This is a genomic window from Caulobacter sp. GW456-12-1-14-TSB4 (genome assembly GCF_059424195.1).
Genome location: NZ_JBWKZF010000011.1, coordinates 57,220 through 114,890, shown reverse-complemented (window position 1 = coordinate 114,890; position 57,671 = coordinate 57,220). Strand labels below are relative to the sequence as shown.

Below are 57,671 nucleotides of genomic sequence, written 5' to 3'. Positions count from 1 at the left end.
TCGCGCCCGGCGTCGTCGGTCAGGGTGATCGTGCACAGGTCGATGTCGCCGAACGCCGGCTCTTCCTCGTCCTCGTCGCCGTCATCGTGGCCGCTTCCGTGATCGGCTTCGTGCACGGTCACCAGGATCGGGATCTCGTTCACCCCGATGGGGATTTTCGAGCCGTCGATCACGATCGACTCCGAATTGTTCTGCACGCGCATGTCGCCGCTGTGGATCAGGCCGCCGCTGGGCGTCTGGAACGAGCCATCGGCGCTGGTCTGCAATACGCCGCCACGCGGGTTCATCCGGGTGGTGTTGTAGGTGGACAGCACAGCGGTGAGTTCGCTCACCTTGGCCCCGAAGCCGTCGTTCACCGCCTCCAGCGCGTGCACGTCGACATCGTCGGCATGATCGGCGTCGCACTCCCACCGGACCAGGACGGTGAAGCGCGCGCCCTTGTTCAGGGAAAGCTGGAGTTTCCGCGGCGCGGCGCCGGGTTTTTCGAGCGGCAGGGTAAGCATGCGCGGGAAGGGACTCGGCTTTGCGGATATGCGGCGACATTAGACAGGTGGAGGTTGAATGCCAACCGCCACAAGGCTTTCGCCCGCCTCGCGCTGCGTCCCTAAAATCCCACGGCGACGCTCTTGCGGTTTAATAGGTAGGATGCTATCTAATTTGGATAGGAAGCTACCTATTAGATAGATCGCCGTTCCATGACCTCTGCTCGCACCCTCGACGAACGCGCCTTTGCCGGCGCCTTGCTGCGCCTGGCGCGGGTCTATCGCAAGGAGGTCAATCGCGCCCTGGCCGCTCACGGCATCTCGGACGCCAAGGCCATGCCGGTGCTGCACATCGCCCGCGCGGGCGGCGGCATGCGCCAGGGCATGCTGGCCGAAGAGATCGGGGTCGAGGGGCCGTCGCTGGTCCGCATCCTGGACCAGCTGGCCCAGGCCGGCCTCGTCGAGCGCCGCGACGATCCTTCCGACAAGCGCGCCAAGACCCTGCATCTTACCGCCGAGGGCCAGGCCCTGGCGGCCGTCGTCGAGGACGCCGTGCAGGTCGTGCGAGCCCAGATGCTGACCGGCGTCAGCGACGATGACCTACAGGCCGCCGTGCGGACCTTCGCGACCTTCGAGGCCGCCCTGGACCTGGCGGCCGGGCAGGGGGTCTAGGAGCATGACAGCCGAAAGTGGCCGCCGGTTTCGGCGCCCGTCATGCGACCAAGTCTAAGGGCTCCCTCCATGCTCCCGAAATTCGATCGGCATACGCTGCTGTTCTCGGCGAACAGTTTCGCGGCGGCGATGCTGGCCCTCTATATCGGCTTCGCGCTGGGCCTGCCGCGTCCGTACTGGGCGATGACCACGGCCTATATCGTCAGCCAGCCGCTGGCCGGGGCCGTGCGCTCCAAGGCCGTCTATCGCGTGCTCGGCACCCTGCTGGGCGCGGCCGCCGCCGTCGCATTGGTGCCCAACCTGGTCAATGCGCCGGTGCTGCTGAGCCTGGCGCTAGCCCTGTGGGTCGGCGGCTGCCTGACCATTTCGCTGCTGGACCGCACGCCGCGCAGCTACCTCTTGATGCTGGCCGGCTACACCGCCGCGATCATCGGCTTTCCCGCCGTCAACCAGCCCGGCGCGATCTTCGACCTGGCCGTCTGGCGGGTGGTCGAAATCGGCTTAGGGATCGTCTGCGCGACCCTGATCCACAGCCTGATCTTCCCGCGTCCGGTCGGCGCCGTGCTGAAGGATCGCCTGTCCATTTGGCTGGGCGAGGCCGACCGCTGGGCGCTGGACGTGTTGAAGGGCCAGGACGTCGCCGACGATCGCCGCCGCCTGGCCGCCGCCGCCAGCGAGATCCAGATGCTGGCCGTGCACCTGCCCTTCGACACCTCGCGCCTGCGCGAGACCACCGGCGTCGTCCGCGCCCTGCACGAGCGCATGCTGCTGCTGATCCCGCTGCTGTCGGGCTTGGCCGATCGCATGGAGGCCCTGCGGGAGGTGAAGGACGCACGCGTTCGCGCCGCCCTGAACACGGTGGCCGCCTGGATCGAGGCCGGCTCGCCGCGCGAACAGGGGCTGGACCTGATCGAGCGCCTGAACGACCTCGCCGCCCATCGCCGCGGCGCGGCCTGGTCGAACCTGCTGATCGAGAGCCTGCTGGTGCGGCTGTCCGAAGCCGTCCGCGCCCTGGCCGAGGGCCACGCGCTGATGGCCCGCCTCGACAATCCCGACGCGCCGCTGTCGCCGGCCCTGGACGCCCAGGCGCGCGCCAGGGGCATGCGCCCCATGCACGCCGACCTGCCGCTGGCTCTGCTGTCGGGCGGGGCGGCGGTGATCGCCATCCTGCTGTCCAGCGCGACCTGGATCCTGTCCGGCTGGGGCGACGGCGCCTCGGCCCCGGTCATGGCCGCGGTGTTCTGCTGCTTCTTCGCGGCGATGGACGATCCCGTTCCGGCCATCAAGAGCTTCGGCCTGTTCACCCTGGCCTCGCTGCCGCTGTCGGCGCTCTACATGTTCGCCATCCTGCCGGCGATCGACGGCTTCCCGATGCTGCTGATGGTGATGGCCCCGCCGCTGCTGTTCATCGGCCTCTACATCCCCGACCCCAAGCGGATGGGCGCGGCCCTGGCCATGCTGATCGGCTTCTGCAACGCCCTGACCCTGCAGGAGACGTTCAGCGCCGACTTCGCCAGTTTCCTCAATGGCAACCTGGCCCAGTTCGTCGGCCTGCTGTTCGCGATCATCGTCACCGCCGGCCTGCGCTCGATGGGCGTGGACGCCAGCGCGCGGCGGCTGCTGGTCCGCACCTGGCGCGGTCTTTCGCGCCTGGCCCGCGCCCGCCAAGCGCCGGACAGGGCCGCCTTCGCCGCCATCCTGGTCGATCGCCTGGGCATGTTGACGCCGAAGCTGGCCGAGGCCGGTGAGCGCCACGACTTCGTCGGTGTCGACGCCCTGCGCGACCTGCGGGTCGGCATGAACCTGGTCGCGGTCCAGACCGCGCGTCCGGACCTGCCGGCCGAGGGCAAGCGCCAGCTGGACGCCGCCCTCGACGGCGTCGGCGACCACTTCGCCGCCCTGGCCTCGGGCCAATCCGACAAGCCCGGCGAGGACCTGCTGACCTGTATCGACGCGGCCCTGCGCGGCCTGTCGATCGCTCCGGCCGCCTCGGCGGTGCAAGGCGTGTCGGGCCTCGTGGGCCTGCGCCGCAACCTGTTCCCGGAGGCTCCCGCCTTCGTTCCGGAGATCGCCCGATGAACGGCGAATTCGCCCTCGACGGGGTCTTCCTGTCGTCCGTGCTGGTCTCGGCGGTGATCGCCCTGGCCGCCACATTCGTGCTGCGCCGCGTGCTGTCCTGGGCCGGAGCCTACCGCTTCGTCTGGCATCCGGCGCTGTTCGACACCGCCCTGTTCGTCATCCTCTGGGCCGCGGTCGTCGCGGTCCCTTCACCCCTGAAGTTCTGACCATGCCCCCGCTGAAGACCGTTCTGCTGACCACTGCCCGCGTCGCCGTCACCGGCGTCGTCGTGATCGCCGCCCTGGTCGGCGGCAAGGCGTTGTGGACCCACTACCAGGTCGATCCCTGGACCCGCGACGGCCGCGTCCGCGCCGACGTCGTCCAGGTGGCCCCTGACGTCTCGGGCCTGGTCACCCGCGTCGACGCCGCCAACGACCAGACGGTCAAGGCCGGCCAGCCGCTGTTCTATGTCGATCGCGAACGCTACGCCCTGGCGCTACGGCAGGCCGACGCCGCCGTCGAGGCCCAGCGCGTGATGCTGGCCCAGGCCCGCCGCGAGCTGGCCCGCAACCGCGCGCTGGGCGAACTGGTCGCCGGCGAAGTCACCGAGCAGAGCCTCTCCAAGGTCGAGCAGGGCCAGGCGGCCCTGTCCCAAGCCCTGGCGGCGCGCGACGTGGCGGCCCTGAACCTGAAGCGCACCGTCGTGCTGGCCCCGACCGACGGCTTCATGTCGGACCTGACCTTGCGCACCGGCGACTACGTCACCGCCGGCAAGCCGGTGCTGGCCCTGATCGACAGCCGCTCGTTCCGCGTCGAGGGCTATTTCGAGGAGACCAAGCTGTCGGGTCTGCGGATCGGCCAGCCGGTCTCGGTCAAGGTGATGGGCGAGGATCGGCCCCTGAAGGGCCACATCCAGTCGATCGCCGCCGGCATCGAGGACCGCGACCGCGCCGCCAGCGGCAACCTGCTGCCCAACGTCAACCCGACCTTCAGCTGGGTGCGCCTGGCTCAGCGGGTGCCGGTGCGCGTGGCGTTGGACCAGACGCCGCGTGACCTGCGCCTGATCGCCGGACGCACGGCCACGGTGGCGGTGGTGGGAGCGGGTCGATGAGCCCCTTACGCACCCTCGCGGTCGCGGGTTCGCTGCTGGCGCTCACCGCCTGTACGACCGTCGGCCCGAACTACAAGCTGCCGGCGGACGCCAAGATCAACGCCCCGACCGCGCAGGGTCCGTTCCTCGGCTCGGCATCGAAGGCCGTCAGCCAGGACCCGGTCCCCGCCGGCTGGTGGAAGCTCTATGACGATCCGGTCCTGAACGGTCTGGTCGAGGAGGCGCTGAAGGCCAACACCGACCTGCGCGTTGCCGCCGCCAACCTGGCCCGCGCCCGGGCCATCGCCGGCGAGGCCGACGACGCGGGCGGCTTCAAGGTCGGGGCCTCGGCCGCCGCCATGCATTCGCGAGAGTCCGGCGAGCAGTTCCTGCTGGCCGAGCCGCTGCCGGTCGAGAACTTGGCCGATGTGGGCCTGAAAGTCTCCTACCAGGTCGATCTGGTCGGCCGCCTCAAGCGCGCCGCCGAGGCCGCCCATGCCGACGCCGAGGCCTCGCAGGCCGCCCTCGACCTCGCCCGCGTCAGCGTCGCCGCCGACGTCGCCCGCGCCTATGTGGAGGCCTGCGCCAACGGCCACGAACTGGCGGTGGCGCAGAAGACCCTGGACCTTCAGAGCCGCAGCCTGACGGTCACCCAGAAGCTGGTGAAGGCCGGTCGCGGCACGGCCGTCGACGTCACCCGCGCCCAGGCCCAACTGGACCTGTCCCGCGCCAGCCTGCCGACCTTTCAGAGCCGTCGCCGCGCGGCGCTCTACAAGCTGGCCACGCTTACTGGGAAGCCTCCCGCGGAGTTCCCCAAGGCGGTCGAGGCTTGCGTCGCGCCGCCAGTGCTGGCCAGGCCGATCCCGGTCGGCGACGGCGCGGCCCTGCTCAAGCGCCGCCCCGACGTGCGTCAGGCCGAGCGGACCCTGGCCGGCGCCACGGCCCGGATCGGCGTCGCCACCGCCGCGCTCTATCCCAGCATCACCCTGGGCGCCGGCGCGGGCTCGACGGGCCTGCTGGCCGATATCGGCCAGGCGCCGGCCAACCGCTGGGGCCTGACCTCGCTGATCACCTGGACCCTGCCGGGCGAAGGCGAGCGAGCCCGCATCCGCCAGGCCGAGGCCGGCGCCGACGGCGCGCTGGCGAAGTTCGATGGCGTGGTGCTGACCGCCCTGCGCGAGACCGAGACCAGCCTCGACGCCTACGCCCACGATCTGCAGCGCCAGGGGGCGCTGAAGGCCGCCCGTGATCAGGCCGCCCTGGCCGAGACCCAGGCCCAGACCCTCTACCGCGCCGGCAAGAGCCCCTACCTGACCGGCCTGGATGCTCAGCGCACCCTGGCGCTCGCCGAAGCCTCGCTGGCGCAATCCGACAGTCAGGTTGCGGCCGACCAGGTCAATCTGTTCCTGGCGCTCGGAGGCGGCTGGGAACGATAGCGTGGTCATGCCACTTTGGGCTAAGCATCGCCTTTCCCCAAAGTAGAGTTCGCCCGTGCCGCTTGACGCCCCGCCGCCGCCCCCGGTCTCCACCGTCGTCGTCGAGGCGCCCAGGCTGTTGCCTTTGGCTGGGCAGGAGGCTTTCTCCACCGCCTATTACGACGCCGCCGAACTGGGCGCTCAGGCGCGGCTCGACGACGTGCTGAAGACCACGCCCGGTGTTTCGCTGTTCCGCCGCACGGGCAGTGACGCGGCCAATCCCACGATCCAGGGCCTTTCCCTGCGAGGTATCGCCCCCTCCGGCGCGGGCCGGGCGCTGGTGACTCTCGACGGCGCGCCGCAGAACGACCCGTTCGGCGGCTGGGTGATCTGGACCTCGCTGCCGGGCGAAGGCCTGTCCGGCGCCACTGTCGTGCGCGGCGCGGGGGCGGGACCTTATGGCGCCGGCGCCCTGACCGGCGTGGTGGCGTTGCGCGAGCGCGACGCCGGCGGTGGCCTGACCAGTTTCACCGCCGAGGCCCGCGAGCGCGACGGCTGGCGAGCGGCGGGGACCTTCGGGACCGACCACCTGCTGCTGACGGCCAGCAGCTCGCGCACCGACGGTTACTATCCCGTCCGCAACGGCGCGGCGGGCGCGGCCGACACGCGGACGACGCTGGAGGACGGCTCGATCGCCGCCCGCATCCAGGGCGATTTCGACGGCGTGCGCTGGGCGATCCGCGCGGGCGCTTTCCAGGAGAAGCGCGACGCCGGCCTGGTCGGCGCGCGGTCGAACGCCACCGGCGGTTCGCTGGCGATGACCCTGGCGACCGACACTTGGCGCGTGCAAGCCTGGGCGCGGAGCAGCGACCTGGAGAACACCTCGGCCGCCGTCGCCACCGGGCGCGTGGGGACCACCCCGGCCAACGACCAGTACTCGACCCCCGCCAGCGGCTATGGCCTCAACGCCGCCTGGCAGGGCGCACTGGCCGATTGGACGTGGGAACTGGGCGGCGACGCCCGCATGACCGAGGGGCGCACCCACGAGCTCTTCCGCTACATGGCCGGGACCTTCACCCGCCAGCGTACAGCCGGCGGCCGGACCCTGGTGGGCGGCGTCTATGCCGAGGCCGCCTGGAACCGGCCGGACTTCTCCCTGGTCGCCGGGGCGCGGCTGGATGGCTGGAAATCCTATGACGGCGTCCGCCGCGAGCGCGATACGGCCACCGGCGCCCTGACCCTGGACGCCCCGCCGACCAACGCCTCGGGCACGACGCCCACGGGTCGCATCGGCGTGCGCCAGCGGCTGGCTGGCGAGACCTGGGTGCGGGCCGCCGCCTATGCCGGCTTCCGGCCGCCGACGCTGAACGAGCTGCACCGCCCGTTCCGGGTCGGCAACGACGTCACCGAGTCCAACGCCGCTCTCAAGCCAGAGACCCTGTATGGCGTCGAGACCGGCCTCTCGGGCGAGGGTGTTGCGACTTGGAACCTCGGCGTCTTCTACAATCAGGTCCAGGACCCGATCACCAACGTCACCATCGGCATCGGCCCGGGGACCTTCCCGATCGCAGGCTTCATCCCGGCCGGCGGCGTGCTGCGCCAGCGCCAGAACGCCGGCCAGATCAACGCCTATGGTCTGGAGGGCGATGTCGCCGCCGATCTCTCCGCCGCCTGGACGGTGCGCGCGGCCTTCTCGGCCACCCACGCCCGCGTCGAGGGCAGCGGCGCGGTCGCCCAGCTGGACGGCAAGCGCCCGGCCCAGGCGCCGGCCCTGACCGTCACCGCCGGCGCGCGCTGGAAGCCCATCGACCGCCTCAGCCTCGACGCCGACCTGCGCTACGAGAGCAAGCGGTTCGAGGACGACCTGAACCAGCGCGTGCTGAAGGCGGGAACAAGCCTCGACCTGCGCGCCGGCTGGAAGCTGTCGCCGGCGACCGAGGTCTATCTGGCCGCCGACAACGCCCTCGACACCGACTTGGCGGTCGGTCAGACGGCGGACGGCGTCACCAGCTATTCGGCCCCGCGCACGGTCTATATCGGCTTCGCCCTGCGCCGCTGAGGCCTTGATAGCGGTACCAATGCCGTGCCACCGTCCTCCCAACAAAGAAGAGGGAGGACGTCTATGCCGCTGTCACGTCGGGCCATGCTGGCCGCGCTGGCGAGCCTGCCTTCCGTCGCGCACGCCGCGCCGGGCGGGGCGCGCGTGGTGACTATCGACATGGCGCGCACGGGCGGGCCGGTCGACCGGTTCTTCGACCTCTCGGTGGGCTCGGACTTCCCCGGCACCCTGATCCGGTCCGACAGCCAGGCCCAGCTGAAGACCGCCGTCGATGAGCTGGGCTTCCGCTACATCCGCTTTCACGGCGTCTTCCACGACGTGCTGGGCACGGTGAAGATTCAGGACGGCCAGGCCGTCTACGACTGGACCAGGCTGGATCAGCTCTACGACGCCCTGCTGGCCAAGGGCATCAAGCCGTTCGTCGAGCTCAGCTTCACGCCCGAGGCGATGAAGACCTCGGACGCCTCGATCTTCTACTGGAAAGGCAATATCTCGCATCCGAAGCTGGGGCCCTGGCGCGACCTCGTCGACGCCTTCGTCCGCCATGTCCGCCAGCGCTATGGCGAGGCCGAGGTGCGGACCTGGTTCTTCGAGGTCTGGAACGAGCCCAACCTCGACATCTTCTGGGAGAAGGCCGACCAAGCCGCCTATTTCGAGCTCTATGACGTCACCGCCCGGACCATCAAGGCGATCGATCCGGCCTTGCGGGTCGGCGGCCCTTCGACGGCCGGCGCGGCCTGGGTGCCGGAGTTCCTGGCCCATGTGAAGGCCAGCGGCGCGCCGGTCGATTTCGTCACGACGCACACCTATGGCGTCGATGGCGGCTTCATCGACGAACTGGGCAAGTCGGACACCAAGCTCTCGGCCTCGCCCGACGCCATCGTCGCCGACGTGCGCAAGGTGCGCGAGCAGATCCAGGCCTCGGCCTTCCCTGGCCTGCCGCTGTATTTCACCGAATGGAGCACCAGCTATTCGCCGCGCGACAGCGTCCACGACGCTTATGTCAGCGCGCCCTACATCCTGGACAAGCTGCGGCGGACGCAAGGCCTGGTCCAGGGCATGAGCTACTGGACCTATACCGATCTCTTCGAGGAACCCGGCCCGCCGACCGCGCCGTTCCAGGGCGGTTTTGGCCTGATGAACCCGCAGGGAATCCGCAAGCCGGCCTGGTTCGCCTACAAGTACCTGGCCGCAGTGAAGGGCCGGGCGATCGCCTGTGACGACGGCCAGGTGTTCGCCGCCCGTGACGGCGACCGGGTGGCGGTGCTGGCCTATGACTGGCGTCAGCCTGCGCAGGCGGTGAGCAACCGGCCGTTCTACACCAAGCTTCATCCGTCCACGGACGTCGCGCCATTGAAGCTGCGCCTGTCGGGCCTGAAGCTGGGCTCATACCGGCTGCGCGTCCGTCGCACCGGCTACCGCCGAAACGACGCCTACAGCGCCTATATCGACATGGGCCTGCCGACCAGTCTGACCGCCGACCAGTTGCGCCAGCTGGAGGGACTGACCGTCGATGCGCCCGAGATCGACCGGGTGGTGAAGACCACCGGGGACACCGTCATCGACCTGCCGATGCGTTCCAACGACATCGTGCTGATCGAGCTCGCGCCCGCCTAGACTTCGCCGCCGATCCGCTCGATCTCGGTGGCCAGCGCCGGCAGGTCCAGGACGTGCAGGGTGCGGCCGGTCTGGCGGACGATCTCCAGGCTGGCCAGGCGATTCAGCTCCCGGGTCACCGGCTCGCGCTGGCTGCCCAGCAGGGCGGCCAGTTCGGCGTGGGTCGGGCAGGGGTGGATGACGCCCGTCTGCCCATCCTCGCTGGAGGCGGCGGCCAGGCGCAGGATCTCGATATCGACCCGGCAGGCGACCGAGACGGCGGTCAGTTCGAACAACCGGTCCGTCAGCGACCGCGTCAGCCCGGCCATGTCTTCCAGCAGCGCCTTCATGAAGCGCGGCGAGTCCTCGAACAGGCGGCGCACCAGGCTCTGGGGCAGGCGGGCCAGCCGCGCGTCCTCCAGGGCGACGATGTTGGCCGAGCGCGGCAGGCCGTCGATGGCCGAGATTTCCCCGAAATAGCCGCCAGGCGCAATCCGCCGATAGCCGACCTCGCGTCCCGACTTGGCGTACTGGTTGGCCAGCAGTGCGCCCTCCAGCAGCAGATAGATGCCGCCGTCCTGGTCGCGCCGCTGCAGGATCATCTCGCCCTTGCCGTAGGCGCGCTGCTCGACGAAGGGCGCTAGCGCTTCGATCTCCGCTGGCGTCATGTGCCGGAAGATCTTGTTGGCGCGATAGTCTTTGGACGGTTGCTCGAACATCGTATGGCTGGCGTCACGCGGGGGCGATGATGGAATCACGGTCATCGGGTACGCTCCTGCCGTCGACGGGGCGACGCATGAATAGCCGACAGCGGTACAAGGCCTTTATCAGCTATAGTCATCGCGACCGCAAAGTCGCCGAGTGGCTGCATCGCGCCTTGGAGACCTACCGCGCGCCGCGCGCCCTGGCGAGCGCCGGGGCGGGCTTGCGTCCCATCTTTAGGGATCGTGACGAACTCTCGGCCTCCGCCGACCTCAACAAGGTCATTCGCGATGCGTTGGACCTGTCCGACGCCTTGATCGTGCTGTGCTCGCCGGCCTCGGTCGCCTCGCGTTGGGTGGACCAGGAGGTCGAGTATTTCCTGAACAACGGTGGGCTCGCCCGCATCGTCTGCGTGATCACGCCCGAGACGCCGGCCGCGACGCCGCTGTCGGAGGTCCTGCCGCCCTCGCTGCGCGCCGCCCTGCCGGAAGGCGTCGAGCCCCTGGCCGTGGACCTGCGCCCGGACGCCGACGGCAAGCGCCTGGCGCGGCTGAAGATCGCCGCGCGGCTGCTGGGCGTCAGCCTGGATCGCCTGGTCCAGCGCGATGCCCGCCGCCGGCTGCAGGTGATGGCCGCTTTCACTTCGGTGGCCGTGGTCATCGCCCTGGGCATGGGGGCCATGACCGTGGTGACTCTCAAGTCGCGCCAGATCGCCCGCGAGCAACGCGACGAGACCGAGGCCCTGGTCGCCTACATGCTGGGCGACCTGCGCCAGCAGCTGGAGCCCGTCGGGCGCCTCGACCTGCTGGACGGGGTCAGCGCCAAGGTGCTGGCCTACTACGGCAAGGCGCGCACCGACCGGTTGGACGACAAGGCCCTGGCCCAGCGCGCCAAGGCCCAGACCCTGCTGGGCACGATCCGAGAGCAGCGCGGCGACCTGGCTGGCGCGCAGGACGCCTTCGGCCAGGCGGCGGAGACCACTCACGCCCTGGCGGCGCGCGATCCCAAGAACGGCGACCGCATCTTCGACGAGGCCCAGAACGTCTTCTGGCTGGCCTACATGCAGTGGAAGCGCGGCGACTTCCCGGCCGCCGAGCGCGGCTTCAAGCACTATGATGAACTCGCCCAGAAGCTGGTCAGCCTGGATTCCGAGCGCGCGGACTGGCGGATCGAGGTGGCCTACGCCCGCACCAACCTGGGCACGCTGTTGCTGGAGCAAGGGCGGCCCGAGGAAGCCCTGGCCGCATTCCGGGGCGCGACGGACGTGTACGAGGGCGAGCTGAGCCGGGCGCCCAAGGACAACGCCCGCATCATCGACGCCGCCAACTCGCGGGCCTGGATCGCCGACGCCCTGGTCCGGCTGGTGCGGCCGCGTGAGGCTTTCGTCGAGCGTGAGAAGGCCGCCGAGCTGCTGGCTCGGGCTTCGGCCGCCGATCCCGCCGACAAGCGCCTGGCGGCCAAGAATGTCGCGACCCAGCTGGGCCTGGCGCGACTGGAGATCGACCTGGGCCGCCTGGCCCAGGCGCGGGCGCGGTCCGAGGCCAATCTCAGCCGCCTGCGCACGCTCGCGGCCCTGGACCCCACCAACGCCCGCTGGCGGGAGTATCTGGTGACCGGACAGCTGGACGCGGTCGAGATCGCCTGCTGGTCGGGGCGGTTGGCCGAGGCGCAGGCCGCCTACGCCGTCGCCGCGGCGGGGCTGGCCAAGCTGGACGCCGGCGACAAGGAGAAGACCTGGCGCGTGGACCTGCACGGCCGCCTGGCCCGGCAGGCGGTGATCCTGGCCCAGGAGAGCGGCGACCTGGTTCGGGCGAAAGCCTTGGCGTCGAGCCTGCTGGAGGCGCTGAAGGCGGGCAAGCCGGACGAGACCGTCGAGCTGGCGGGTTTCGCGTCGCTGGCGGCCGGACAGCCCAAGGCGACGATCTCCGCGCTCACGCCGAAACAGGGGTCGATGTCGATCTCGGCCCGGGACGTGCTGGCCCGCGCCTATCTCGCGAATGGTGATCGCAACCAGGCCGGGAACATTGTGCGTCTACTCAAAAAACAAGGCTACGAGCACCCCGCTTTCCTTGCTTTCTGGCGAGATTCCCCTGTAGGTGGAATCTGAAGTCGGGAGAAAGTTGAAATGAGCTACATCGAACCTGAAAACATCGTTGAAGTGGTCATCGGCCTCGACCAAAACTACAATTTTATGAATTACGCCGATCCGGCCGAGCCCACTCGGCTGCGGATGAACTTGAAAGAACGTTCGCTGCTCGTGTTCACGCTGAGCGATCAGTTGATCAACGCCGGTTGGTCCTTCCAGGGCCGCCCGATCGAGGTCGATCGTGACTACGGTGCGAATTTCTCGAGCTTCGTCTGGCTCGAAAACACCGTCGGCGGCGCCGCCGCTCCGCGCTCGAGCTTCAAGGTCATCTACGAATGCGCGCGCATGGGTGAGTACAGCTACAGCCTGTACATGGTCGATGCGCACGAGCAGTACCTCACCCTGGATCCCGTTATCGACAACGGCACCGGCCACATCGACGGCGCCAAGGCCTGACCGCCGGGGCGGTGTTCGACCAGGAGCAGGTCGCCACGCTGATCCGGCGTGGCGAGATCCTGGCCGCCTACGACATCGCCCACGCCGCCCTCGAGGCGGGAGAAGGCTCGCGTGAGGTCGCCTACACGGCCGTGCTCTGTCTGGCGCGCGCCGGGGCCGTCGATTTCGCGCGTGATGAATATGTGCGCCTCGGTCTGGCCGAGGCGCACGACCATGCGGACGCCGTCGCCCTGGGTGGCCGGCTTCTGAAGGACGTCGCCCTGGCGGCGCGCGGGCCGCGCCGCATCGCCTTCGCGAAAGCCTCACTGCGCCGCTACGACGCCCTGTCCGAGCGCTTCGGCGGTCTGTATGGCGCGATCAACGCCGCGACCCTGACCCTGGTGGCCGGCGATCGCGCCGGGGCCGCCGCCCGCGCCGCCGCCGTGCTGGCGACGCCGCCGACGTCGGGCCTCTCTGGCGAGGCCGCCTACTACGAGACCGCCAGCCGCGCCGAGGCCTGGTTCCTGGCCGGCGATCCTGACGCCGCGCGCGAGACCCTGGCCGCCGCCGTGGCCTTAGCGCCCCGCGCCTATGCCGCCCACGCCTCGACCCTGCGCCAGCTGGAGATGTTGTGCCGCGAAACGGGCGCCGACGCGGCCTGGCTGGCGCCGTTCCGGCCGCCGGTCTGCGCGCACTTCACCGGTCACATCATCAACCTGCCGGAGGACGCGCTGCGCGAGCGGATCGACCAGGTCCTGCGCGAGCAGCGCGTCGGCGCCGGCTATGGCGGTCTGGCGGCGGGAGCGGACATCCTGTTCGCCGAGGCGCTGCTGGACGCCGGGGCCGAGCTTCACGTCGTGCTGCCGGTCAGCCAGGCCTCGTTCGTCGAGGTCTCGGTCGCGCCGTTCGGCGAGGGCTGGGTCCCGCGCTTCGAGCGTTGCCTGGCCCGCGCCACCTCGGTCCGCTACGCCGCGCAGGACCCCTATCGCGGCGACGAGCAGGTGTTCGCCTATTCCAGCCAGTTCGCCATGGGCTGCGCGGTGCTGCGCGCCGAGACCCTGTCGACCGAGGCGATCCAGCTGGCCGTCTGGGACGGCTACGCCGCGCCGGGACCGGCCGGGGTCTCGGCCGACATGGCCTACTGGACACGCAGCCAGCGACGGCTTGAGGTCATCCGCGTGCAACGGCCGCCGCCCAGTCGGTCGCGCTGGGGTTCGGCTCAGGCCGGGCCGGAACGACGCGCCATGAAGGCGATGTTGTTCGCCGACGTCCAGGGCTTCGGCGCCCTGCGCGACGACCAGATCCCGGCCTTCATCGAAGGCGTGATGGGACGCATGGCGCAGACGGTCGAAGGGCTGGCCGCGCCGCCCCGCCACGTCGAGACCTGGGGCGACGGCCTGTTCCTGGTCTTCGAGCAGCCGATCGACGCGGCCCTGGCCGCCTTGGCGCTGCTGGAGGGGCATCGCGGGCTGGACCTCAAGGCCCTGGGTCTGCCGCGTGGCCTGGGCCTGCGCGTCGGCGGCCACTACGGCCCCGTGCATCTGCGGACCAATCCGTTGACCAAGGCCCCGGCGGTGATCGGGGCCCACGTGGTGGTCGCCGCGCGCATTGAGCCGGATGTCGCCCCCGGCTCGGCCTATGTCAGCGAAGCCCTGGCCGGGGCGCTGGCGACCTTCCACGGCGACCGCGTCCGCTGCGGCTATGTCGGCCGGACCCAGGGGCGCAAGGGCTTCGCGGCGACCCCCATTTTCAGCCTGTCACGCGCGCTCTAGGCGTACTGCCGGCAATCGTAAACTTTCCCGGGAAAAACCGTAATTTTTCCCGATGTGCATATCCGCACATCCAGATCACCCCCTCACCGAACATGGTTCAGACGTCGACCGCGGCGGGCAGCAACCCATTCCCTGGATCAAGCCCGTCGCCGGCCGCGTGAACCGACTGAGGACCTGGCCACCCGCCGGCCGGGTCCTCCTTTTCGAAAGCCTTAGCCAGGTCGGAGGATCCGACCTCAGAACAGGAGCCGCGCCGTGCAACTCGACCAGATCATCTCCGAAGCCTCGTCCGCCCCGGAAACCGGCAAGACCTTCCTGCGCCACGCCCTGCGCGTCTGGGCCCGCGAGAATGGCGTGACCGACGACCAACTGCCGAGCGTGGTCCACAACATCCTGGATTTCGCCGTCGGTTCGCTGCGCGGCGGTCACCAGCAGAGCTTCAACGCCTGATCGCCCTGTCGTCTCGGTGGGGGCATCGGAGACGGCGGATAGACGGAGCCTGGCGTGTGCGGAACGCGCGGGACGCCGTCGCGGAGGACCTGGGCGGGGGGCTGCCTGGGTCCTTCGCAGTAGATGGATCCTTCGCGGCGTCGCGTAACATCGGAGACAAGACATGCTGGCCCTGCTGAGCCTCTTTGACAGTCCGATCGTCCGCCTGCTGGCGGAAATCCTCGCGGTGGCGCTGCTGCCGACGGTGGTGTTCCTGGTCCTGCGGCTGCTGGGCGCCGAGACGCGCCTGGCCCAGGCGCGGGAACAGGCCGGCGACCTGTCCGTCGATCGCGACCGCATCCTGGCCGAACTGGCCCTGACCCGCGAGCGCCTGGCCGAAACCCGTCAGGCGGCCGGCCGGGCCCAGGCAGAGGCCGCCGACCGCGAGGTCCGCCTCAAGGCCCTGGCCAATGTTCATCGCGAGCTGGGCGAGCGCCGCTCGATCATCGACGACATCCGCGACTCGCGACTCTGATCCGTCGCCAACCCGGCGTTAACGGCCCTGGGCGCTATCTATCGGCGAGCGTGGGTTGGACCACGCGGGGGCGGCGCGTTGAATTGTCTCTGGAGCCTGGATCGGGACGGCTGCATTCAGCACATGAATGACGCTGCGGAAACGTGCGGCGGCGCCACCTTGGCGCAAGCGCGCGGCACGCTCTGGCGAGACCGCTGGCCCGAACAGAACCGCTTTTCCGTCGATCGCGCGGTGGCCTCGGCCGTCGAGGGGCGAGTGGCCCATTTCCGCACTTTCGACGCCCGCATCGGCGGAACCCGCAAGTATCACGACACCACGGTCGCGCCGGTCTGCGACGCCGACGGCGCGGTGATCTCGCTGGTCGCCGTCTCGCGCGATGTCACCGCCGAGGTCGAGGCCGAGGCGCTGATGCGCTCGGTCGTCCAGTCATTGCCCTCGCCCCTGACCGTGAAGTCGGCCCAGAGCCGCCGCTACGTGCTGTGGAACCGCGCGGCCGAGACCCTGTTCCAGGTCGATGCTGACGACGCCCTGGGCCGCACGCCCGAAGAGGTGCTCGATCCGGACCTGGCCACGCAGGTGGCCGTCGCCGATCCCGAGACCTTGCGGACGGGCGAAACGCGCGTCGCCGCCGGCGTGGTGCTGCCGCCGTCGCTGGGCGGCGGCGTGTTCGACATCAAGTCGCTGGCCACCTTCGACGACCAGGGGCCACGCCACGTCATCTGCCTGGGCGAGGACATCACCGAGCGGCGCGAGCAGGCGCGCGCGCTGCGCGTCGCCCTCGACGCCGCCGAACGCGCCAGCCAGGCCAAGAGCGCCTTCCTGGCCAATATGAGCCACGAGGTCCGCACGCCGATGCACGGCATCGTCGCCGGGGCCGACATGCTGGCCGCCGCCGCGCTGGACCCGAAGGCGCGCGAACTGGTCGATATCATTCGCGGCGCGGGACGCACGCTGGAGCGCCTGCTCGACGACCTGCTGGACGTGGTGCAGATCGAGGATGACCGCGTTCGCATCGTCAACGGACCGTTCCACCTCGGTGAACTCCTGAGATCGACCGGGGCGATGGCGCAGCTGAGCCTGCAGGACACCGACGTGACCTTCTCGATCATTCTGCCGCCGGACCTGACTGGCGAGCTGATCGGCGACGGTGTGCGTCTGGGGCAGGTGATCGGCAATCTGGTGCGCAACGCGGTCAAGTTCACGGAGCATGGCGCGATCACACTGACGGTGGCGCGCGGGGCGGGTGACCGCATTCGCTTCGAGGTCGCCGACTCCGGCATCGGCTTCGACGCCGCCGAGAAGGCGCGATTGTTCGAACGCTTCCAGCAGGCCGACGCCTCGATCACCCGCCGGTTCGGTGGCATGGGGCTGGGGCTGTCGATCTCGCGCGATCTGGTCACTCTGATGGGTGGAACGCTGGATTGCGAGGGCGCGCCAGGGCAGGGGGCCAGGTTCTGGTTCGAGCTGCCGCTGCCGCCCGCGCCCGCCAATGACGTGCACGGATCGACGCCGGTCGCGCCGGAACGAGCGCTGCGGGTGCTGGTCGCCGACGACCACCCGGCCAATCGCCGCATCGTCGAGCTTATGCTGGCCGAGGCGGCCGAGGTGACCTGCGTCGAGAATGGCCTGGAAGCGGTGCGCGCCTATGTCGACGAGCGTCCCGACGTGGTGCTGATGGACATGCAGATGCCGGTCATGGACGGCCTCTCGGCGGTCAGCGAAATCCGCCGCCTGGAAGCCGCTGGCGGCCAGGAACGGCGGCCGATCGTCATGCTGACGGCCAATGCCGGCGACGAGCACGTCCGCGCCAGCCTCGCGGCGGGCGCCGATCGCCACCTGCAGAAGCCGATCACCGCCGCCAGCCTGTTCGGGGCGCTGCAAGCTGTCCTCTGAACGACGTTCCCTCTCGCTCGCGTGAGAAACTGCGCGTTGTGGACAGAATGTCGCAGCCCTAGAGGTTGCCGAGTTTACCTTAATTTAAGCCCGCGACCCGCACCCTAGGTGGTAGGTATAGTACCGTTCTGCCAACGGACTATATTGCTGTGGGGGCGAATGTGTCAGGCGAAGTTGATAGTTCAGTTGTCCAATTTTCGGGTAACGTGACTATTTCAAATATTTCGGATGCGCATAATATTCTGCTCGCTGCTCTCGAGCGGAACAACTCCATCACAATTGATATCGACGCCCTCGAAGAGGCGGATCTGACTTTCGTACAACTGATCGAGTCTGCTCGCCGTTCCGCTGCGGAAGGCGAATGCTCCATCACGTTGCGACAACCGGCCCAAGGGGCGGTTCTGCAGGTCCTGCAACGCGGCGGCTTCCTGGATCCCGAAGACGCGGACCGGGCGAATTTCTGGCTTCAAGGGGCGAACTGACCATGACCGCGATCCTCACCGTCGATGATTCGGCATCCATCCGCGCGGCCATCAAGATCGCCCTGACCGGCGAAGGTTACAGCGTCACCGAGGCCGCGCACGGCGCCGAGGGCCTGGACAAGGCCTCGGCCGGCGGCTTCGACCTGATCGTCACGGACCTGAACATGCCGATCATGGACGGCTTGACCATGATCCGCGAGCTGCGTCAGCGCCCGGCCGGCGCCGGCGTGCCGATCCTGTTCCTGACCACCGAGAGCGACGCCGACGTGAAGGCTCAAGCGAAAGCGGCCGGCGCCACCGGCTGGCTGACCAAGCCCTTCGATCCCGAGCAACTGGTCCGCGTCGTCAAGAAAGTCCTCGCCAAATGAGCGGCCTCGATCCTATCGAGACGTTCCGCCAGGAGGCCCAGGAGCTGCTCGAGCAGGTCGAACAGGGTCTGCTCGATCTGGCGCGCCGTCCCGGGGATCGGGCGCTGATCGACACCATCTTCCGGGGGCTGCACACCCTGAAGGGCTCGGGCGCCATGTTCGGCTTCGACGCCCTGGCCGCCTTCACCCACCACTGCGAAACCGCCTTCGATCGCGTCCGCAAGGGCGAGGTCCCGGCTTCGCCCAGCCTGGTCTCGGCCGTGCTGGCCGCCCAGGACCACATGCGCGCCCTGGCCGAGGGAACCCCTGTGGTCGACGGCGCGGGCGACGCCCTGCTGGCCGACCTGCAAGCCGCCATCGATGGCGGCGACGCCGTACCGGCCGCGGCGACGCCGGCTGCGCCGGGCCTCAACACCTTCAAGATCCGCTTCAGCCTGCCGGCCGACGCCCTGATCAACGGCGCGCGTCCGCTGCCGCTGCTGGACGAACTGCGCGACCTGGGCGAGGCCCGCGTGCGGGTCATCACCGACGACGTCCCGGCGCTGAACCAGCTGGTCCCCGCCGAGTGTCGCCTGGCCTGGGAAGTCCTGCTGACCACCAAGCATGACCGCGACGCCATCGACGACGTCTTCATCTTCGTGATCGACGAGATGACGCTGGAGGTCGAGGACCTGACGGCCGCCGCCGCCGTGGTCGAAGAAGCCGAAGTCGTCGAAGCCGTCGCCGTCCAGGAAGACGCCGCGCCGGTCGCCGCCAACGCCCCCGCCGAAAACGGCCGCGCCAAGTCCGGCGACACCGTCCGCGTCCCGGCCGAGCGTCTCGACGAGATGATGGACCGCGTCGGCGAGCTGGTCATCGCCCAGTCGCGCCTGAAGCAGCTGGCCGCCTCCAGCACCGACGTCGCCCTGCGCGCCGTGGCCGAGGAGATCGAGCGTCTGGCCTCGGAGATGCGCGACACCATGATGGTCGTGCGCATGGTGCCGATCGCCCAACTGTTCGGCCGCTTCCGCCGCCTGATCCACGATCTGGAGCGCGACACCGGCAAGCAGATCGAGCTGTCGACCGAAGGCGAGACCACCGAGCTGGACAAGACGGTGATCGAGCGCCTGGCCGACCCGCTGATCCACCTGATCCGCAACTCCGCCGACCATGGCCTGGAAGGCGCCGAGCAACGCCTCGCCGCCGGCAAGCCGGCCGTCGGCAAGATCATGCTGGCCGCCCGCCAGTCGGGCGCCGAGGTGGTGATCACCATCACCGACGACGGCCGGGGCGTCGATCGCGCCCGCGTCCGCGCCAAGGCGGAAGAGAACGGCCTGATCCAGCCGGGTCAGGTGCTGAGCGACAACGAGCTGCTGCAGCTGATCTTCGCCCCCGGTTTCTCGACCGCGGCGGCGATCACCAACCTGTCGGGCCGTGGCGTCGGCATGGACGTGGTCAAGAAGACCATCGAGGGCCTGCGCGGTTCGATCGAGATCACCTCGACGCCGGGCGAAGGCTCGGTGGTGTCGCTGCGCATCCCGCTGACCCTGGCGATCATCGATGGCCTGCTGGTCCGCGTCGGCACGGGCCGCTACGTCATCCCGCTGGCCACGGTCGAGGAATGCGTCGAGCTGACGCCGGCCCAGGACCTGCGCTCCACCGGTCGCAACCTGATCACCCTGCGCGACGAGCTGGTGCCGTTCATCCGCCTGCGCGAGCAGTTCGCGACGGGCACGGCGCCCGACCAGCACCAGAAGATCGTCGTCGTCGCCACCGGCCAGGACCGGGTGGGCCTGGTCGTCGACCAGATCCTCGGCGACCACCAGACGGTCATCAAGCCGCTGTCCAGCTTCCACGCCGATGTCGGCGCCTTCTCGGGCGCGACGATCATGGGAGACGGCGGCGTGGCCCTGATCATGGACATTCCCGCCCTGGTCAGCCTCGGCCAACGCCACGACGCGCAACTGCGCGCGGCCGGGTGAGGGGAGAGATGATGACCCAGCAAGACACCATCGAAGCCCTGACCTTCGACCTGCAGGGCGAGACCTTCGCCCTCGAGGCCAGCTATGTGCGCGAGGTCCTGGACCTGCTGCCCGAGACCCCGGTCCCGGGCGCGCCGGCCTTCGTCGGCGCCGTGATCAACTTCCGTGGCCGCGTGATCCCGCTGGTGGACCTGCGCATGGCCTTCGACATGACCGTCGGCGAGACCACGATCGACAACCGCATCGTCGTCATCGAGCACCCGCTGGACGGCGAACCCACGCTCATCGGCCTGCGCGCCGACAAGGTGCACGAGGTGACCTCGATCACCGCTGACACCACCGAGGAAGCCCCCCGCGTCGGCATGCGCTGGCGGGCGGACTTCATCCGCCGCCTGGTCCGCCGCAACGGCGACGTGATCGTGCTGCCGGACCTCGACCAGATCTTCGCCGCCCGGGGGCAGTCGGCTCCCATCAACGCCCTCCACACTGCTCAACGCTGATCGCCCGGAGTTTCCCATGCGACTGACCATCAAGCTTCAGCTCGGCCTGGCCTTCGGGTTCGTGATCGCCCTGCTGCTCATCGGCAACGTCTTCGGCATCACCAGCCTGGCCAAGACGAACAAGGCCCTCAACGACATGGTGGATGGCCCGGCCACGCGCCTGGAAGCCGCCCAGCAGCTGAACATCCACCTGCTGAACGTCGTGCGCGCCGAGAAGAACATGATCCTCGTCGGCACGCCCGAGGAAGTGAACAAGCTGGAAGCCTCGATCGACAAGGAGCGCGAGGCGTTCCAGGGCCTGCTGGCCAAGGCCGAAGGCATGGCCACCGCCGAGGGCAAGCCCAAGTGGCAGTCGCTGGGCGGCGCCTTCGACCAGATGATGGAAGTCCACGGTCGCGTGCTGGCGCTGGCGCTGGCCGATCGTGACGCCGACGCCACCGCCCTGTCGATGGGCGACGGCCGCAAGGCCGTGGTCGAGGCCGGCGCCAAGGTCCAGGAACTGGTCGAGCTGTCGAAGGCCCAGCTGGAAGGCGCGACCGACAAGGCCGACGCCGACTTCGCCAACACCCGCAACCTGCTGATCGGTCTGTCGATCATCTCGCTGCTCGGCGCGGCCGCCGCGGCGCTCTACATCTCGATGGCGGTCAGCAAGGGCCTGAACCGCGCTTCGGACGCCGTGAAGATGGTGGCCGACGGCGACCTGACCAAGTCGATCGACATCACCACCCGCGACGAGATCGGCGATCTGCTGGGCCACGTGAACGTCATGATCGAGCGCCTGCGCGGCGTGGTCGCCGACGCGATCTCGGCCTCGGAGAACGTCTCTGCCGGCAGCCAGGAACTGTCGGCCACCTCGGAGCAGATGAGCCAGGGCGCCACCGAGCAAGCCTCGGCGGCCGAACAGGCCTCGGCCTCGATGGAAGAGATGGCCTCCAACATCAAGCAGAACGCCGACAACGCCTCGCAGACCGAAAAGATCGCCCGCCAGTCGGCCATCGACGCCGAGACCTCGGGCCAGGCCGTCAGCAAGGCGGTCGACGCCATGCAGACGATCGCCGAGAAGATCACCATCGTCCAGGAGATCGCCCGTCAGACCGACCTGCTGGCCCTGAACGCGGCGGTGGAAGCCGCCCGCGCCGGCGAGCACGGCCGTGGCTTCGCGGTCGTCGCCTCGGAAGTGCGCAAGCTGGCCGAGCGCTCGCAGACCGCCGCCGCCGAGATCAGCGCGGTGTCTTCCGACACCGTGAAGGCCGCCCAGTCGGCCGGCGAGATGCTGACCAGCCTGGTGCCGAACATCCGCAAGACCGCCGAACTGGTCGCCGAGATCAGCGCCGCCTGCCGCGAGCAGGACATCGGTTCGTCGCAGATCAATGAAGCGATCCAGCAACTGGACAAGGTCACCCAGCAGAACGCCAGCGCCTCGGAAGAGATGTCGGCGACCTCGGAAGAATTGGCCGCCCAGGCCGAGGAGCTTCAAGCCTCGATCGCCTACTTCCGCACGGACTCGCACGGCGGCCAGCGCGCGCCGGTGCGCAAGGCCGCGCCGGCCAAGCGTCCGGCCTCGACGACCTCGGTCCGCAAGGCCCCGGCCAAATCGGCCACGCGTCCCGTCGCCGCCCAGCAGGCCCGCGTGGCCGGCTTCGCCCTGGACCTGACCAGCGGCGGCCCGGACGCCGACGACGCCGACTTCAAGCAATACGCCTAGTACCGACGAGGCCGGGGCCGAAGAGCGGTCCCGGCCAAGTCTTGAGGGACATTCCATGCGTCTGACGATCAAGCTCAAACTGATCTCCGCCTTCTCGCTCCTGATCGCCATGCTGATGGCGGCGACCGTCTTCAGCGTCACCAGCCTGAGCGGCTTGAACACGCGTCTCCAGACGGTGCTGAGCGGGCCGGTGGTGCAGCTGTCGCAAGCCCAGCAGCTGAAGACGGCCTTCGTCGAGATGATCCGGTCGCAGAAGAACCTGATCCTGGCCACGGACCCTGAGAAGGCCAAGGGCTACGAAGGCGACATCCTGAAGTTCCGCAAGCAGTTCGAAGGTCTGCTGGCGAAGTCGGAGGCCGCCGCGCCGGCCGCCGACAAGGCGCAGTGGGCCCAATTGCATGATGCGTGGGACCAGTACGCGCCGATCGAGAGCGAGGTCCGCAGCCTGGCCCTGGCGAACAAAGCCACCGAGGCCACGCGCCTGTCGCAAGCCAGCTCGTCCAGCCAGATCACCGCCGCCGTGCGCAAGACGACGGCCGATCTCGTCGATCTCCAGCAGACGCACCTGACGGAGGCCGAGGCGGCCGCCGGCAAGGTCTACGAGCACACCCGCATGGTGCTGATCATCGCGGCCGTCCTGGCCCTGGTGATCGCCGTGGCCGCCGCCTGGTGGATCGCCCGCACCATCCTGGAGGGCCTTCGCCTCGTGGCGCGCGCCATCGACGCCGTCGCGATCGGTGACCTGAACCACGAGGTCAAGGTCACCGGTGACGACGAGATCAAGGACCTGGTGGTCACGGTCGAGAAGATGACCGCCAACCTGCGCGAGACCGCGGCCCTGGCCGACAAGGTGGCCGACGGCGACCTGACCGTCCGCCCCAAGCCGCTTTCGGATGTGGATACGCTGGGCCTGGCTCTCGAGCGGATGGTCGAGCGCCTGCGTGGGGTCGTGGCCGATGCGGTGACGGCTTCGGAGAACGTCTCGGCCGGCAGCCAGGAACTGTCGGCGACCTCGGAGCAGATGAGCCAGGGCGCCACCGAGCAGGCCTCGGCCGCCGAACAGGCCTCGGCCTCGATGGAAGAGATGTCGGCCAACATCAAGCAGAACGCCGACAACGCCTCGCAGACCGAGAAGATCGCCCGCCAGTCGGCCATCGACGCCGAGACCTCGGGCGCGGCGGTCAACAAGGCCGTCGATGCGATGCAGACCATCGCCCAGAAGATCACCATCGTTCAGGAGATCGCCCGTCAGACCGACCTGTTGGCGCTGAACGCGGCGGTGGAAGCCGCCCGCGCCGGCGAGCATGGCCGTGGCTTCGCGGTCGTCGCCTCGGAAGTGCGCAAGCTGGCCGAGCGCAGCCAGACCGCCGCCGCCGAGATCAGCGCCGTGTCGTCGGACACCGTCAAGGCCGCGCAGTCGGCCGGTGAGATGCTGACCACCCTGGTGCCGAACATCCGCAAGACCGCCGAGCTGGTCGCCGAGATCAGCGCCGCCTGCCGCGAGCAGGACATCGGCGCCGGCCAGATCAACGAAGCGATCCAGCAGCTGGACAAGGTCACCCAGCAGAACGCCAGCGCCTCGGAAGAGATGTCGGCGACCTCGGAAGAGCTCGCCGCCCAGGCCGAGGAACTGCAGGTGTCGATCGCCTACTTCCGCACGGACTCGCACGGCGCCCAGCGCGTTCCGGCGCGCAAGGCCGCCCCGCGCGCCGTCGCGGCCAAGCGCTCGCCCGCGCCGACCGTGCGCAAGCCCGGCCGCAACGCCGTGGCCGGCCAGCAGGCCCGCGTGGCGGGCTTCGCGCTGGACCTGACCAGCGGCGGTCCCGACGACGCCGACGCCGATTTCAAGGAATACGCCTCGTGACCGGAACGACCGAACAGTTCGTCACGCTAGGCCTCGGCGCCGAGGTCTTCGCGGTGCCCGTGGTCCTGGTCCGCGAGATCCTCGACTACGCCAAGCCGTTCGGCATCCCGGATGGCCCGGCGTACCTCCTGGGTCTGACCGACGTGCGCGGTCGCGGCGCTCCGACTCTGGACCTGCGGCTCAAGTTGGGTCTGCCCGCCGTGCCGCCCGACGGCGCGACGCGCATCCTGGTCGTCGATGTGCCGGTCGAGGACCGCACCCTGTCGCTGGGCCTGGTCGCCGACCGGGTGATCGAGGTGGTGTCGTTCGACGCCAGCCAGATCGAAGCCTCGCCGGACATCGGCGTGCCGTGGCGCTCGGAATACATCCGCGGCGTCGTGCGCCGCGACTCTTCTTCTGGGGTTGGGGGCTTCGTCGTGATCTTCGACCTGGCCCGCCTGCTGACCAGCCAGGACGCCGCCTACCTCGCCCAAGCCGCCTGAGATCGGACCGTCATTGTCGCAAGCCGCTCTCGCCCTGCAGCCGGTCTCGGTCGGCGAACCGCTCAGCAGCCGTAACTTCGCGCGGCTGGCCGAATTCATCCACGGCTACAGCGGCATCAAGATGCCGTCCAACAAGCGGACCATGCTGGAAGGGCGCCTGCGCCGCCGGATGCGGGCCAACCGCATGGACAGCGTCAACGACTATTGCCGCTACCTGTTCGAGGAGGGTGGTCTCGAGGCCGAGACGATCCACCTGATCGACGCGGTGACGACCAACAAGACCGAGTTCTTCCGCGAGCCGGTGCACTTCACCTTCATGGAGAAGACGGTGCTGCCGCACCTGGCCAAGAGCCGTCGGCACATCAACGTCTGGAGCGCGGCGGCCTCGACCGGGGCCGAGCCCTACACCCTGGCCATGGTGCTGGACGAGTTCTGCCAGGAGCGTCGCGGCCTGGACTATTCGATCCTGGGCACGGACATCTGCACCGAGGTTCTGGACCAGGCGATCGCCGGCCGCTTCATCGAGTCGATGATCCAGCCCGTGTCCATGCCCCGTCGCCAGCGCTATGTGATGAAGGCCAAGGACCCCTCGCGCGGCGAAGTGCGGATCGTGCCCGAACTGCGCAGCAAGGTCGCCTATGGCCGTCTGAACCTGATGGACGAGAGCTATCCCGTCGAGCAGCAGATGGACATCATCTTCTGCCGCAACATCCTGATCTATTTCGACAAGCCGACCCAGGCCAAGGTGTTGGAGCGCCTGTGCCGCCACCTGGCGCCCGACGGCTACCTGTTCCTGGGCCACTCGGAATCCATCGTGGGCATCGATCTGCCGCTGAAGCAGATCGCCAACACCGTCTTCCAGAAGGGCTAGCCCCTTGGCCGGCAAGATCCGTGTCCTGATCATCGACGACTCCGCCACGGTCCGTCAGACCTTGGCGAGCATCCTGGAGTCCGATCCGCAGATCGAGGTGATCGGCGTCGCCTCCGACCCGTTCGTGGCCGCCAAGCGCATCCGCGACGAGATCCCCGACGTCATCACCCTGGACGTCGAGATGCCGCGCATGGACGGCATCACCTTCCTGCGCAAGCTGATGGCCCAGCACCCGATCCCGGTGGTGATGTGCTCGTCGCTGATCGAGGCGGGGTCCGAGACCCTGCTGCAGGCCCTGGAGGCCGGCGCGGTCGACATCGTGCTGAAGCCGAAGATTGGCGTGGCCGACGCTCTGATGGAGTCGCGCATCCGCATCTGCGACGCCGTGAAGGCCGCCGCCAGCGCCCGCGTGGCCGGCGCGCGTCGCCCGCCCGTGGCCGTCCAGCGTCCGATCCATGAGCCGGAGAAGAAGCTGACCGCCGACGCCATGCTACCTCCGCCTTCCGGTCGGGCCATGGCCAAGACGACGGAAGCCATCGTCTGCATCGGCGCCTCGACGGGCGGGACGGAAGCCCTGCGCGCGGTGTTGGAAGACCTGCCGCCGGACTCGCCGGGCATCGTCATCGTCCAGCACATGCCCGAGAAGTTCACCGCCTCGTTCGCCAAGCGCCTGGACAGCCTGTGCGCGGTCTCGGTCAAGGAGGCCGAGGACGGCGACACCGTGCTGCGCGGCCGGGTGCTGATCGCGCCGGGTAACAAGCACACGATCCTGGAGCGCAGCGGCGCCCGCTACTACGTCTCGGTCAAGGATGGCCCGCTGGTCACCCGCCACCGGCCGTCGGTGGATGTGCTGTTCCGCTCGGCCGCGCGTTCGGCCGGCTCCAATGCCGTGGGTGTGATCATGACCGGCATGGGCGACGACGGCGCGCGCGGCATGAACGAGATGAAGCAGGCCGGGGCCTTCACGATCGCCCAGGACGAGGCGACCTCGGTGGTGTTCGGCATGCCGAAGGAAGCCATCGCGCTGGGATGTGTGGATCGCGTGGCGCCGTTGCAGTTGCTGGCCAAGGAAATCCTGAAGGCGTCTAGCCGGTAGGGCTTGAGCTAAATCTGACAGCCCCAAAATCTTGTCATCCCGGCCGCAGCGAAGCGGAGAGCCGGGACCCACGGGCAACCGCACTGCCATTGGCCCCTGGGTCCCGGACAGCGCTACGCGCTTCCGGGATGACAAGTATTTCTGGCTTTTGAGAAGGTGCGCAGCGAGCGCCCTAGAACAGCAGGTCGTCGTCCTCGACGGCGGCCGGCGTCTCCACCTCGACCACCGCCACATCCAGACCCGCCGTCATCGCCGCGTGGACCTCACGTTCCTGGGCCATGGTGTAGCACCGCGCCAGATCGGTCAGCAGCGGCGACAGGGCGCTCATCACGTCATCGACCGCGACATCGCCCGACAGGCCCGCCAGTTCGGCTGCGGCCTGGTCGAGGTGGTCGCCGACCTGGCGCTGGAAGTCGAAGCGGGCGGCGGCGCGCTTGAGCATCTCGACGACGTCGGCGCCCTGGCGAGCGGCGTCCACGAGGTCGCCCTCGACGGCGTCGCCGGTCTTGCGGATACGGCCGATGGCGTCGCGCAGCGCATGAGCGGCGTTGGCCGAGCTGTCCTGGCCGTCGGCTTCGGGCTGGGCGTCGGCCGAGGCCGACAGCGACTGCAGCGCCGTCAGGGTGCGGGCGGCCGAGGTTTCCAGGTGGCCGGCATGGGCGCGCAGCTCGACGGCGATGACGCCCAGCGGCTTGCCGGTCTCACCGATGCGCGAGCACTTCAGCGTGGTGTTCAGCGCCATCATCTGCACGTCGGCGCGCATGTTCTGGATGGCTTCGATCTGGGCGACCAGGTCGCGGGCCGAGCTGGCGGCCGAGCGGCTGACCGCCTCGGCCTCACGCGCGCCGGCGTCGATGTCGTCCACGAGGGCGAAGGCGTCGCCGACGCTGCTCTCCAGGCCGCGCAGGAAGCTGGCGTCCTTGTCCGAACCGCCGCCTTGGGCGTGGTCGCGCAGGCGCAGGATCTCGCTGGCGTCGCCGGCGATGGCGCCGATGCTCTGGCCGATGCGCGAGACGTCGCGATGGAAGTCGTCGATCGTGGCGTTCAGCTGGGCGGCCAGCAGGCGGTGCACGAAGGCTTCCAGCCGCGCACGGCCGTCGGCGGGCAGGGCGCGGACGGATGACGTGTCCAGCAGGGCCAGGCCGTGCTGGACGTGCTCGATGCGCTGGCGGGTGATGTCGCCGATCTGCAGGGCGGCCAGGGCCGAGCCGATCTTCTTGCGGACATCGCGGACCAACTCGCCGACGCGGGCGGTGATCTGGGCGATCTTGGCCTGGTGCTCGGCGATGGCGGCGGTCTGGCCGACCAGGGCGTCGGGCACGGCCGGCAGCAGCCCGTCGCAGCGGCGGCGCAGCTCGTCCTCGTGGTTCAGGGCCGCGCGCAGGGCGCCGTCCATGCCTGCAAGGTCGTTGCGGAAGGTGTCCAGCTGGGTGCGGCCCAGCTCGATGCAGTCGCAAATCTCCTGGGCGAAGATCGCGAACTCCGGACCGGCGGCCAGGATGCCGCCCGAGGTGATCTTGATGTTGACGCCGAAGACCCGGAGGTAGGCCAGGTGCTGGCGCATGTCCTCGATGCAGGCTGTCAGAGCGTCGCCGGCGCGGACCAGGCCTCCGAGGCGGTCGCGACGGTCGTGCAGGGTCCGGGGCAGTTCGCGCAGCTGGTCGGAAGCCTGGCCCAGCTGGCGGGTGGCCGCGGCGACCTCCTGGCCGTCCAGGCCTTCGCGCATGCGGTCCAGGGCGGTGATCAGGGCGTTGGCGCCGTCGACGACCTGCGAGAGGACGTTGCCGACCTCCAGGAAGCGGCCCTCGATCGCGCCACGCGCGGCTTCGAGGCGCGTGTGGGCGCCGCTGTCGCCAGCCGGGGAGGTCGATAGTGCCAGAGACGAAAGGGCCATGAACTCGCCGTTCGAACAGTGACCCCGACAATCAACCACAATGTGCGAATTTGGCGTAAAGGCCCGCGAAAGTGGCGATCGGCCCGTCCCTGTAAAGAAAGACGGCGGGCGACCCGAAGGCCGCCCGCCGCAGAGGCAGGAACGGGGAGTACCGAACTTAGAAGGACTTCTTGACGCCCAGCTCGAAGGTCCGGCCCAGTGGGTTGCCGGTCCACGGGTCGTAGCCGAACTCTTCCTGGGCTGGGGGCGGATCGCGGTCGAAGATGTTGGCGACCGTCGCCGTCAGGGCCATGCTGTCGCCCAGCTGCAGGCGATAGGTGAAGTCGGTCGTCACCCAGGCCTTGCCGTTCTCGCCATACTGGACGCCGGCCCGCTCATCGACGACCGCCGAGACGTAGTTGACGCCCAGGCGGAAGTTCTGGCGGCCCAGTCCATAGTTGAGGCCGAGATTGGCCCGCAGCTTGGGCGCGGCCTGGGCGAAGGTGGCGAAGTTCAGCGTGCCGAGGCGATCGTCGCCGGTCGAGATGGTCACGCCGTCCAGGGTCGTCGCGCCGGTCTTCAGCTCGGTGACGCGGGTGGCGGTGAAGCTGATGTCCAGATCGCCGGGACCGACCGGCAGGCCGTAGTTGGCCTGGACGTCGAAGCCCTTGGTCGTCTGGCCCGGGCCGTTGCCGTAGCGGGTCGAGACGGCCGAGAAGGTGCCCACGCCGCTCATGCCGACCGCGCAGCCGCTGTTGAAGGTGATGCGGGCCAGCAGGGGCTGCTTGGCCACATCGCAGGTGGTGATCGTGCCGCCCGCGCCGTTGAACACCAGGCTGGCGATCTGGTTCGGGTCGGCGACCTGGCCGATCTGGTCCTTCGTCTTGATGTCGAAGTGGTCGACGATCAGGCGGAACTTGTGATCGGCGGCCAAGCCCCGGCTCTGCCAGATGGCGCCGAGATTGGCGGTCTTGGCGGTCTCGGGCTTGAGGTTGGCGTCGGTGATGAACTGCGCCGCCAGCCAGTTGCTGGCCGCTACCGTGTAGGTGCGCGCGGCCACCGTGATGGCGCCCGGCTGCACGCCCAGCGGCGGGGTCTGGTAGTTGGTGCCGTACGAGCCGCGCAGGGTCAGCGGGCCCCAGACGTTCCACTTGCCCGACACCTTGTAGACGGTGGCGCCCAGGTCGTTGGAGAACTTCTCCTTGCGGGCCGCCAGCTGGATGTCGACCGTCGAGAACAGCGGCACCTGCAGCTCGCCGAACAGCGAGTACTGGCTCTGGTCGGCCTGGACCGGGATGGTCGGGGCGAACAGCACGAACGGACCCGGCGCGTCGGGGGTGCAGCCCCGGAAGTTCGGATCGTTGGTCGGCAGCGGATTGGCCGGCAGGTTGGCCGAGCCCGGGCCGTTGGCGCTGGTCGTGCCGGCGGGCCATTCGCACTGCACCGTCCCGTTGTTGAACGGGCTGGAGACGATCTGGCGGCTCTCGAACGAGCGATACTGGGCGCCCAGGGCCCAGCCCACTTCACCGCCCGGCAGCTTCAGGCCCGAGCGGCCGTTGAACACCAGGTCGGCGGTGAAGTTGTTAGACTTGGTCTCGACGCCGCGCGGGTCGAACATCCAGAGGGCGAGGTCCTCGGGGTTTTCGTGGCCGGCGACGTAGTTCGGGTTGGCGAGGCCCCGCACCGGCTGGCCCTTGAACGAGCTGGAGAAGGGGTTCCAGTACTGGCAGCCGTTCTTGCCGGCGGCGGCCGCGTTCTGGGTGCCGAAGCGGGTCGGGTCCAGATCGGCGGCCTTGCAGTTCGGACCGCCGAAGCCGTTCAAGGCTTCCTGCAGGCGATAGCCGATGGTGTCGGCGTGGGTGTTGTAGTTGTAGGCGTCGTTATAGGTCAGGGCGAAGTCGTAGCCGACCGCCTTGGCGAAGGGCGCGATGTCCCCGAGGTCGCCGGTGATCCCGGCCGACACGCGCCAGACCTTGTTCTCGATCTTGTCGGCCACGCCGAAGCCGTCGCCGCCGGAGTAGTACGGGTTACCGCCGTGGCCGAAGAGCCGGTAGGTGATCGGCGTGAAGCCCGAGGCGCCGACGATGCCGTTCTTGGCGGCGAACTCGGCCGCGAACGGGTTGCTGATCGGCACGTAGAACTGGTTGACGGCGCCCGTCGTCAGGGCCGGACCGCGCGACACCGGCTGGGCCGGCGAGCCCATCACCTGCGGCAGGTCCACCTTGCCGTACGAGGCGTCGGCGTGGAACTTCATGCTGTCGGTGATGTCGGCCTTCAGCTGGGCGTAGAGCCGGTAGGTGTCCTGGTTCTCCACCAGCCGGTAGTACGGGATGTAGTTGTAGGCGCAGGTGTAGACGTTATCCATGCGGCCGCCGACGGCGGCGCAGCTGGCGGCGGTGAAGTCCGAGACGATGCCGCCCAGGTTCGCGCCCCACTCGCCGGTGTCCGTCGCGGTCGGGACGGCGGGCAGGGGACCGCGCGGCTGCCAGCCGGTCAGATTGGTCAGGGTCGACCAGGGCGCGGGGTTGTAGCCCGTACCCGGCGTCAGCGAGGCCTTGGTGAAGTCGCGCTCCAGCGTGTTCAGGCGCGAGCGGTGCTCGTACTCGGCCGAGACCAGCAGGTTGACCCGGTCCTCGCCGATGCCGCCCATGAAACCGACCGAGTAGTCGCCCTTCGAGCCCCTGATCTGCTTGTACTGGCCCTGCGCCTCCAGCCCGACGAACTTGTCGCGGGTGATGAAGTTGACCACGCCGCCGGTGGCGTCGGCGCCGTAGATCACCGCCGCGCCGTCCTTGAGGATCTCGGTTCGCGACAGGGCGATCGAGGGCACGTTGGCGGTGTTCTGGTTCATCCGCCGGCCGTTCAGCAGCACCAGCGTCTTGTCGGCCCCCAGGCCGCGTAGATTGTAGTTCACCGAGCCGACCAGGGTCGGACCGCCGAAATAGTAGCTCTCGCCCGTGGTCGGGCCCGAGATGGTCAGGCTCTTGGCGAACTCCAGCGCCGTCGGCGAGCCCTGCTTCTCCAGGTTCTCCTGCGAATAAACCTCCACGGGGAGGGCCGCATCCAGAGCCGAGCCCCGGATGTTGGAGCCGGTGACGACGATCTCCTCGACCTGCGTGTTGGTGTCCGGAGCCGTCTTTTCCTGACCCCACGCCGCCGGGCCAAAGCCCGCGATCCCGATCAGCAGCGCGACGCCCGACGCGCTCGTAAGCCCAAGTCTCATGTGGCGATCCCTCCCTGTTGAATGAGTCTGTAACGCTCATTCTCACAAGAGTGAGTATTGTGGCGCCGCTTCCACGCCGTCAATGATCATTGTTCGGCGACCCCGGAACGGGGCGTGCGCCCAATGATTGCCGTTATGGGAATGATTGACAGGGGCGCGCCACGCCGACTACGCGGCGAGGGGTAGGACCAGGAGGACGGTTTGGCAGGAGCCACCGCGGAGGAGGCCAAGGAGCGCCCGCGCACCAAGGCCGAGCAGCGCGCCCAGAGCCTGGAGCAGATCCTGGACGCGGCCGAGTACCTGTTCTCGCAGAACGGCCTCTATGGCGTGACGCTGCGCGATGTGGCCGTGCGCGTGGGCATCCACACGACGCTGCTGAACTACTATTTCAAGGACAAGACCAACCTGTTCGAGGCCGTGTTCGCGCGGCGGGCCGGGGTCACGTCCGGCCGGCGGATGATCGCGCTGGAGCAGTACGAGCAGGCGGCTGGCGGTGCGCCCACCGTCGAGGGTGCGCTGCACGCCTTCCTCGATACCGACCTCGACCTCTATTACGAGGGCGGCGAGCACTGGATGAACTACGGGGCCTTCTGCGCCCGGGTCAGCAACACGCCCGAGGGCGCGGCGCTGATGGATGAGCACTTCGATCCGGTCGTGCTGAAGCTGGTCGGCATCCTCAAGCGCGCCCTGCCGGACTATGCCGACGAGGAGATCTTCTGGGGCTACCACTTCGTGTCGGGGGCGCTGATGAACACCCTGGCGCGGACGGGACGGATCGACCGGCTGTCGAGCGGCCTGTGCCACTCCGACGACTTCCCGGCGATCAAGAAGCGGATCGCGCGGTTCATGGCGGCAGGCTTTATCGCGCTGAAGGAGTAGGGGCGGAGCCGAAAACCCCGCCCTTCGACAAGCTCAGGGTGAGGTTTTCTACTGAAGCGCCCTAGCAGTCGTCCTCATCCTGAGCTTGTCGAAGGACGAGGACGGTCCCCCGGCGTTAGCCGCGCTCCGCCTTCTTGAAGATCCGCGCCAGCCACAGGAACAGGCCGATCGCGATCACGTAGAATGGGACCAGCGTGTAGAGCGCCATCTGCAGCGAGTTGTGCGGGTGCGCGGCTTTGAAGAAGTCGCTGGCCGCGCCGACATAGGTCGGGCCAAGGCCCAGCCCGATGAAGTTCATGACCAGCAGCAGCAGGGCGCCGGACATCACCCGCTGATCGGGCCGCACCTCTTCCTGGACCAAGGCCACCGACGAGGACAGGTAGAAGTAGTTCAGCACCGTCGGCCCGGTCAGGAAGGCCAGGGCCACCGGCCAGGTCGGGGCCCAGACGAAGCCGATATAGAACGGGATCGCCAGGGTCAGGGAGATGACCGGAGCCATGGCGTAGACGACCTTGGACGTCTTGCGGAAGCGGTCGATGACGCGACCCGAGGCGTAGATGCCGGCGCTCATGCCGATGCCGACGACGAGGGAGTACCAGACGGCGACCTCGCCCAGGGCCATGCCCTTCTCGCGCATCAGGAACAGGGTGGTGAAGTTGCCCAGGCCATAGGTGACGAACTGGGTCGCGCCGCTGCCTAGCGAGGCCAGCACCAGGGTCGGGCGCGAGAAGAACATCTTCAGCGTCGCCCAGAAGCCGGCCTTCTCGATCTTGGCCTGCGTGCCGTCCAGACCGCCGCGCGGCGGCTCCTTGACCATCAGCGGCAGGGCCACGGCGGCGAACAGGCCGACGATGCCCAGGATCACGAAGGCGTAGCGCCAGTTGAAGGCCGCCGCGATCGCCGCGCCGAACGCGATGCCCAGCGCCGCGCCGACCGGCGGACCCAGATTGTAGATGCCCAGCGCGGTTCCTCGCCGGTGGGCCGGGAAGTAGTCGGAGATGATGGCGTAGGAGGGCGGCACCCCGCCGGCCTCGCCGAAGCCGACCGTCATCCGGGCGAAGGCGAACTCGCCATAGCCGCGCGACAGGCCGCAGGCGACGGTCGCCGCGCTCCAGATGCCGCAGGCCAGGCTCAGCACCGCCACGCGGTTGGTGCGGTCGGCCAGCCAGCCGACCGGGATGGCGATGAAGCAGTAGAACATCGCGAAATAGAGACCACCGATCAAACCGAGCTGGCTATCGCTGACGTGCAGTGCGTCCTGGATCGGCTTGGCCAGGATCGACATCAGCTGCCGGTCCAGGAAGTTCAGCACATAGACGAACCACAGCATGCCCAGCACCAGCCAGGCACGGCCGCTGGTCGGCGCGTGGCCGGCGTCTTCGGACAGGGAGGGGGCGTTCATCGAGCGAGCGTCCAGGCAAGCGGACGGAGTCGCGGCGTCATCGCGCACTTGGTGTTCAAGGCTTCCTCCCGATGGCCGTTCTTTTTGAACTTGGCCTGTTTGGAGGATGACCCCAATTCCAATCGCTCGTCAATCTTCACACGCAAGTGAGTGAGTATTGACACGAGCCAGGATCGCCGCCACCGTCAGCGCACAAACGTCGACGTCCAACGATCGACACGCGTTCGGGGAGGAACGTCATGAAGGCTGGTCTGCTGGCGTCGGCTTGCGCCGTCGCGCTCGTATCATTCGCCACACAGGTCGCGGCCCAAACGGCCGCTGACGATCAAGGCCAAAACACCCAGGGAAGGGGCGACGCCGCATTGGTCGGAGAAGTCATCGTCACCTCGACCCGTCGCCCGGAAAAGGTCCAGGACGTGCCGCTCAGCGTCACCGCCTTCGACCAGAAGGAGCTGACCGCCAAGGGCATCGTCGGCTTCGAGGGCCTGGCCCGCCAGACGCCCGGCGTGGTGCTGAACCGCGCCACCGCCAACTTCAACAACTTCACGGCTCGGGGCATCGCCACCAACGGCTATGGCGCCAACCTGCAGAGCACGGTCGCCGTCTATGTCGACGAACTGCCGATCTCGACCATCGGTAACACCACGGTGCTGGACCCCAACCTGTTCGACGTCGAGCGGGTGGAGTTCCTGCGCGGTCCGCAGGGCACGCTGTTCGGCTCCGGCTCGCTGTCGGGCGCGCTGCGCATCCTGACCAAGGCCCCGAACCTCTCCAGCCGCGAGGGCGCGGCCCTGGTCGACTTCGGCCTGACGGGCTCGGACTCGCTGCGCCAGCGCTACAACGGCATGTTCAACCTGCCGATCATCCAGGACAAGCTGGCCCTGCGCGTGGTCGGCTTCTACCGGCACGAGGAAGGCTATCTCGATAACGTCGGCACCGGCGTCCACAACTCCAACACCCTGGTCGACTGGGGCGGCCGCGCGACGCTGCTGTGGAAGCCCAACGACCGCCTGTCGGTGAAGGCGCTGTTCTCCTACGAGGACAGCAACCCCAAGGACTCGTCGATGGTCGATCCGTCCCTGGGCCGCAACAAGCGGATCTCGGACCGGCCGGACCAGTTCGTCGGCGAAATGCGCAGCCACAATGTCACGGTCGACTACCAGTTCGACGGCGCGCGCTTCACCAGCTCGTCGACCTATTCGAAGTTCGACCAGAAGTTCTATGTCGACCTGGCCGGCACCTTCAATCAGGCGATCGCCTTCGCCCTGGACGCCGGCGGCTTCCAGAAGACCTTCGTCGAGGAGGCGCGCCTGGCGTCCGATCCGGGCGGCAAGCTGGACTGGGTTGTCGGCGGCTTCTATCTCGATCGCCGCCTGGACGTGGACTACTTCTACCGTTCCAACCCGGCCTTCCTGACCTCGCACGGCATCACGGGCCTGCCGGACGAGTACTACCAGCGCCAGTACACCCACATAAACTCGTCGGAGAAGGCCGCTTTCGGCCAGCTGACCTATCACTTCAGCGACAAGGTCTGGGCCACCGGCGGCATGCGCTATGGCCGGGTCGAGGCCCAGGGCTTCACCGAGGCCGGCGGCTACAGCAGCGCCTATCTGACCAACGCCCTGTTCGGCATCCGCGGCCCGCTGGTCCTGACGCCGTTCGCGGCCGCCTCGGGCGTCAAGGCGACCGGCAGCAAGCCGTCGTTCAAGGTCAGCCTGTCGTACAAGCCGTCGCCGACCCTGACGACCTACGCCACGGTCTCGACCGGCTTCCGCACCCCGGTGGTCAACGCCTTCGCCGGGCGACCCAGCCTGGTCAATCCCAACGATCTGACCATCCCGAACGGCGCCACCTCGGACGATCTGACCAATTACGAGGTCGGGGCCAAGGGGCGGTTCCTGAACGGTTTGGTCTCGGCCAATGTCGCCGTCTACCTGATCGACTGGAGCAACATCCAGGTCCAGGCCAACCGCGTCTCCGACAGCGTCCAGTTCGCCACCAATATCGGCGCGGCGCGCAGCAAGGGGATCGAGCTGGAGCTGCTGGCCTTCCCGGCCAAGGGCCTGACCATCGGCCTGAACGGCTCGCTGAACGACGCCAAGGTCACGCAGCTGACCCCGGCCGAGGCGGCGATCTCCGGCGCGGTGGTCGGCGCGCGCCTGGCCTCACCGAAGGTGCAGGGCTCGCTGTTCGTCAACTACGGCTGGGACCTGACGCCGAAGGCCAAGGCCAACCTGTCGGTCGTGCTGCAGCACGTCGGCTCGTATCCGGGCTCGTTCCAGCACGTGCCGGGCCAGCCGACCGTGACCAGCGCCACCTACGGCTTCACGGACTCGTACCAGAACGTCAACGCCACCTTCGCCGTGGCCATGGGCGACACCACGATCGGGGCCTATGTCGAGAACCTGTTCGACGACCACTCGATCACCTACGTCCACCCCGAAGCGTTCATCGCCAGCCGGTTCGCGACCATGCGGCCGCGCACGGCCGGCGTGCGCCTTGGCTATGCGTTCTAGGGGGCGGTGATGAGAAAGCGTCTCCTCGTCTCGGCTCTGGCGCTCCTGGCCCTCGCGCCGGCTGCCGCCTTCGCCGAGGCCCCCGTCGTCAAGGCCCCGGCCGGCGCCGTTCGCGGCGTCGCCCAGGACGGCCTTGAGGTCTTCAAGGGCATCCCCTATGCCGCGCCGGCCATCGGGGCCCTGCGCTGGAAGCCGCCCGCCGCGCCGGCCACCTTGACCGGCGTCCGCGACGCCCTGGACTTCGGCGCGTCCTGCATGCAGGCCAAGCCGCGTCCGGGCAGCATCTACGCCTCGCCGCTGAAGGCCTTCAGCGAGGACTGCCTGTCGCTGAACGTCTGGACGCCGGCGAAAGCCAAGAAGGCGCCGGTGCTGGTCTGGATCCACGGCGGCTCGCTGATCGCCGGCTCCAGCGCCGAGGGCATGTATGACGGCGCTGCCCTGGCCAAGCGCGGGATCGTCGTGGTGTCGATCAACTACCGCCTCGGCGTGCTCGGCTACATGGCCCATCCGGAGCTCAGCGCGGAGTCGCCTGACCACGTCTCGGGCAACTACGGCCTGCTGGACCAGATCGCGGCCCTGAAGTGGGTCCAGAAGAACATCGTCGCCTTCGGAGGCGATCCGGCCCAGGTCACCATCGCCGGCGAGTCCGCCGGTGGCTTGAGCGTCATGTACCTGATGGCCTCGCCGCCGGCTCGGGGGCTGTTCAGCAAGGCCATCGCCCAGAGCGCCTACATGGTCTCCACGCCCGACCTCCGCGACGGCAAGTACGGCCACATCCCGGCCGAGACCATGGGCGCGATGACGGCCGAAAAGCTGGGCGCCAAGTCGCTGGCCGACCTGCGCGCCATGGACGCCGAAAAGCTGACAACCGCCGCCCTGATGGCCGGCTTCCAGACCTTCGGCGCGGTCGACGGCAAGGTGCTGCCCAAGCAGCTGGTCAACACGTTCGACGCCGGAGAGCAGGCGCATGTGCCGATCCTGGCCGGCTTCAACAGCGGCGAGATCCGTTCGCTGCGCTTCCTGGCCCCGCCGCCGCCGACCGACGCCACCGCCTACGAGAAGGAAATCCGGGCGCGCTACGGCGATCTCGCGGACGACTTCCTCAAGCTCTATTCCTCCAGCGACGTGCCCGAGAGCGTGCTGCTGACCACCCGCGACGCCCTCTATGGCTGGACAGCCGAGCGCCTCGTCGCCAAGCAGACCGCCGCCGGCCAGCCGGGCTATTTCTACCTGTTCGACCACGGCTATCCGGCCGCCGAGGCCGCGAACCTGCACGGCTTCCACGCCAGCGAACTGCCCTACGTCTTTGGGACCGCCAAGGCGACGCCGCCGGCCTGGCCGAAGAACCCGGACACGCCGGAAGAGGCCAAGCTGACGGCGGCCATGGGCGACTACTGGGCCTCGTTCGCCAAGGATGGCGCGCCCAAGGCCGCCGGCCAACCGACGTGGAAACCCTACGGCGCCGCGCGCGCCTACATGGCCTTCGCCGACGGTCCCCAGCCGGGCGTCCACCTGCGTCCTGGCATGTACGAACTGAACGAGACGGTGATGTGCCGCCGACGCGCCCAGGGCGACACGTCCTGGAACTGGAACGTCGGTGTGGTCGCGCCGCCGATCCCCCCTGGAGTTGCTCAGTGCCCATGATTGACGGCGAGATGCAGGCGTTCGCCCTGACGCTCGACAAGTTCCTGGACCACGCCGCCAAGTGGCGTCCCGACGGCCAGGTGGTGACCGCGCGTGAGGGCGGACGGATCGACCGGGTCGGCTATGCGGACCTGCGCGACCGCGCTTTGCGGGTCTCGTCGGGGCTGGCGGGGCTGGGCGTGCGCAAGGGCGACCGCGTCGCCACCCTGGCCTGGAACACCCAGGACCATGTCGAGGTCTGGTTCGCGATCATGGGCATGGGCGCGGTGTGCCACACCCTGAACCCGCGCCTGACCGTCGAGCAGCTGGCGGCGATGATCGTGCAGTCCGAGGCGCGTGTGCTGATCGCCTCGGCCGACCTGGCGCCGGCGGCTCGCAAGATCATGGACTCAGCGCCGAGCGTCGAGCGGCTGCTGGTCATCGATGGCGAGGCGGAGGAGGGCGAGGCGCTCGAACCCCTGATAGCCGCCGCCAAGCCGGACTACGTCTGGGGCCAGTTCGAGGAGACCGCGCCCAGCGGCCTGTGCTTTACCTCGGGCACGACGGGCGCGCCCAAGGGCGTGACCTACACCCACCGCTCCAGCTACCTGCACACCCTGCGGGCTCTGCAGGTGGACGTGATGGCGATCTCGGGCGCCGACGCCGTGCTGGCGGTGGTGCCGATGTTCCACGCCAACGCCTGGGGCCTGCCGTTCGCGGCGCCGGCGGTCGGCGCCAAGCTCGTCCTGCCCGGCCGCAACGCCGACGGCGCCAGCCTGGCCCGCCTGATCGCCGCCGAGGGCGTCACCATCGGTGTCGGCGTGCCCACCGTCTGGCTGGGCCTCGTCGAGCACCTGGAAGCGACCGGTGAGAAGTTGCCGTCGTTGAAGCGCATCATGGTCGGCGGCGCGCCGATGCCGCCGGCCTTGATGGAGCGGATCGAGCAGGGGTTGGGCGTCATCGTCCAGACCAGCTGGGGCATGACCGAGTTGTCGCCCTCCGGCACCGTGGCCCCGCTCAGTGCGCCGTCGCAGGCGGCGCTGTCGGGCCGTCCGGCCGTGGGCGTGGACCTGCTGCTGACCGACGCCGACGGCGTGGCCTTGCCGCAGCAGCGCGACGCCGAGGGCCATCTGCGCGTGCGCGGCGCGGCGGTGGTCGAGCGCTATTTCGGCCACGAGACCTCGGCCACCGACGCCGACGGCTGGTTCCCGACCGGCGACCTGGCGCGCATCGACGCTGCGGGCAACCTGATCATCACCGGCCGCGCCAAGGACCTGATCAAGTCCGGCGGCGAGTGGATCAATCCCGCCGAGATCGAGGCGGTGGTCGCCTCCTTGCCCGAGGTGTCGCTGGCCGCCGTCATCGGCCGGTCCGACCCCAAGTGGGGCGAGCGCCCGATCCTGTTAGTTGAGACGCAGGGCGAGGTCACCGACGAGGCGCTGCTGGCCTCGCTGAAGGGCCGGGTGGCCAGCTGGTGGATACCCGATGCGGTGTACCGCCTGCCGCGCATGCCTCTGGCGTCCACCGGCAAGATCGACAAGATAAGGCTGAGAACGGAGTACGGCGGCGGCTGATAGTTCGTCCGTCCCCGTCTCTCGTCCCAACGCCAGGAAGTCCCGATCAGTGTCCGAAGCCGCTACGCCCCGTCGACGCACCACCAAGGCCGAACAGCGCGCCGAGAAGATGGAGCAGATCCTCGACGCGGCCGAGGAACTGTTCTCCAAGCACGGGCTCTATGGTGTCACCCTGAAGGACGTGGCCAAGCAGGTCGGCGTGCACCACACGCTGATGAACTACTACTTCGACGACAAGAAGACCCTGTTCGACGCGGTCTTCGCGCGCCGGGCGAACGTGACCATCGAGCGGCGGATGACGGCCATGGACGCCTATGAGGCGGCCGCCGGGGGCAAGCCGACGGTGGAGGGCGCCCTGCGCGCTTTCCTCGACACCGACCTGGATCTCTACATGGAGGGCGGGGACGGCTGGAAGAACTACGCCGCCCTCGGCGCCCAGGTCGCCAACACGCCGGAGTGGGGCGCGTCGCTGATGGACGCGCACTTCGACCCGGTGGTCCTGCGCCTGATCGACCTGCTGAAGAAGGCCCTGCCGGACTGTCCGGAGGCCGACATCTTCTGGGGCTACCACTTCGTCACCGGAGCGCTGATGCTGACCCTGGCCCGCACGGGCCGGATCGACAAGCTGTCGGGCGGGGTCTGCAAGTCCGACGACTTCCATGCCGTGAAGGAGCGGATGGCCGCGTTCATGGCCGCCGGCTTCATCGCGGCCTGCGAGCGGCGCAAGGCGCAGACTTAAGGGACCGCCTTCGTTCGAGATCAATCCGTCAAAGACATTCACTAACAGTCTAGTGAGCAAAGGGGATTTTGTCATGATGCTGCAAGGACGCGTCGCGATCGTCACGGGCGCCGGCGGAGGCCTGGGCCGCGCCCACGCGCTGTACCTGGCCGGGCAGGGCGCCAAGGTGGTCGTCAACGACCTCACCCAAGAGGCCGCCGATCGCGTGGCCGCCGAGATCGTCGCCCAGGGCGGCGAGGCGTTCGCCGTGGCGGCCTCGGTCACAGACGAGGCTGCCGTCAATGCGATGGTCGAGCAGGTCGTGGCGCGCTGGGGCCGGGTCGACATCCTGATCAGCAATGCCGGCATCCTGCGCGACAAGACCTTCGCCAAGATGGACCTTTCCGACTTCCGCCTGGTGGTCGACGTCCACCTGATGGGCGCGGCCGTCTGCGCCAAGGCCGTGTGGGCGCTGATGCGCGAGCAGGGCTATGGCCGCATCGTCATGACGACCTCGTCCTCCGGCCTCTACGGCAATTTCGGGCAGGCCAACTATGGCGCGGCCAAGATGGCGCTGGTCGGGCTGATGCAGACCCTGGCCATCGAGGGCGAGAAGTACAATGTCCGCGTCAACTGCTTGGCCCCGACGGCGGCCACGGGCATGACCGAGGGCGTGCTCTCGGCCGAGAGCCTGGCGCTGCTGGACCCCGCCTTCGTCAGCCCGGGCCTGCTGGCCCTGGTCCAGGACGACGCCCCGACCCGCACGATCCTGTGCGCCGGCGCGGGCCACTTCGCCACCGCCAACGTCACCCTGACCGACGGTCGCTATATCGGCGGCGGTGCGGACGCGGGCGAGCAGCTGATCCGCCAGTGGGACGGCGTCAGCGATCGGGCGGGCGAGATCGTCCCGGCCTACGGCTTCACCCAGGCCGAGCGAGAAGTGGCTAGCGCCAGCCTGATGGCCGCCGCCGCCAAGGAGCCCGCGTGATGCGTCAGGCCGTCATCGTCTCCACGGCGCGCACGCCGATCGGCCGCGCCTATCGCGGGGCCTTCAACGACACCCCGTCGCCGACCCTGGCCGCCCACGCTCTGACCCACGCGGTCCAGCGTGCAGGCGTCGATCCGGGCGAGATCGAGGACTGCATCCTCGGCTGCTCGCTGCCGCAGGGCTCTCAGGCCACGATCGGTCGGATGGCGGCTCTGCGGGCCGGCTTCCCGGTCGAGGTCCCAGGCATGACCATGGACCGCCAGTGCTCGTCGGGCCTGATGACCATCGCCACGGCCGCCAAGCAGGTCATCGTCGACCGCATGGACGTCATCGTCGCCGGCGGCGTCGAGTCGATCTCGCTGGTCCAGACCCCGCAGATGCGGGTCGATCAGGACCCCGAGCTCGTGGCGATGCACCCTGACGCCTACATGCCGATGCTGGACACGGCCGAGACGGTCGCGGCTCGCTACGGGATCACCCGCGAGGTCTGTGACCTCTACGCCCTGTCATCGCAGCAGCGCGCGGCGGCGGCTCAGAGCACCGGACGCTTCGAGGCTGAACTCGTGCCGATGACCGCGAACATGAAGGTCGCCGACAAGGAGAACGGCGCGGTCTCGCATCGCGAGATCACGCTAGGCCGCGACGAGGGCGTGCGGCCGGACACCACGCTGGAAGGCCTAGCGGCCTTGAAGGTCGTGCGCCCCGGCGGCACGGTCACGGCCGGTAACGCCAGCCAGCTGTCGGATGGCGCCTCGGCCTGCGTGGTCATGGAGGCGGGCCTGGCCGAGAAGCGCGGCCTGCAGCCGCTGGGCCGCTATGTCGGCATGGCCGTGGCCGGGACCAAGCCGGACGAGATGGGCATCGGCCCGGTCTTCGCCATCCCGCGCCTGCTGGAACGCTTCGACCTCAAGATCGACGACATCGGCCTGTGGGAGCTGAACGAGGCCTTCGCCTGCCAGGTCGTCTATTGCCGTGACCGCCTGGGCATCCCGGACGAGCTGCTCAACGTCAACGGCGGCGCCATCGCCATGGGCCATCCCTACGGCATGTCGGGCGCGCGCCTGACCGGCCACGCCCTGATCGAGGGCAAGCGGCGAGGGGCCAAGCACGTCGTCGTCACCATGTGCGTCGGCGGCGGCATGGGCGCGGCGGGGCTGTTCGAGGTGCTCTAGGCGGTCTTCGTCCCGAACGCGGCCATGAAGGTGCGGACCGCGGTCTCGACCTCGGCGTCGACCTCCTCGGAGGTCGGCGCGCCGATATAGTTGACCAGCCGCGCCTTCAGCATCCGGTTCTGGCAGAGACCGATGAACTGGTGGCCGGCGGCGATCGGGTCGGGGACGTCGATCCGGCCTTCCAGCTTCATCCGGGCCAGGAAGCCGCCCAAGAGGCGCGCGCCGCGCAAGGGGCCGGCCTCGTAGAACGCCCGGCCGATGTCGGGCGAGCGTTCCGACGCCGTCGCGATCAGGCGGAAGTGGCGCATGTTGCGATCGGACATGACGTTGGTGACGTAGCGCTTGCCCAGGCGGGTAAGGGCCGCGCGCACGTCGTCGCCCTCGTCGTCCAGCAGGGCGAACATCTCCTGGCCCTGCCAGCTGCAATAGCGCTCCACGTGGGCCTGGAAGATGTCTTCCTTGCTCTTGAAGTAGTTGTAGAGCGTGCTTTTCGAGCCGCCGACCTTGGCCGCGATGGTCGACATCGAGGCGGCGTCGAAGCCCTCCTCCAGAAAGACTTCTGCGGCGATGTCGAGGATCGCCTCGCGGCGGGCGTCGCGATCCAGGCGGGGTTTTGTGTCGGTCGTCGTCATGAACTTTTTCCGACCGTACGGTACGGTCGCCTTGACTGTAGCACAGGAGGGGCCTACTTGCACTCCAGCATATGACTATACCGTACGGTCACATCAAGGCTCTCCCCATGTCGACCCCCTCCCTCCGACACAGTGCTCCCTTCTTCGCCGCCGCCAGCGCCCTGGTGCTGGCCGCCTGCGCAAGCCTGCCCCCGGCGCAGCCCGCCCGCGTGGCCAAGGCCCCGCAGTCTTACGAAACCGCTCAGGCCCTGGCCGCCCCGACCGCCGAGTGGCCCGCCGACGCCTGGTGGACCGCTTATGGCGACACCCAGCTCAACGCCCTGGAAGACGAAGCCCTGAAAGGCTCGCCGACCCTGGCCGCCGCCGAGGCCCGCCTGCGCCGCGCCCAGTCGCTGGTCAGCCAGGCCAAGGCCGCCGATCTGCCCCGCGTCGGCCTTGGCGTCGATGTCGGCGAGAGCAAGCAGAGCTACAACGCCGGCATCCCGCCGGCCTTCGTGCCGCACGGCTACAACGACACCGGCCGCATCGCGCTGGACGCCAGCTGGGAACTGGACTTCTTCGGCAAGAACCGCGCGGCCATCGCCGCGGCGACCTCGGAAGCCAAGGCCGCCCAGGCCGACGCCGCCCAGGCCCGCCTGACCCTGTCGACCGCCATCGCCTCGACCTATGCCGAGCTGTCGCGGCTCTACGCCCAGCGCGACGTCGCCGCCGCCGCCGTCAGCCTGCGGGAGCAGACCAGCAATCTCGTCGCCAAGCGCGTCGCCAACGGCCTCGACACCAAGGCCGAGAGCGAGCAGGCGGCGGCCGGTCCTCCCGCTTCGAAGGCTGAACTCTCGGCCATCGACGAACAGATCGCCCTGACCCGCAACGCCCTGGCCGCCCTGGTCGGCGCCGGTCCCGATCGCGGCCTGGCCATCGCCCGCCCGGCCACGGCGACCATCAAGCCGTTCGGTCTGCCGGAGAACCTACCGGCCAACCTGATCGGCCGCCGCCCCGACGTGGTCGCCGCCAAGTGGCGGGCCGAGGCCGCGACCTCGCGCACCAAGCAGGCCAAGGCGATGTTCTATCCGGACGTCAACCTGACCGGCTTCATCGGCGTGCAGTCGTTGTATCTTGACAAGCTGTTCTCCAGCGGTTCGGACATCGGTCAGATCGGCCCGGCCTTGCGCCTGCCGATCTTCGAGGGCGGGCGCCTGCGCGCTGGCCTGCGCGGCGCCGAGGCCGACCGCGACGCCGCCGTCGCCAGCTATGACGGCGCCCTGACCCAGGCCCTGCGCGAAGTGGCCGACGTCGCCGCCAGCGAGAAGGCCCTGACCAGCCGCCTGTCCGACGCTCGTCTGGCCCTGACCGCCAACGAGAACGCCTATCGCATCGCCCGCCTGCGCTACGAGGGCCAGCTGTCGACCTATCAGTCGGTTCTGCTGGCCGAGCAGTCGGTGCTGACGCAGCGCCGGGTCGTCGCCGATCTGGAAAGCCGCGCCTTCGCCCTGGACATCGCCCTGATCCGCGCCCTCGGCGGCGGTTTCACCGGCGTCTGAACCCGAATTTTCACAGCCTTCGCTTCCTAGGACTTGCACCTATGTCCGATCAACAACCCGCCGCTTCGCAAGCCGCTTCCAACAACAAGCGTCGCCGCCAACTGACCCTGCTGGGCGGCGCCGTCGCCATCGGCGTGGTCGCCTACGGCGCCTACTGGCTCGCCTTTGAGAGCCACTATGTTGAGACCGACGACGCCTATGTCGGGGCCGAGACCGCCCAGGTCACCGCCCTGTCGCCCGGCCCGGTCGCCAAGATCTTCGTGGTCGAGACGCAGGCCGTGAAGGCCGGCGACCCGCTGGTCATCATCGACGACGCCGACGCCCGCATCGCCGTGGCCCAAGCCGAAGCCGCCCTCGGCCAGGCCGAGCGCAAGGTGAAGGGCTACTTCGCCAATGACACCGCCCTGGGCGGCCAGTTCGAGGCCCGCCAGGCCGACGTCGCCCGCGCCGACGCTCAGATCGCCGCCGCCAAATCGGACGTCGAGCGCGCCCGCGTCGACCTCTCGCGCCGCCAGGCCCTGGTGGGCGAGGGGGCCGTGTCGGGCGATGAACTGACCACCGCCCAGAACCGCCTGAGCAACGCCCAGGCCGGGCTGACCGCCGCCCAGGCCGTCCGCGCCCAGGCCCTGGCCAGCCGCGACGCCGCCATCGGCACGCGCGAGGTCAACACCGTGTTGATCTCCGGCGTCTCGGTCACCGAGAACCCGGAAGTGAAGGCCGCCCAGGCCAAGCTCGACGCCGCCCGCCTGGCCCTGGCCCGCACCGTGGTCCGCGCCCCGACCGACGGCGTCGTCGCCCGCAAGTCGGTGCAGGTCGGCCAGCAGGTCGCCATGGGCACGCCGATGATGGCCGTGGTCCCGACCGCCCAGGCCTATGTCGACGCCAACTTCAAGGAAGTGCAGCTGGACAAGGTGGTCCCCGGCCAGCCGGTGGTGCTGGTCTCCGACCTCTATGGCGGCCACGTGAAGTTCCACGGCAAGGTCCGCGGCCTGGCCGGCGGCACCGGCTCGGCCTTCTCGCTGATCCCGGCCCAGAACGCCTCGGGCAACTGGATCAAGGTCGTCCAGCGCGTGCCGGTCCGCATCACCCTGGACCCGGCCGAACTGGCCAAGCATCCGCTGCGCGTGGGGCTGTCCATGAAGGCCAAGATCGACGTCGCGAAGTAGGCTGAGTTCTCTGTAAGGAGCCGCCTCATGGCGTCCGAACAATCCCAGGCGGCCGGTCCGCCGCCGATGACCGGCATCCTGCTGGCCGTCACCTCCATCGCCCTGGCGCTGGGCACCTTCATGCAGGTGCTGGACAGCACCATCGCCAACGTCTCGATCCCCACGATCGCCGGTAACCTCGGCGTCAGCTCCAGCCAGGGCACGTGGGTGATCACCGCCTTCGCCGTGGCCAACGGCGTCTCGGTGCCGCTGACCGGCTGGCTGATGGGCCGCTACGGCGTCGTGAAGACCTTTGTGGCCTCGGTGATCCTGTTCACCGTCGCCTCGCTGCTGTGCGGCATCTCCTGGAGCCTGGAGTCTCTGATCCTGTTCCGGATCCTGCAGGGCGCGGTGTCCGGGCCGATGATCCCCGGCTCCCAAGCCCTGCTGATCATGATCTTCCCGCCCAACAAGCGCGGGACGGCCCTGGCCATCTGGTCGATGACCACCCTGGTGGCCCCGATCTGCGGGCCGATCCTGGGCGGCTACATCTCCGACAACTTCTCGTGGCCGTGGATCTTCCTGATCAACGTGCCCGTCGGCATCCTGTGCGCCGTCATCTGCTGGCGGAACATGGCCAGCCGCGAGACGCCGACCCGCAAGCTGCCGATCGACCGCACCGGCTTCATGCTGCTGCTGGTGTGGGTCGGCGCGCTGCAGGTGATGCTGGACACCGGCAAGGAGGCCGACTGGTTCTCCTCGCCCGCCATCGTCGTCGAGATGTGGATCGCCATCATCGGCTTCATCGCCTGGGTGATCTGGGAGCTGAACGAGAAGCACCCGATCGTTGACCTGTCGCTGTTCAAGTCCAGCAACTTCGCCATCGGCACCATCGCCTTCTGCCTGGGCTACGCGGTGTTCTTCGGCAACAACCTGCTGCTGCCGCTGTGGCTGCAGACCCGGATGGGCTACATCGCCACCTGGGCCGGCCTGGTGGCCGCGCCGAGCGGCGTGGTGGCGGTCATGCTGACGCCGTTCATGGCCAGGCTGATGACCAAGGTCGACGCCCGCTGGACGGCGACCCTGTCTCTGGGCGCCTTCGGTCTGTCGTTCTGGATGCGCTCGGGCTACACGCCCGACGCCAACTTCTGGGCGCTGGTCATGCCGATGCTGGTGCAGGGCGTGGCGATGAGCACCTTCTTCCTGTCGATGGTGACCATCTCGCTGAACGGCATTCCGCCGCAGCTGACGCCGCAAGCCTCGGGCCTGTCGAACTTCTCGCGGATCACCGCGGGCAGCTTCGCCGCCTCGCTGGCCACGACGATCTGGGACCGCGGCGAGTCCGTGCACCAGACCCGCCTGGCCGAGACCATGAGCTCGGGCAGTCCGGCCTGGATCGACGCGGTGAACAAGCTGCAGGCCACCGGCATGAGCCACCTGCAGGCGGTCGGGGCGGTCACCAACCAGGTGATCAACCAGGCCTACCTGCTGGCGGCGCTGGACTTCTTCCGCGTCTCGGCCTGGCTGTGCGTGATCCTGATCCCGCTGATCTGGCTGACCAAGAAGGCCCAGGCCAACGGCGCGGCCCACGCGGCGGCGGACTAGACGCCACCGCGCAAAGAATTGGGGCGCTAGCCAAGCCGGCTAGCGCCCCTTTTTCGTTTCAGGCCTGAACCCTAAGTCGTCAGTTCAGGTCGAGGCGGTCGGCGTTCATGACCTTGGTCCACGCCGCCACGAAGTCCTTCACGAACTTCTCCTTCGCGTCCGAGGCGGCATACACCTCGGCGAAGGCCCGCAGTTCGGCGTGGGAGCCGAAGATCAGATCGACGCGGCTGGCGGTCCAGCGGGCCTCGCTGCTCTTGCGGTCATGGCCGGCGAAGGCGTTGATCGCCGTCGGCGCCCAGGTGGTGCCCATGTCCAGCAGGTTGACGAAGAAGTCGTTGGTCAGCGCGCCGACGCGGTTGGTGAACACCCCGTCCTTGCTGCCGTTGTAGTTGGCGCCCAGCACGCGCAGGCCGCCGACCAGCACGGTCAGCTCCGGCGCGGTCAGGCCCAGCAGATGGGCCCGATCGACCAGCGCCTCTTCCGGAGCCATGAACTGGGTCCCGGCCGCGCGATAGTTGCGGAAGCCGTCCGAGATCGGCTCCAGCGGTTCGAACGACTCCGCGTCGGTCTGCTCGGCCGAGGCGTCCATGCGGCCCGGGGCGAACGGGACCTCGATCGGCGTGCCGGCGTCAGCGGCGGCCTTCTCGACGGCGGCGTTGCCCGCCAGCACGATCAGGTCGGCCAGGGAGACTTTCTTGCCGAACCCCTGCTGGATGCCCTCGAGCGTGGAGAGCACCTTGGCCAGGACCGGCGGGTTGTTGACCTCCCAGTCCTTCTGCGGCGCCAGGCGCACGCGGGCGCCGTTGGCCCCGCCGCGCTTGTCCGACTTGCGGTAGGTCGAGGCCGAGGCCCAGGCCGCGCCGACCAGCTCCGACACAGACAGGCCGGAGCTGAGGATCTTGTCCTTCAGGGCCTTGGCGTCGGCGGCGTCGATCAGGGGGTGATCGACGGCCGGGATCGGGTCCTGCCAGATCAGGGTTTCCTTCGGCACCAGCGGGCCGAGGTAGCGGCTGATCGGCCCCATGTCGCGGTGGGTCAGCTTGAACCAGGCGCGGGCGAAGGCGTCGGCGAACTGGTCCGGGTTCTCGTAGAACCGGCGCGAGATCTTCTCGTAGGCCGGGTCGAAGCGCAGGGCCAGGTCCGAGGTCAGCATCCGGGGGCGCTGGGTCTTGGAGCCATCAAAGGCGTTCGGGATATCGGCCGGCGCGTCCTTGGCTTCCCACTGGTTGGCGCCGCCGGGGCTCTTGGTCAGCTCCCACTCGAACTTGAAGAGGTTGTCGAAGAAGTGGTTGCTCCACTTCGTCGGCGTCTGGGTCCAGGTGACTTCCAGGCCCGACGTGATGGCGTCGGCGCCCACGCCCGAGGCGTGCTTGCTGCGCCAGCCCAGGCCGCCGTCCTCGATCTGGCCACCTTCCGGCTCGGGGCCCACGAACGAAGGATCGCCCGCGCCGTGGGTCTTGCCGAAGGTGTGGCCGCCGGCGATCAGGGCGACGGTCTCTTCGTCGTTCATCGCCATGCGGGCGAAGGTGTCACGGATGTCGCGGGCCGAGGCCAGCGGATCGGGCGTGCCGTTCGGACCTTCCGGATTGACGTAGATCAGGCCCATCTGCACCGCGCCCAGGGCTGGATGCAGCTGACGCTCGCCGCTGTAGCGCTCGTCGCCCAGCCACGAGCCTTCCGGACCCCAGTACAGCTCTTCGGGCTCCCACTGGTCGGCGCGGCCGCCGGCGAAGCCGAAGGTCTTGAAGCCCATCGACTCCAGCGCGACGTTGCCCACGAGGACGTAGAGGTCGGCCCAGGAGATCTTGCGGCCGTACTTCTGCTTGATCGGCCACAGCAGGCGGCGGGCCTTGTCGAGGTTGGCGTTGTCCGGCCAGCTGTTCAGCGGGGCGAAGCGCTGCTGCCCGCCGCCCGCGCCGCCGCGACCGTCCGAGGTGCGATAGGTGCCGGCGCTGTGCCAGGCCAGGCGGATGAAGAGGCCGCCATAGTGACCGAAGTCAGCCGGCCACCAGTCCTGGCTGTCGGTCTGCAGGGCGTGCAGGTCGGCGATCACCGCGTTCAGGTCGAGGGTCTTGAACTCCTCGGCGTAATTGAACGCCTCGCCCATCGGATTGGAGCGCGGCGAATGTTGGTTGAGACTTTCGAGGCGGAGATTTTCCGGCCACCAGTCGCGGTTGCCTCTGCCTCCGCGTCCTTTGCCCATCGGGCACTGACCTTGCACGCTGTCGTCGACCTTAGCGTCCATTGTGGTTTCCTCCGCGCTGCTCGCGCCTGTGGCTGTCGTTTCCCCCGACCGCGACCCTAGGAGCCGTCCTTTCTGTCCATTGGTAAAATTGATTGTTCCTATCGTTGCGATAGGCGAAATCTTGACCGTGACGTGTGCTGACGAAATAGAGAGGGGATCGGCCGCTTTTCCTTGAGGACGATCTCAGGGCGCGCGTCGTAAGGGAAAGGGCTGTCTTCATGGGCGGCCCGCACAGCGGCCGAAGAGCCGCGAAGGGGAGGTCGGTATGTTTCGGCGCGTCGTCCGCGCTCGTCGCTTGAGCTGCGTGGGGGTCCTCTTCGGGCTGACCCTGCTGGCCCCCGCGATGGCGATGGCTGGTAGCGCTCCCTCCAGCTTCAACCAGGACGCCTCCAGCCTCAGCCTGGCCTTGCAGCGGTTCGGTCAGGTCACGGGCGAGCAGCTGCTCTTCGCGCCGGAGTTGACCGCCGACCAGCGCGCCCCGGCCCTGCGTGGCCGCATGACCCCGGACCGAGCGCTGCGTGCGCTGTTGGCTGAGACCGACCTGGCCTTCCGCAAGACCCCTTCGGGCGTCATCGTCCTCTATCGCGCCAAGCCGGCGGAGCGGACCGAGCGCATCGCGCCCGCCGCCGTCGTTCGCCATGTCCAGGAGATCGAGCCCGTCGTCGGGCTGGAGGCGGTGGTCGTCACCTCGGGCAAGCGGGTCGAGACCCTGGGCCTGTCCGACGCCTCGGTGCAGGCGCTGTCCAGCCAGATGATGGACCGGGCCGGCGTGCGCGACTTCGACGACCTCGTCAGGCTGGTCCCGACCCTGACCATCTCCAAGACCACCCAGCCCGGCAACAACAGCATCAATGTCCGGGGCGTAGGCACCTATTCCTATTCGATCGGCACCGAGCCCAGCGTGGTGGTGGTGATCGACGACGTGCCGCAGGCCTTCCAGGCCATGGCCTTCACGGCCCTGGCCGACGTGCGGCAGGTGGAGATCCTGCGCGGGCCGCAGAGCACCCTGTTCGGCAAGTCGGCCTCGGCCGGGGTCATCTACATCACCACCAACCCGGCCAGCGACGTCTTCGCCGCGCGGGCAGAGACCCTGCTGACCGACGACCACGAGCGGCGCGTGCAGGCCAGCGTCACGGGACCGGTGAACGAGGACCTGAACTTCCGCGTCTCGGCCGCCTACAGCCGTTATCGCGGCAACGTCTTCAACCTGGCGAGCCGGCAGTGGCTGAACGGCCAGTCGGACCTCAACCTGCGGGGCAAGCTGGTCTGGACGCCGGGCGACAACTGGACGGTCGCGGTCAGCCCCTACTACACCCGCTCGCTGTCCTCGTGCTGCGTCGGGGCCGACACCTACATCTCGCCGCAAGCCACCTTGAGCCGGGCCGAGCTGTCGCGCGAGGCGGTGTTGCGCGGCATCGCGCCAGGTCCCGACAACCACTTCGCCCGCTACGACATCAACGCGCGGGGGAATGGGACCGACAAGGGCGTCAATCTCCGGGTGGCCGGCGCGGTCGGTTCGTGGCGGCTGACCTCGATCTCGTCGCTCGATCGCTACTATCTTTACGACCGCCAGGACACCGACGCGACCGATCTCGACTATAGCCTGTTCGCGCCCCAGGCCCCGCACGGCGGCTCGTCCAACGGCGGCTATTTCCGCATCCGGACCGCCAGCCAGGAGGTGCGGCTGAACAGCCCGACGGGCGGGCGCTGGGACTATGTCGCCGGCGTCTATGTCGGGCGCACCCGGTCGGAGCGCGCCTTCGTGCGCGGCTCCAACACCCTGGGCGACTACAACGGCCTCCCGGCCCTGCCGACCACCAACAGCACGGCCTATTCCAGCTATGTGGCGCGGACCTTCAGCGAGACGATGGCGGTGTTCGGGCAGGGGGCCTATGCGTTGAGCAGCCGCGTCTCGATCCTGTCGGGCGCGCGCATCAGCCACGAGAAGATCGGCTACCGCTTCGACGACCTGGGCAACGGCGTCACCTACGGCGTCCCGGCCTGTTCGCGCTCCAGCCCGACCTTGCCGATCGACACCTGCCACAGTGACACCGCACTCAGCGGCCGCATCGGCCTCCAGGGCAAGCTCACGCCGAACGTCACGGCCTATGCCAGCTATTCGACCGGCTACAAAGGGCGCGCCTACGACCTGACCAGCAGCCTGACGACGCGCACGCGCCTGACGTCGGGACCCTATGCCGGCCGGCCGGTGGCCGACGCCATCGCCGCCCAGCAACCGGTCGCCTCCGAGACGGTCGGCAGCTACGAGGCCGGCCTGCGGGCCGTCTCGCCTGACCGCAATCTCAGCCTGAACCTGACCGCCTATCAGGAGCGGTTCTCCGGCTTCCAGGCCCAGAGCCGCGACGACGCCACGGGGCTCAATGTCCTCAACAGCATCGGCAGCATGAAGGCCGAGGGGATCGAGAGCGAGTTCAGCGCCCGGCTCGGCGAGCGCCTGACCCTGGGCGGGGCGGCCGCCTACAGCCGCGCGATCATGACCGACTTCGACAGCGCCGCCTGCTATTTCGGCCAGACCGCCGCGCAGGGCTGCGTGGGGGGCAAGCAGGACCTCAGCGGCAAGACCCTGTTCAACGCCCCGCGCTGGTCGCTGACCCTGAACACCCTCTACCGCAAGCCGCTGGCCGGCGCGCAGGTGCTGGAGCTGAACGCCGGCTACCGCTGGCGCTCGCGCGTGGTCTACAGCCTGTTGCAGGACCCGGCCTCGGTCGAACCGGCCTATGGCGTGCTGGACGCTTCGGCCAGCCTGAGCGGCGAGGGCTGGCGGATGACCGGCTTCGTCAGCAACCTGCTGGACACGCGGTTCGCGGTGACGCGGGGGCGGGACGTGCAGTGGAACCTCCTCGGCGCCGACGGCCAGCCGGCCATGGCCACGCACTGGAAGCCCGCGCGCGACAGCGGCCGGCATGTTGGCCTGCGCCTGGCCGTGGACTACTGAATATGAGCACGCGCGCCTTGAGGACTTTCGAGGGTAGCGCGTCGGAACCCAGTGAGCACGGCAACGATCCGCGCGCAGAGCCTGTCCGTTTCTGATGCTTCCATCAGAAACGGATAAACAGGCTCTGTCTCAGACATTGAGAGCGTGGCAAGCCACGCTCTAGGGGAGGACTTGTCGTAGGGATGGCCGCGCAGCCCAAACTCGATCCGCGCGAAGAGGCCTTCCTTCGGCGCCTGTCGGAGGCCTATCGCGGGCCGCTGACCGCCTATTTCGAGCGGCGCGTGCGCTCGCGCGACGAGGCCGAGGACCTGGTGCAGGAAGTGTTCCTGCGCCTGGTGCGACGCCCCGACGGCGCGGACATCGACAATCCCGAGGCGTTCGTCTTCCGCACGGCGGTCAACCTGCTGCGTGACCGGTCGCGACGTCAGAAGACGTTCCGCAGCCACCTCGACGAGACCGAACTTCGCCAGGACCGTTTTGAGGGTATTTCGCCCGAGCGCGTCTTAGGAGACAGGCAGGCCTTGCAGGCGGCGATGCTGCGATTGTCCGAACTGGACGAGCGCACGCGGGACGCCTTCATCCTGCACCGGCTGGAAGGCTGGAAACATGCCGAGATCGCCAAGGCGTTCGGCGTTTCCGTCAGTTCGGTCGAGAAGTACATCATCAAGGCCCTGGCGCACCTGATGCGCGGGGCCGATCCGTTCCAGAGTTAGCCCGTGTCCAACCCGCTGCGACAGACCCTGATCGACGAGACCGCCGCGGCCTGGGCCGCGCGTCGGCTGGGCGATGGCGCGTCCGACGAGGCCGGCTTCGCGCGCTGGCTGGCGGAGGATCCGGTCCACGAGGAAGCCTATGCCCGCGCGGAAGGCGTCTGGCGTCTGATGGGCGAAGGGGCGGGGAGCGATGGCCTGCTGGCCATGCGTCGCGAGGCCTTGCAACGCGCCCGCGCCCGGCGTTCGGGCTGGGACCGCCGGGCGGTCGCCGCCGGGGTCGTGGCCGCCATCGCCGCGCCGGTCGGCGGGCTCTGGTGGATGCGCCATCGGGCGCAGCAGGGGGCCTTGTTCCAGACCGCGCTGGGCGAGCAGCGCACTCTGACCCTGTCCGACGGCAGCCGGGTGACGATGGACGCGCTGAGCGTCATGCGGGTCCGCTATACCGCCTCGGTGCGGTCGATCGATCTGGTCGCCGGCCGCGCCTATTTCGAGGTCGCCCACGACACGGCCCGGCCACTGCGGGTCCACGCTGGCCCACGCACGGTGACGGCCGTCGGCACCGCCTTCTCGGTCCGCCGCGAGCCGCGCGAGACCATGGTGGTCCTGGCCGAGGGCAAGGTCGCCGTCAGCGATCACGAGAGCCCGGTGACCTTGGCGGTGATGACTCCCGGCCAGTCGATGCTGCTGGTCGACGGCATGCGCGCGAGCGGCCCGACCAGCGCCGACCTGGATCGCGAACTGGCCTGGCGTCGCGGCCAGATGGTGTTCGACAATGTCGCCCTGGCCGACGCGGCGGCCGAGATGAACCGCTACTCGACCCTGCAGGTGGTGATCGCCGACCCCAGCCTGCGGGCCTTGCGGATCAGCGGCACGTTCAACGCCGGCGAAAGCCGCGCCTTCGTCGAGGCGATCCAGTCCTACTTCCCCGTGCGGGCCAAGAGCACCGCCACGACGGTCGAGCTGCACGCGGCTCAATAAAAAACTCGAAAACTTCCGAATTCGATTGAGGAGGTCGCCGACCAGCGCGTCGGAACGGTCAAGAGCAAGGTCGAAACGACCACTCGGGGAGGACCGTCGACTTGTACCTGACACCGGTTACCAGCGTCGCGCGCAGCGTTTCGATCGCGACCTTGATCCTGCTGGGCTCGGGCCTTGCCGCCCAGGCGGCGGAGGCTCCCAAGGCCATTCCGGCATACGACGTCACGGTCCGCGATCGCATCCAGCCCCAGACCGAGCAGCTGCTGATCAAGCTGGTCAAGGACGGCCGCAAGCTGGAGCTGGACGGCACGCCGGTGTTCAACGGCAGCGACAAGTTCCTGCCGGGCAAGATCGCCATCGGCCTCGTCGATTTCCTGGTCACCCTGCCGGACAACGATCCGCGCCTGCCGGTCTACCTCGCCGACTTCCGCAAGATCGCCAAGCTGACGGCCGATGACGCCAACGACAGCTGGGGCGCCTACTACTACCTGTCGGCGCTGAACAAGCTGCGCGAGGCCGGCCGTCTGAAGGACGCCGTCGATCCGCTGACCCTGGCCAAGCTGCGCGTGCGGCTGGACTGGCGGATGTTCGTCGATGTCGACACCTATGCGCTGATCGACCACCCCAACAACTACTACTGCGTGGCCTTCGCCATCGCCCGTCTGCGCACCCGCATGGGCTGGGACGACGGCGCGCCGGCCGAGAAGCTGTACGCCAAGATCGCCGAGCACTACGAGCTCTACTCGGGCCAGTACGGCTTCGCCGACGAGACCGACGGGGAAGGGCGCTTCGACCGCTATTCCGTCCTGCTGGCCGGCGAGATCGCCCAGCGCTTCATCGAGACCGGGGGCAAGCCGCCGCAGCAGGTTCTCACGTGGCTGCGCAAGTCCGCCGACGTGATGCTGATGCGCCTGGACGCCGAGGGGCGGGGCTTCGAATACGGCCGCAGCATCGGCCCCTACGGCGAGACGGCGATCATCGAGACCCTGACCGCCGCGGCGGTGCTGGACTTGCTGACCCCGCAGGAGAAGGACCTCGCCTACGCCTATGCCGCCCGCGCGGCCCAGCGCTACGCCGAGTTCTGGCAGGACCCCAAGACCGGTTCGGTGAACCTGTGGGACGGCGGCCGCCGCACCGATGACTATCGCGGCAAGTTCCGCATCCTGGGCGAGAACCTCTCCCTGGCCCACCAATATGCCTACACCAGCGCCCACTGGGCCCGCATGGGCTATGGCGGCAAGGCCCCGGCGGCCGACTGGGCCAAGGGCCTGTCGACCCTGCCGCGCCGGCAGGTGACCTGGTTCCAGCGCGGCGACTACGACCGCCTGCTGGTCTCGGTCCGCGATGGCGACCGGCTGATCAGCCTGCCCGTGATCAACGGCGGCGAGAGCCAGCACATGCACAATCCGTATTTCCCGATCCCGTTCTCGCCGGGGATGCTGGCGGGCTCGCCGGACGGCGTCGCGCCGTTCCTCACCCCGCGCCTGATCCTGGACGACGGCTCGGCCCTGATGCCGCTGGCCTATTTCAAGGACGCCAAGGTCGAGGCCAAGGGGCCTAAGACCACCGTCTCCTGGCGCCAGGACGAACTGGACAAGATGGGCCAGAACGCTCCGGTCGCCGACAAGCGCGTCTCGGTCAAGACGACCTACGTCCTCGAGCCCGGCCACATCACCCGCACCGACGTCTTCACCCCGGCCGCCGGCGTGAAGGTCAAGGACATCGAACTGCAGTTCGGCTCGTTCTCGGGCGGGGCCAAGCAGGCCGGGACCACCACCACCTTCACCGATGGGGCGGCCCGCCGCTTCGCCGTCGAAGGCCTGAAGTCCTGCGAGTCCGGCCCGACGGGCCAGGACAAGGAATACCGATCCGCGACGGGCGCCATGACGACCAAGGTCGTCTGCCATGGCGCGCCGGCGGACGGGGCGACGCCCATCAAGATCACCTGGCGTCTGGACTACCGCTGAGGGGAAGGTCCTCGGCGAAAACAACCAAAAAAGGAAGGGGAAACCTATGAAATCAACGTTCTACCGTAGCCTGCTGCTCAGCGCGGCGATCATCCTGCCGGCCCAGGCCCTGGCTCAGACCGCGCCAGCCCCGCAGGCCGACAGCGCGGCCGTCGACGAGATCGTCGTCACCTCGTCGCGCGCCACCCAGCGCAGCTCGATCGAGACCAAGCGCACCGCCAGTGTCATCGTCGACGGCATCGTCAACGACGAGATCGGCGCCCTGCCGGACAACTCGGTGGGCGACACGCTGGAGCGCATCACCGGCGTCACCGCCGACCGCTTCAAGGGCAACGCCAACGAACTGTCGGTGCGCGGCCTCGGCCCGGCCCTCAGCTTCTCCACCTTCAACGGCCGCGAGGTCTCGACCGCCGGTCCCGACCGCTCGGTGGCCTTCCAGCAGTTCCCGTCGGAGCTGGTCAACGGCGTGCTGGTCTACAAGTCGCAGCAGGCCGACTTCCTGGACGGCGGCATCGCCGGCGTGATCGAGCTGAAGTCGATCCGCCCGATCGACTACGGCAAGCGTCGCATCCAGATGGAAGTGCGCGGCGCCTACCTGCCCAAGGACGACGACATCCGTGGCCACAACGGCCTCGGCTATCGCGGCAACATCTCCTACACCGACAGCTTCGACACCAAGTTCGGCGAGATGGGCGTCAGCCTGGGCTATCAGCGCCTGGATCAGGCCACGCCCGAGGACTACTACATCACCAACTCGGCCTTCGTGCCGTGCACCACCTACGCCACGGCCCCCGCGACCTCGACGGCCAACTGCTCGAACGCCACGACCGCGCCAACCGGTGCGACGCTGGGTCCGCGCTACTTCGCCACTAGCTCGCGCACCTTCCAGTCCAAGGTCACGGACGAGAAGCGCGAAGCGTTGATGGGCACGTTCCAGTGGAAGCCGACCGCCAACCTCGACATCAGCATCGACGGCCAATACTCGACGCGGAAGAGCGGTGAGTACCGCAACCAGCTGGCCATCACGCAGGGCCTGGCCGGCATCCAGCCGCTGGTCGTCGGCGGCGTGTCCAATGACGCCAGCCCCGGCGCGCTGTTGAAGTACAACGGCAGCTCGACCCTGGAAGTGCAGCTTGAGAATCGCCAGCGCAACGAAAAGTACATCGGCGGCGGCGGCGCGGTGACCTGGACGCCGACGGATCGCCTGACGATCAGCGGCGACCTGTCCTATTCGCAGTCGCACCGCACTGAACTGCAGAAGGCCACCAACATGCGCTCCAAGTCGCGCGTGGCCTATACGCTGGACGGTACGACGGACGAGGTGCCCTCGGTCACCTTCACCAACTTCGACATCACCGATCCGTCGAACTT

At 68.8% G+C, this 57,671-nt stretch carries 44 protein-coding genes (2 of these 44 only partly in view); 37 read left to right on the top strand and 7 right to left on the bottom strand.

The features are described 5' to 3' along the window. Nucleotides 1–503 carry the 5' portion of a TerD family protein gene (locus tag AC07YH_RS12775; protein ID WP_494747357.1) on the bottom strand. 151 nt of this gene lie to the left of the window's left edge, so the window shows 503 of its 654 coding nt (coding positions 1–503); the start codon lies at nucleotides 501–503; its stop codon lies off the left edge, out of view. Nucleotides 504–695: 192 nt separating this feature from the next. Between AC07YH_RS12775 and AC07YH_RS12770 the strand changes: the two genes are divergently transcribed. From AC07YH_RS12770 to AC07YH_RS12740, 7 genes are all read left to right on the top strand, one after another. Continuing rightward, nucleotides 696–1,154: a MarR family winged helix-turn-helix transcriptional regulator gene (locus AC07YH_RS12770; RefSeq protein WP_494747356.1), complete on the top strand. Its 459-nt coding sequence runs from the start codon at nucleotides 696–698 to the stop codon at nucleotides 1,152–1,154. Nucleotides 1,155–1,223: 69 nt separating this feature from the next. Next, nucleotides 1,224–3,233: an FUSC family protein gene (locus AC07YH_RS12765; RefSeq protein ID WP_494747355.1), complete on the top strand. Its 2,010-nt coding sequence runs from the start codon at nucleotides 1,224–1,226 to the stop codon at nucleotides 3,231–3,233. Then, nucleotides 3,230–3,439 carry a DUF1656 domain-containing protein gene (locus AC07YH_RS12760; RefSeq protein WP_494747354.1) on the top strand — a complete coding sequence of 70 codons (210 nt, stop codon included), beginning with the start codon at nucleotides 3,230–3,232 and terminating at the stop codon, nucleotides 3,437–3,439. The genes AC07YH_RS12765 and AC07YH_RS12760 overlap by 4 nt, the downstream gene beginning before the upstream one ends. A gap of 2 nt (nucleotides 3,440–3,441) precedes the next feature. Further along, nucleotides 3,442–4,323 carry an efflux RND transporter periplasmic adaptor subunit gene (locus AC07YH_RS12755; protein ID WP_494747353.1) on the top strand — a complete coding sequence of 294 codons (882 nt, stop codon included), beginning with the start codon at nucleotides 3,442–3,444 and terminating at the stop codon, nucleotides 4,321–4,323. Continuing rightward, complete coding sequence (locus tag AC07YH_RS12750; protein ID WP_494747352.1) at nucleotides 4,320–5,738, top strand: efflux transporter outer membrane subunit; 1,419 nt, start codon at nucleotides 4,320–4,322, stop codon at nucleotides 5,736–5,738. Before AC07YH_RS12755 ends, AC07YH_RS12750 begins: the two co-directional genes overlap by 4 nt. 55 nt (nucleotides 5,739–5,793) lie before the next feature. Further along, entirely contained in the window at nucleotides 5,794–7,776 is a 1,983-nt protein-coding gene (locus tag AC07YH_RS12745; RefSeq protein WP_494747351.1) for a TonB-dependent receptor, read from the top strand. An 84-nt stretch (nucleotides 7,777–7,860) separates the two neighbouring features. Then, entirely contained in the window at nucleotides 7,861–9,393 is a 1,533-nt protein-coding gene (locus AC07YH_RS12740) for a GH39 family glycosyl hydrolase (protein WP_494747414.1), read from the top strand. Here the strand turns inward: AC07YH_RS12740 and AC07YH_RS12735 are convergent. Further along, nucleotides 9,390–10,136: a Crp/Fnr family transcriptional regulator gene (locus tag AC07YH_RS12735; protein ID WP_494747350.1), complete on the bottom strand. Its 747-nt coding sequence runs from the start codon at nucleotides 10,134–10,136 to the stop codon at nucleotides 9,390–9,392. The genes AC07YH_RS12740 and AC07YH_RS12735 overlap by 4 nt on opposite strands. A 32-nt stretch (nucleotides 10,137–10,168) precedes the next feature. Between AC07YH_RS12735 and AC07YH_RS12730 the strand changes: the two genes are divergently transcribed. From AC07YH_RS12730 to AC07YH_RS12660, 15 genes are all read left to right on the top strand, one after another. Further along, nucleotides 10,169–12,181 carry a toll/interleukin-1 receptor domain-containing protein gene (locus AC07YH_RS12730; RefSeq protein ID WP_494747349.1) on the top strand — a complete coding sequence of 671 codons (2,013 nt, stop codon included), beginning with the start codon at nucleotides 10,169–10,171 and terminating at the stop codon, nucleotides 12,179–12,181. 18 nt (nucleotides 12,182–12,199) lie between these two features. Further along, a complete protein-coding gene (locus AC07YH_RS12725) occupies nucleotides 12,200–12,616 on the top strand; it encodes a hypothetical protein (RefSeq protein WP_494747348.1) in 417 nt (138 codons plus the stop codon). A gap of 11 nt (nucleotides 12,617–12,627) precedes the next feature. Continuing rightward, nucleotides 12,628–14,367: an adenylate/guanylate cyclase domain-containing protein gene (locus AC07YH_RS12720; RefSeq protein ID WP_494747347.1), complete on the top strand. Its 1,740-nt coding sequence runs from the start codon at nucleotides 12,628–12,630 to the stop codon at nucleotides 14,365–14,367. A 255-nt stretch (nucleotides 14,368–14,622) separates the two neighbouring features. Further along, complete coding sequence (locus AC07YH_RS12715; protein WP_494747346.1) at nucleotides 14,623–14,817, top strand: hypothetical protein; 195 nt, start codon at nucleotides 14,623–14,625, stop codon at nucleotides 14,815–14,817. Between the two features lie 163 nt (nucleotides 14,818–14,980). Next, nucleotides 14,981–15,331 carry a hypothetical protein gene (locus AC07YH_RS12710; RefSeq protein WP_494747345.1) on the top strand — a complete coding sequence of 117 codons (351 nt, stop codon included), beginning with the start codon at nucleotides 14,981–14,983 and terminating at the stop codon, nucleotides 15,329–15,331. Between the two features lie 78 nt (nucleotides 15,332–15,409). Next, complete coding sequence (locus AC07YH_RS12705; RefSeq protein WP_494747344.1) at nucleotides 15,410–17,224, top strand: PAS domain-containing hybrid sensor histidine kinase/response regulator; 1,815 nt, start codon at nucleotides 15,410–15,412, stop codon at nucleotides 17,222–17,224. A 161-nt stretch (nucleotides 17,225–17,385) separates the two neighbouring features. After that, nucleotides 17,386–17,706: an STAS domain-containing protein gene (locus AC07YH_RS12700; RefSeq protein ID WP_494747343.1), complete on the top strand. Its 321-nt coding sequence runs from the start codon at nucleotides 17,386–17,388 to the stop codon at nucleotides 17,704–17,706. Nucleotides 17,707–17,708: 2 nt separating this feature from the next. Further along, a complete protein-coding gene (locus AC07YH_RS12695; RefSeq protein WP_125159379.1) occupies nucleotides 17,709–18,074 on the top strand; it encodes a response regulator in 366 nt (121 codons plus the stop codon). Then, complete coding sequence (locus AC07YH_RS12690) at nucleotides 18,071–20,035, top strand: chemotaxis protein CheA (RefSeq protein WP_494747342.1); 1,965 nt, start codon at nucleotides 18,071–18,073, stop codon at nucleotides 20,033–20,035. Before AC07YH_RS12695 ends, AC07YH_RS12690 begins: the two co-directional genes overlap by 4 nt. An 11-nt stretch (nucleotides 20,036–20,046) precedes the next feature. Beyond that, complete coding sequence (locus AC07YH_RS12685) at nucleotides 20,047–20,535, top strand: chemotaxis protein CheW (RefSeq protein WP_494747341.1); 489 nt, start codon at nucleotides 20,047–20,049, stop codon at nucleotides 20,533–20,535. A gap of 16 nt (nucleotides 20,536–20,551) precedes the next feature. Further along, nucleotides 20,552–22,240, top strand: a complete 1,689-nt coding sequence (locus AC07YH_RS12680; RefSeq protein WP_494747340.1) for a methyl-accepting chemotaxis protein — start codon at nucleotides 20,552–20,554, stop codon at nucleotides 22,238–22,240. Nucleotides 22,241–22,295: 55 nt separating this feature from the next. Next, the gene (locus AC07YH_RS12675) at nucleotides 22,296–24,104 is read left to right on the top strand and encodes a methyl-accepting chemotaxis protein (RefSeq protein WP_494747339.1); all 1,809 of its coding nucleotides are present in this window, start codon (nucleotides 22,296–22,298) and stop codon (nucleotides 24,102–24,104) included. After that, the gene (locus AC07YH_RS12670) at nucleotides 24,101–24,586 is read left to right on the top strand and encodes a chemotaxis protein CheW (protein WP_494747338.1); all 486 of its coding nucleotides are present in this window, start codon (nucleotides 24,101–24,103) and stop codon (nucleotides 24,584–24,586) included. Before AC07YH_RS12675 ends, AC07YH_RS12670 begins: the two co-directional genes overlap by 4 nt. 13 nt (nucleotides 24,587–24,599) lie before the next feature. Beyond that, entirely contained in the window at nucleotides 24,600–25,457 is an 858-nt protein-coding gene (locus AC07YH_RS12665) for a CheR family methyltransferase (RefSeq protein ID WP_494747337.1), read from the top strand. 4 nt (nucleotides 25,458–25,461) lie between these two features. Beyond that, nucleotides 25,462–26,553 (top strand): protein-glutamate methylesterase/protein-glutamine glutaminase, encoded by a 1,092-nt coding sequence (locus AC07YH_RS12660; RefSeq protein WP_494747336.1) that lies wholly within the window; start codon nucleotides 25,462–25,464, stop codon nucleotides 26,551–26,553. Between the two features lie 172 nt (nucleotides 26,554–26,725). On the opposite strand, the gene AC07YH_RS12655 is transcribed toward AC07YH_RS12660, so the two are convergent. Further along, on the bottom strand, nucleotides 26,726–28,447 hold the full coding sequence (locus AC07YH_RS12655) for a hypothetical protein (RefSeq protein ID WP_494747335.1): 1,722 nt from the start codon (nucleotides 28,445–28,447) through the stop codon (nucleotides 26,726–26,728). A 157-nt stretch (nucleotides 28,448–28,604) separates the two neighbouring features. Continuing rightward, complete coding sequence (locus AC07YH_RS12650) at nucleotides 28,605–31,649, bottom strand: TonB-dependent receptor domain-containing protein (protein ID WP_494747334.1); 3,045 nt, start codon at nucleotides 31,647–31,649, stop codon at nucleotides 28,605–28,607. Between the two features lie 201 nt (nucleotides 31,650–31,850). On the opposite strand from AC07YH_RS12650, the gene AC07YH_RS12645 reads away from it, so the two are divergent. Further along, a complete protein-coding gene (locus AC07YH_RS12645; protein WP_494614905.1) occupies nucleotides 31,851–32,528 on the top strand; it encodes a TetR/AcrR family transcriptional regulator in 678 nt (225 codons plus the stop codon). A gap of 115 nt (nucleotides 32,529–32,643) precedes the next feature. Here the strand turns inward: AC07YH_RS12645 and AC07YH_RS12640 are convergent, their stop codons facing one another. Beyond that, nucleotides 32,644–33,930: a spinster family MFS transporter gene (locus AC07YH_RS12640; protein WP_494747333.1), complete on the bottom strand. Its 1,287-nt coding sequence runs from the start codon at nucleotides 33,928–33,930 to the stop codon at nucleotides 32,644–32,646. Nucleotides 33,931–34,292: 362 nt separating this feature from the next. Between AC07YH_RS12640 and AC07YH_RS12635 the strand changes: the two genes are divergently transcribed. The 6 genes from AC07YH_RS12635 (at nucleotide 34,293) to AC07YH_RS12610 (ending at nucleotide 42,521) form a co-directional block, all read left to right on the top strand. Further along, nucleotides 34,293–36,446 carry a TonB-dependent receptor gene (locus tag AC07YH_RS12635; protein ID WP_494747332.1) on the top strand — a complete coding sequence of 718 codons (2,154 nt, stop codon included), beginning with the start codon at nucleotides 34,293–34,295 and terminating at the stop codon, nucleotides 36,444–36,446. 9 nt (nucleotides 36,447–36,455) lie between these two features. After that, the gene (locus AC07YH_RS12630) at nucleotides 36,456–38,090 is read left to right on the top strand and encodes a carboxylesterase/lipase family protein (RefSeq protein WP_494747331.1); all 1,635 of its coding nucleotides are present in this window, start codon (nucleotides 36,456–36,458) and stop codon (nucleotides 38,088–38,090) included. Then, on the top strand, nucleotides 38,087–39,643 hold the full coding sequence (locus AC07YH_RS12625; RefSeq protein WP_494747413.1) for an AMP-binding protein: 1,557 nt from the start codon (nucleotides 38,087–38,089) through the stop codon (nucleotides 39,641–39,643). The genes AC07YH_RS12630 and AC07YH_RS12625 overlap by 4 nt, the downstream gene beginning before the upstream one ends. A 109-nt stretch (nucleotides 39,644–39,752) precedes the next feature. Next, nucleotides 39,753–40,382, top strand: a complete 630-nt coding sequence (locus AC07YH_RS12620) for a TetR/AcrR family transcriptional regulator (RefSeq protein WP_494747412.1) — start codon at nucleotides 39,753–39,755, stop codon at nucleotides 40,380–40,382. 73 nt (nucleotides 40,383–40,455) lie between these two features. Continuing rightward, a complete protein-coding gene (locus AC07YH_RS12615) occupies nucleotides 40,456–41,349 on the top strand; it encodes an SDR family NAD(P)-dependent oxidoreductase (RefSeq protein ID WP_494747330.1) in 894 nt (297 codons plus the stop codon). Further along, entirely contained in the window at nucleotides 41,349–42,521 is a 1,173-nt protein-coding gene (locus tag AC07YH_RS12610; protein ID WP_494747329.1) for an acetyl-CoA C-acyltransferase, read from the top strand. The genes AC07YH_RS12615 and AC07YH_RS12610 overlap by 1 nt, the downstream gene beginning before the upstream one ends. On the opposite strand, the gene AC07YH_RS12605 is transcribed toward AC07YH_RS12610, so the two are convergent. Next, a complete protein-coding gene (locus AC07YH_RS12605) occupies nucleotides 42,518–43,153 on the bottom strand; it encodes a TetR/AcrR family transcriptional regulator (RefSeq protein WP_494747328.1) in 636 nt (211 codons plus the stop codon). The two genes, AC07YH_RS12610 and AC07YH_RS12605, sit on opposite strands and share 4 nt — an antisense overlap. Nucleotides 43,154–43,260: 107 nt before the next feature. Here AC07YH_RS12605 and AC07YH_RS12600 point away from each other — a divergent pair, with 107 nt between their 5' ends. From AC07YH_RS12600 to AC07YH_RS12590, 3 genes are read left to right on the top strand one after another with little or no spacing between them, the layout of a single operon-like run. Then, complete coding sequence (locus AC07YH_RS12600; RefSeq protein WP_494747327.1) at nucleotides 43,261–44,691, top strand: efflux transporter outer membrane subunit; 1,431 nt, start codon at nucleotides 43,261–43,263, stop codon at nucleotides 44,689–44,691. Between the two features lie 41 nt (nucleotides 44,692–44,732). Beyond that, nucleotides 44,733–45,857, top strand: coding sequence for an HlyD family secretion protein (locus AC07YH_RS12595; protein WP_494747326.1), 1,125 nt, complete (start codon nucleotides 44,733–44,735; stop codon nucleotides 45,855–45,857). Between the two features lie 27 nt (nucleotides 45,858–45,884). After that, entirely contained in the window at nucleotides 45,885–47,441 is a 1,557-nt protein-coding gene (locus AC07YH_RS12590) for a DHA2 family efflux MFS transporter permease subunit (protein ID WP_494747325.1), read from the top strand. Between the two features lie 79 nt (nucleotides 47,442–47,520). Here the strand turns inward: AC07YH_RS12590 and katG are convergent, their stop codons facing one another. Continuing rightward, entirely contained in the window at nucleotides 47,521–49,686 is a 2,166-nt protein-coding gene (gene katG / locus AC07YH_RS12585; protein WP_494747324.1) for a catalase/peroxidase HPI, read from the bottom strand. A gap of 265 nt (nucleotides 49,687–49,951) precedes the next feature. Here katG and AC07YH_RS12580 point away from each other — a divergent pair, with 265 nt between their 5' ends. From AC07YH_RS12580 to AC07YH_RS12560, 5 genes are all read left to right on the top strand, one after another. Then, nucleotides 49,952–52,642: a TonB-dependent receptor gene (locus tag AC07YH_RS12580; RefSeq protein ID WP_494747323.1), complete on the top strand. Its 2,691-nt coding sequence runs from the start codon at nucleotides 49,952–49,954 to the stop codon at nucleotides 52,640–52,642. A 182-nt stretch (nucleotides 52,643–52,824) separates the two neighbouring features. Next, nucleotides 52,825–53,355, top strand: a complete 531-nt coding sequence (locus AC07YH_RS12575; RefSeq protein ID WP_494614918.1) for an RNA polymerase sigma factor — start codon at nucleotides 52,825–52,827, stop codon at nucleotides 53,353–53,355. 3 nt (nucleotides 53,356–53,358) lie between these two features. Continuing rightward, nucleotides 53,359–54,333 (top strand): FecR family protein, encoded by a 975-nt coding sequence (locus AC07YH_RS12570; protein ID WP_494747322.1) that lies wholly within the window; start codon nucleotides 53,359–53,361, stop codon nucleotides 54,331–54,333. Nucleotides 54,334–54,434: 101 nt separating this feature from the next. Beyond that, complete coding sequence (locus AC07YH_RS12565) at nucleotides 54,435–56,300, top strand: hypothetical protein (protein ID WP_494747321.1); 1,866 nt, start codon at nucleotides 54,435–54,437, stop codon at nucleotides 56,298–56,300. A 46-nt stretch (nucleotides 56,301–56,346) separates the two neighbouring features. Next, nucleotides 56,347–57,671, top strand: the start of a protein-coding gene (locus tag AC07YH_RS12560; protein ID WP_494747320.1) for a TonB-dependent receptor. Its footprint extends 1,495 nt past the window's final position; 1,325 of the gene's 2,820 nt are visible here — the first part of the coding sequence; it begins with the start codon at nucleotides 56,347–56,349; its stop codon lies beyond the right edge, outside the window.

What these genes read in the sequence shown, in the direction of transcription:
- AC07YH_RS12730 (WP_494747349.1), top strand. Translation starts at nt 10,169, where the DNA reads ATGAATAGCCGACAGCGGTACAAGGCCTTTATCAGCTATAGTCATCGC.
- AC07YH_RS12765 (WP_494747355.1), top strand. Translation starts at nt 1,224, where the DNA reads ATGCTCCCGAAATTCGATCGGCATACGCTGCTGTTCTCGGCGAACAGT.
- AC07YH_RS12650 (WP_494747334.1), bottom strand. Translation starts at nt 31,649, where the DNA reads ATGAGACTTGGGCTTACGAGCGCGTCGGGCGTCGCGCTGCTGATCGGG.
- AC07YH_RS12580 (WP_494747323.1), top strand. Translation starts at nt 49,952, where the DNA reads ATGTTTCGGCGCGTCGTCCGCGCTCGTCGCTTGAGCTGCGTGGGGGTC.
- AC07YH_RS12735 (WP_494747350.1), bottom strand. Translation starts at nt 10,136, where the DNA reads ATGACCGTGATTCCATCATCGCCCCCGCGTGACGCCAGCCATACGATG.
- AC07YH_RS12640 (WP_494747333.1), bottom strand. Translation starts at nt 33,930, where the DNA reads ATGAACGCCCCCTCCCTGTCCGAAGACGCCGGCCACGCGCCGACCAGC.
- AC07YH_RS12725 (WP_494747348.1), top strand. Translation starts at nt 12,200, where the DNA reads ATGAGCTACATCGAACCTGAAAACATCGTTGAAGTGGTCATCGGCCTC.
- AC07YH_RS12760 (WP_494747354.1), top strand. Translation starts at nt 3,230, where the DNA reads ATGAACGGCGAATTCGCCCTCGACGGGGTCTTCCTGTCGTCCGTGCTG.
- AC07YH_RS12740 (WP_494747414.1), top strand. Translation starts at nt 7,861, where the DNA reads ATGCTGGCCGCGCTGGCGAGCCTGCCTTCCGTCGCGCACGCCGCGCCG.
- AC07YH_RS12770 (WP_494747356.1), top strand. Translation starts at nt 696, where the DNA reads ATGACCTCTGCTCGCACCCTCGACGAACGCGCCTTTGCCGGCGCCTTG.
- AC07YH_RS12680 (WP_494747340.1), top strand. Translation starts at nt 20,552, where the DNA reads ATGCGACTGACCATCAAGCTTCAGCTCGGCCTGGCCTTCGGGTTCGTG.
- AC07YH_RS12750 (WP_494747352.1), top strand. Translation starts at nt 4,320, where the DNA reads ATGAGCCCCTTACGCACCCTCGCGGTCGCGGGTTCGCTGCTGGCGCTC.
- AC07YH_RS12610 (WP_494747329.1), top strand. Translation starts at nt 41,349, where the DNA reads ATGCGTCAGGCCGTCATCGTCTCCACGGCGCGCACGCCGATCGGCCGC.
- AC07YH_RS12630 (WP_494747331.1), top strand. Translation starts at nt 36,456, where the DNA reads ATGAGAAAGCGTCTCCTCGTCTCGGCTCTGGCGCTCCTGGCCCTCGCG.
- AC07YH_RS12690 (WP_494747342.1), top strand. Translation starts at nt 18,071, where the DNA reads ATGAGCGGCCTCGATCCTATCGAGACGTTCCGCCAGGAGGCCCAGGAG.
- AC07YH_RS12575 (WP_494614918.1), top strand. Translation starts at nt 52,825, where the DNA reads ATGGCCGCGCAGCCCAAACTCGATCCGCGCGAAGAGGCCTTCCTTCGG.
- katG (WP_494747324.1), bottom strand. Translation starts at nt 49,686, where the DNA reads ATGGACGCTAAGGTCGACGACAGCGTGCAAGGTCAGTGCCCGATGGGC.
- AC07YH_RS12655 (WP_494747335.1), bottom strand. Translation starts at nt 28,447, where the DNA reads ATGGCCCTTTCGTCTCTGGCACTATCGACCTCCCCGGCTGGCGACAGC.
- AC07YH_RS12685 (WP_494747341.1), top strand. Translation starts at nt 20,047, where the DNA reads ATGACCCAGCAAGACACCATCGAAGCCCTGACCTTCGACCTGCAGGGC.
- AC07YH_RS12605 (WP_494747328.1), bottom strand. Translation starts at nt 43,153, where the DNA reads ATGACGACGACCGACACAAAACCCCGCCTGGATCGCGACGCCCGCCGC.
- AC07YH_RS12675 (WP_494747339.1), top strand. Translation starts at nt 22,296, where the DNA reads ATGCGTCTGACGATCAAGCTCAAACTGATCTCCGCCTTCTCGCTCCTG.
- AC07YH_RS12625 (WP_494747413.1), top strand. Translation starts at nt 38,087, where the DNA reads ATGATTGACGGCGAGATGCAGGCGTTCGCCCTGACGCTCGACAAGTTC.
- AC07YH_RS12710 (WP_494747345.1), top strand. Translation starts at nt 14,981, where the DNA reads ATGCTGGCCCTGCTGAGCCTCTTTGACAGTCCGATCGTCCGCCTGCTG.
- AC07YH_RS12615 (WP_494747330.1), top strand. Translation starts at nt 40,456, where the DNA reads ATGATGCTGCAAGGACGCGTCGCGATCGTCACGGGCGCCGGCGGAGGC.
- AC07YH_RS12595 (WP_494747326.1), top strand. Translation starts at nt 44,733, where the DNA reads ATGTCCGATCAACAACCCGCCGCTTCGCAAGCCGCTTCCAACAACAAG.
- AC07YH_RS12695 (WP_125159379.1), top strand. Translation starts at nt 17,709, where the DNA reads ATGACCGCGATCCTCACCGTCGATGATTCGGCATCCATCCGCGCGGCC.
- AC07YH_RS12600 (WP_494747327.1), top strand. Translation starts at nt 43,261, where the DNA reads ATGTCGACCCCCTCCCTCCGACACAGTGCTCCCTTCTTCGCCGCCGCC.
- AC07YH_RS12620 (WP_494747412.1), top strand. Translation starts at nt 39,753, where the DNA reads ATGGAGCAGATCCTCGACGCGGCCGAGGAACTGTTCTCCAAGCACGGG.
- AC07YH_RS12755 (WP_494747353.1), top strand. Translation starts at nt 3,442, where the DNA reads ATGCCCCCGCTGAAGACCGTTCTGCTGACCACTGCCCGCGTCGCCGTC.
- AC07YH_RS12590 (WP_494747325.1), top strand. Translation starts at nt 45,885, where the DNA reads ATGGCGTCCGAACAATCCCAGGCGGCCGGTCCGCCGCCGATGACCGGC.